This is a genomic window from Tsuneonella mangrovi, from assembly GCF_002269345.1.
Lineage (GTDB): Bacteria > Pseudomonadota > Alphaproteobacteria > Sphingomonadales > Sphingomonadaceae > Tsuneonella > Tsuneonella mangrovi.
On the sequence record NZ_CP022889.1, the window covers coordinates 1,186,411 to 1,244,081 of the forward strand.

Genomic DNA, 57,671 nt, shown 5'->3' on the forward strand with positions numbered 1-57,671 from the left:
GCTGGGTGCCGACTTCGGCCAGCACGGTTTCACCGGCAATAACGGTCTGGCCGAGCACCACGCGCGGTGCGGTCCCGGCGGGCAGGTAGACATCGACCCGGCTGCCGAAGCGGATCAGCCCGATCCGCTGGCCCACCGCAATCATGTCGCCCGGTTTGACGAACGGCACGATCCGCCGCGCGACCAGCCCGGCGATCTGGGTGAAGCCGATCGCCAGCCCATCGGGTCGTTCGATCAGCAGGTGCTGGCGCTCGTTCTCTTCGCTCGCCTTGTCGAGATCGGCGTTCATGAACTTGCCGGGAATATACACCACCCGCTGCACCGTGCCGCCGATCGGCGCGCGATTGATGTGCACGTCGAACACGCTCATGAATATCGAGATCCGGGTAACCGGCCCGGGCGGAAGGCCAGGCGCACCGCTGCCGTCATCCTCGACGAGTTCGGCGGGCAGTTCGACTTCCGAAATCAGCGACACCATACCATCGGCCGGCGAGACGATCAGCTTGTCGCCCTGCGGTACCACCCGTTCCGGATCGCGGAAAAAGGCGAGCACACCGAGCGTGAGGAAGCCAAGCGGCCAGGCGATCGTTTCCCACGCAAGCAGCGCGGTCACCAGGCTCGCGGCGGCGGTAATGAGGGCGAACTTGCGTCCTTCGGGGTGGATCGCCGGCCATTGCCAGCCCGCGTCGCCCCGCCCGTGGTTGTCGAGTATTTCTCCGGCCATGCCCCGGTCCTTAGGGTTCCGCCGCGCGGCTCACAAGCGAAACCGACCCGCTCGAAGGCGCTTCAGGCAACCTTGCGCACGAACACCGTACCCGCCGAATACCCGGCACCGAAACTGCAGATCAGCCCGGCATCGCCAGCCACCAGGTCGGCGCTGTGCTTATGGAACGCGATGATCGAGCCTGCGCTCGAAGTGTTGGCATAAGTGTCGAGCACAGTCGGGCTTTCGTCCGCGCTGGCCTCGTGACCCAGCACCCGCTGCGCGATCAGCCGGTTCATCCCTGCGTTGGCCTGGTGGAGCCACAACCGGCGCAGCGTTTGCGGATCGATCCCCAGCCTTTCCGCTTCCTCGACGATCATCGCCGCGACCATCGGCACCACTTCCTTGAACACCTTGCGCCCTTCCTGGACGAACAGCTTGTCCGCGCCGCCGATGCTTTCCGGATGGGCGCGGTTGAGGAAGCCGAAATTGTTGCGGATGTTGTTGGAGAACACCGTCTTCAGCTTGGTGCCGAGGATCTCCCAGTGGCTCTCCGGGGCCATCGCCGCGTCTTCCACCAGCACTGCAGTTGCCACGTCGCCAAAAATGAAATGGCTGTCACGGTCGCGCCAGTTGAGGTGCCCGCTGGTGATTTCCGGGCTCACCACCAGCACGCTGCGCGCGTTGCCGGCGCGGACATAGTCGGCCGCCGTCTGGATCCCGAACGTGGCCGAGGAACACGCGACGTTCATGTCGAAGCCGAACCCGTCGATCCCCAGCGCGTGTTGGATCTCGATCGCCATCGCCGGATAGGGCCGCTGCATGTTCGAGGCCGCGCACAGCACCGCATCGACGTCCGCCGGATCGCGACCGGCGGTCTCGAGCGCTTGCCTTGCTGCGGTCACCCCGATTTCGGCCATGATCGACAGCTCGTCATTGCCGCGCTCTGGCAGGCGCGGGCACATCGTATCGGGGTCGAGCACCGAGGCCTTGTCGACCACGTGGCGTGCCTTGATTCCGCTCGCCTTCTCGATGAATTCGACCGAACTCGGCTCAAGCGCAGCAACTTCGCCCGCAGCAATCGCATCGGCATGCGCGGCGTTGTGGCGTTCGACAAATGCGTTGAAGCTCGCGACGAGCTCTTCGTTGGTGATGGTTTCAGGCGGGGTAAAAAGGCCCGTCGCCGAAATCACGGGGCGTTGCGTCCAGTCCATCGACGCGGGTTAGGCCGCGCGATCGTATGCGGCAAGCACCAACGTACCGAGCGCCGGTGTCGTCAGAGGATAAAGTCGCCTGCCTGCAACGCCAGCTGGCCGGTGAGCAGGAGTGCGAAATCCGCAGTGCCATCGCCGTTGGTATCGCCATAGACATAGGTCGTGTTACCGACGATTTCAGCGCGCAGCTCGCCCGCATGGCCGCTGAATGCAGCGCCGTCGATCCACGTGAACGCCTGGTCCCCGGCAGTGCCCACGTCGGCGTCGATGTGCGAGAGATCGATCAAGTCGCCGTCGGCCGAAGTGAAATCGGTGATCCGGTCTGTCAGCGCGGTGTCGGCTGAAAGCGAGCTATCGTCGAAGATGAAGGTGTCCATACCGGTGCCACCAACCAGGATGTCGCGCCCGGCACCGCCATCAATGAAGTCATCGCCCGCCTGTCCGTTGACGATATCGTCGCCAACTCCGCCGAACACCTGGTCGTTGCCGCCGCCGCCATAGACCCCGTCGTTACCGGTACCGCCATAGGCAATGTCGTCTCCGGCGCTGCCGTAGAGCCGATCGTTGCCGGCATCCCCGTACAACTGGTCCGCACCGCCACCGCCGAACACGGCGTCGTCCCCGTCACCGCCATAGACCAGGTCGTCGCCCGCCTGGGCGCGCAGTTCGTCCGCTCCGCCCAGGCCGGTCAATGTGTCATTGCCCGCCCCGCCAATGAGCTTGTTGTCCGCGCCGTTGCCGATCATGACATTGTCCTGATCGTTGCCGTAGGCGAGCAGAATGCCATCGCTCAGCTGGAGCGTTTCGACATTGGCATCGAGCCTGTACCCGTCGATCCCGACATAAACAGTGTCACCCGTTCCGCCGGACACTGTTTCGACAATCGAATCCGACAGGTTGTCGACGTAGTACGTGTCGTTCCCGTCACCGCCGGCCATGATGTCGGCCCCGGTTCCGCCATCGAGCAAGTCGGCCCCGGCCCCGCCATCCAGGGTATCGTTGCCGTCCCCGCCGAGCAGCTGGTCGTTGCCGTCCCCGCCCGCCATGACGTCGGCCCCTGCTCCACCGTCCAGCAAATCGCTCCCGGCCCCGCCATCCAGCGTGTCATTGCCGTCGCCGCCGAGAAGCTGGTCGTTCCCGTCCCCGCCAAACAGATGATCGGCACCGGTTCCCCCGTCGAGCACGTCATCGCCGCCGAGGCCGTAGAGATCGTCGTCGTTTCCGCGACCCAGCAAATGGTTCGCGGCGTCATTGCCAGTGATGGAGTTGTCGGCTGCGTTACCGTTGCCATTGGTAACGCCGCTGCCTAGGATCAGGTTCTCGAAGTTGGCCGGCAACCCATACGTCGGATAAGTCGTGTCGAGTATCTCGATCGTGTCGATCCCGCCGCCTTTCGCTTCGACAAGCGTGGCGCTGCGGTCGCTCAGAACATAATAATCGTCGCCCGCACCGCCATCGAGCAGGTCCGCCCCGGTCCCGCCATCGAGCGTATCGTTGCCGTCGCCGCCATGGAGCTGGTTGTCGAGCGCATTGCCGACAAGCACGTCATTTCCGGCATAGCCGAACAGCTCGATTCCCGAGGCCCCCGCATCGATGCGGTTGTCGAGAGCGTTGCCCCCGCCGAGTTGCGCTCCGCCGGAGAGTGTGAGGTTCTCCACCAGATCGGGCAGCTGCGCGTAGTCGATTGAACTGACGATCGTATCGATATCGTTGGTCCCCTGTTCGGTGACCTGGTCGCCAGCGTAGTCGATGTAATATGTATCGGCACCGAGCCCGCCCGACATCACGTCGGCACCGGTTCCGCCATCGAGGATGTCGTCACCGCTTCCGCCCACGAGGGTGTCGATGCTGGCACCGCCGAGCAACGTGTCGTTGCCGTCGCCGCCTTCGATGAGGTCGCGGCCCGAATTCCCCATCAGGGTATCGTTGCCGCCCCCACCGATCAGGTGATCATCGCCGCCTCGCCCATCGATGGTGTCATTGCCGAGGAAACCGTCCAGTTCGTTGGCCCCGTTGCTTCCCAGCAACGTGTCGTCGCCATCCGAACCCCTGACCGACTCGATGTTGCGCAGGATGTCCTGGCCAGCCGATCCGGCGTCCTGGCGACCGGTAACGTTGAGGTCGATCGTGACCGGCCCGAGGTAGCCCGAATAATTGACGAGGTCGGTTCCGTCCTTGCCGTCGAAAATATCGTTGCCGAAGCTCCCGTTGAACTCGTCATTGCCGGATCCGCCGACGACGTAATTGTTGAGGTCGTTGCCCTCGAGAACTGCATCGCCCGTGCCTACAAAAATGAGGTTCTCGATGTTGTCGGGGAGCGAGGCATAGTTGAACTTGGTGAGGACCGTGTCGTTGCCTTCGCCGGGCTTCTCGTGGGCCGTATCGCCGATATCATACAGCAAATAGGTATCGTCGCCCGGGCCGCCCGACATCGACTGCCCGCCAGCCGGACCGCCGAGGGTATCGTTGCCCGCAAGGCCGATGAGGTTCGAACCACGAGTGATGACATCGTCACCGTTGGTGGCCGACGGCTGTGCGGTGGCCAGGTTTATCAACTCGACCCCGTCGGTCGTGATCGCTGACAGGTAATTGCCGTCGGCGCTCACCTGGAGCAGATCGCCGTACTTTGCTTTGATGCTGGTGAATTGGGTGCTTTGAAAGTCGATGTCGGCATCGAGCTGGTAGATTTCCACCGTCTGGCCGGTTGCCAGGTCGACCTTGGCGATCGCGCTTCCGAACAGCGAAATCCAGGCGATATTGTTGACTTCGTCGATGTCCGAACCGGCGCTGGAATACTGGTCCAGTTGCTTCACGAATTGAAGGTGATCGTCCACCAGCACGTTCTGGTCGGACGACAGGATCAACGATCCGTCGGTCGAAATCGCGCCAGCGCCGGACAGCGGCGGCGGTACGGACGCGCCGGCATAGGGATCGGCAATCCTGAGCTCGCTCGCGATGATCCCGACCCCGTCCTTGTAGACTTCGGAGGTTTGCTGAACGCTGTTGCTAAGGATGTAGACGGTCGACCCGTCGGCCGAATCGATCAACACTGCGCGGCCGCTGCCAGGCGAAATCCCGCTGTCGGAAATCAGGCCGGTTGACGGATCGAATGCACCCAGATTGCTGTTGGTGGAATACGACACGAGCATATCGCCCGACGCGACTGCAGCGATGTCGTAAGGCACACTGGGCACATCGGTGTAGAGCACGAACTGCGAAGGGCTCACCGTCTGGTTCACCAGGTCGATCGTGAAGATCGTGACCATGTCTTGGCCGTTCACCGACACAGTATCGAGCGCGCCGGCCACGAGCGTGCTCCCATCGACCGACACATCGAACGCGCCGACGGCCATACCGAGATCGTAATTGTGGGTTATCGAACCGGTGGCGACATCGACTACTTTGATCGAGTTGCCCTTGGCGATGTAAACTGTTGCGCCATCCGAAGAGAACTTCGAATCCGAAATGGCACCCGTCAGAACCTGAACAATCCCCGCACTCGACATTGCGACCCCCACCGCAAACCAATCCGATGTCTATGAACCACAATGGTTTTTCGGGTGCAAGTATTACTTTGAAATCGCGACGAGCCGTTCCGGTCGATTGCCAGCTATTAGCCTGAGAGGGTGGTGGACAGGGCTGGATTCGAACCAGCGTACGCTTGCGCGGGCAGATTTACAGTCTGCTGCCTTTAACCACTCGGCCACCTGTCCACACAGGGCATCGATTCCGGCGATGAAAAAGGCCCTGCAGGGCAGGGCCGGCCGACCGAGAGGCGCCCCAATGGCGAAGCGGTGCTTGCCTGTCAATGGGGCGGCTGGCAGGAGGCGCGACGATGACGACGAATGATCACAATTCAGCGAGGGGCCGCAATGGCCAAGGGTGACCGCAAGCGGGCGATGCGCGGCCGCGCGGGCCGGATGCAGGGCGGGCGCGGCTCGGGCCGAGCCAGCGCGGGCCAGGTGCGCCTGTGGGGCCGCCATGCGGTCGAGGCCGCGCTCAAGAACCCCGAGCGCCAGCACCGCAAGCTGTGGGCGACCCGCGAAGGCATCGAATCGCTGGACGGCGAACTGCCGCCCGATTTCCCGGTCGAATATGCCGACGGGCACGACCTTGCCCGACTGGTCGCGCGCGACGCACCGCACCAAGGGCTGGTGCTCGAATGCGCGGCGCTGGAGGACGTCTTCCTCGCCGACGTGATCGGCGATCCGGAACGCCCGATCCTCGTGCTCGACCAGGTGACCGATCCGCACAACGTGGGCGCTATCCTGCGCTCGGCGGCCGCGTTCGATGCCGCCGCGATCGTGACGCAGGACCGCCACGCACCGCCCGAATCGGGCACGCTCGCCAAGTCCGCATCGGGCGCGCTCGAGATCGTGCCGTGGGTGCGGGTGGTCAATCTCGCTCGCGCGCTCGAGGAGCTCGCCGAGGCGGGATATTGGCGCATTGGCCTCGCCGGCGAAGCCGAAGCGACCCTGGCGGAGGCCATGCCCGCGGGACCGGTGGTGCTGGTTCTGGGGGCGGAAGGCGAAGGGATGCGGCACAACATCGCCGCGCACTGCGATGCACTGGCGAAACTGCCGATCTCGGATGCGATGGAAAGCCTCAACGTGTCGAACGCGGCCGCGATTGCGCTCTACGCCGCGGCGACACGGTCGGCGCCCGGCGCGGATTGTTGAAGCGAGATATGCGAACGCCGCGCACCCTCTCCGGGTCGCGCGGCGTGCGTGAGACCTTTCGGCGGGCCCTGGCGCCTTAGTTGACCGCGTCCTTGAGGCCCTTGCCGGCCTTGAACTTGGGCTGGTTCGAAGCCTTGATCGTCATCGGTTCGCCGGTACGCGGGTTGCGCCCGGTCGATGCCTTGCGCCGCGCCACGGTAAAGGTGCCAAACCCGACCAGCCGCACTTCATCGCCCTTGGTCAGGGCCGTAGAAATGGAATCGAACACGCCTTCCACTGCGCTTGCCGCGTCACTCTTGGAAAGGCCTGCCGTTTCGGCGACCGCACTGATCAGATCGTTCTTGTTCATCCGCTAAACCCCCTAGGAATCCTCAGGTCGGTGATCCGCGATCCGAAGAGACTCGGGGAATCACCCTGCGTGAAGGCGCGGAGTTGAGAGATTTTTGGCGCGCGAGTCAAAGGCAAATCCGGCCATAAGCCGGTTGCCGCCCCCTTTCGGCACAAAACGTGCCGAAACAGCGCCGAACTTGGCGGTTCCGTAGCGGCCGTTAGCGAACGACCCGAGGGGTCAGTGCGCGCGGCTGCTGTCGCCAGCAGACGGGGCCGGCTGGCTGGCGAGGTCGTCGGCCTCGCTCCATTCGATCTCGCTGAGCGGCGCCACCAGCGCCCGTTCGAGCACCTGGTCGACATGGCTCACCGGCACGATCTCGAGGCCATCCTTGATGTTCTGCGGGATCTCGGCGAGGTCCTTCACGTTCTCTTCCGGGATCAGCACAGTCTGGATGCCGCCGCGCAGCGCAGCGAGCAGCTTTTCCTTCAGCCCGCCGATCGCCAGCACCCGCCCGCGCAGGGTCACTTCGCCGGTCATAGCTACTTCGGGCCGCACCGCGATCCCGGTAAGGGTCGAGACGATCGAAGTGACCATCCCCACGCCCGCGCTCGGCCCGTCCTTGGGCACCGCACCTTCGGGCAGGTGGATGTGGATGTTGCGCCGTTGGAAGAGCGAGGGCTTGATACCATAGGCAGGCGCACGCGCCTTCACGAAGCTGAACGCCGCCGCGATGCTTTCGGTCATCACGTCGCCCAGCTTGCCGGTCGTCTTCACTTCACCCTTGCCCGGGGTAGTGACGCTTTCGATCGTCAGCAGTTCGCCGCCAACTTCGGTCCACGCGAGCCCGGTGACTGCACCGACTTGCGCCTCGTCCTCGCTCATGCCGTGCTTGAACTTGCGCACCCCGGCAAACTCACCGAGGTTTTCGGGCGTGACGGTGACGCTGGTCGCCTGCTTCTCGAGGATCTTGCGCAGGCTCTTGCGGGCCAGCCGGGCGATCTCGCGCTCGAGCGTACGCACGCCCGCTTCGCGAGTGTAGTAGCGGATCAGGTCGCGCAGCGCAGCTTCGGTCAGTTCGAATTCGCCATCCTTGAGGCCATGCGCCTCGACCTGCTTGGGCAGCAAGTGACGGATCGCGATCTCAACTTTCTCGTCCTCGGTATAACCCTCCAGCCGGATGATCTCCATCCGGTCGAGCAGCGGCTGCGGCAAGTTGAGGCTGTTCGCGGTGGTCACGAACATGATGTCCGACAGGTCGAGGTCGAGTTCCAGGTAGTGATCCTGGAACTTGCTGTTCTGCTCGGGGTCGAGCACTTCGAGCAGCGCCGAGGCGGGATCGCCGCGGAAGTCCTGGCCGAGCTTGTCGATCTCGTCGAGCAGGAACAGCGGATTGCTGGTCCCGGCCTTCTTGAGGTTCGAAACGATCTTGCCCGGCAGCGAGCCGATATAGGTGCGCCGGTGGCCGCGGATTTCGGCTTCGTCGCGCACACCGCCCAGCGACTGGCGCACGAATTCGCGGCCCGTGGCGCGAGCAATCGACTTGCCGAGCGAGGTCTTGCCGACACCGGGCGGGCCGACGAGGCACAGGATCGGGCCCTTGAGCTTGTTGGTGCGCGCTTGCACCGCGAGGTATTCGACGATCCGGTCCTTGACCTTTTCGAGCGCGTAGTGATCGGCGTCGAGCACTTCCTGCGCCTTGGCGATATCCTTCTTCAGGCGGCTCTTCTTGCCCCACGGCAGGCCCAGCAGCACGTCGAGATAGTTGCGGATGACGGTCGCTTCCGCGCTCATCGGCTGCATCGTCTTGAGTTTCTTGAGCTCGCTTTCGGCCTTAGTCCGCGCTTCCTTGGACAGCTTGGTCTTGGCGATCTTTTCGGTCAGTTCGGCGATCTCGTCGCCGTCTTCGCCGTCGCCACCGCCAAGCTCGTTCTGGATCGCCTTCAACTGCTCGTTGAGGTAATATTCGCGCTGGGTCTTTTCCATCTGGCGCTTCACCCGGCCGCGGATCTTGCGCTCGACCTGGAGCACCGACAGCTCGCCTTCCATGAACGCCATGACCATTTCGAGCCGCTTAAGCGGATCGCGCTCGGTCAGCAGCGCCTGCTTATCGGCCACCTTGGCACCGATCGAGGCCGCGACGGTATCCGCCAGTTCACCGGCATCGTCGATGTCCGCCAGTTCGGCACCGGCGCCTTCGCCGACCTTCTTGTTGAGCTTGGCGTATTCACCGAACTGTTCGACCAGCTGACGCATCGTCGCGACCACTTCGCTGCCGGCAGCGGTCTGCTCCTCGATCGGCTCGATTTCGGCCAAGTGATGTCCGGCCTCGAGCCGAAGCGAAACCAGCTTCGCGCGCGCGGTGCCTTCGACCAGCACCCGCACGGTGCCGTCGGGCATCTTGAGCATCTGCAGCACCTGCGCGATCACGCCGACATCGTAGAGGTCGCTCTTCTCAGGATCGTCGCAGCCCGGCTCGAGCTGGGCAAGCAGGAAGATGTCCTTGTCGCCCTCCATCGCCACTTCGAGAGCGGCGACCGACTTGTCGCGACCGACGAACAGCGAAACCACCTGGCCGGGAAAGACCACGATGTCGCGCAAGGGGAGTGTGGGAAGCAGCTGGGTCATCTGAAACAGGTCCAATTCATCGCGGTGCGAATGCGGCTCGCCGCCGCCTTGGTCAGGATATGGGAACCCGGGCCGCCACCCGCAATGCCCCGCCACTCGATAGCTGTGGAAGTGTGATTTGTCGCATTCTTACAATTCGATTGAGTCGGCTGACCATAGACTTGTCTCGGGATTAGCTGGTTTTTCAGCCGAGCAGGACAGGATGGGACAGCAGGTATCAATCGGTGGCGAAGAGGCCACCAATGCGGCGGTCTATGTCATCAAGGCCGAGGATATCGCCGCGCTCAACCACCTGCGCCCGAGCCATCCAAGGCCCGTTCACCTCGAATGGATCAATCGCGGGACCGACCAGGTGCTGCGCCCGACGACGGTCGAAATGTTGCTGCGCACCCTGTTTCGCGGGGAAGCCTCGCCAAGCGTCGCCAAGCTGCACAATTCATCGGGCCTGCGCGCGTATTTCATCTCCGACCAGCAACGTGACCAGTTCGCCCGCCTGTTCGAAGTAGCGCGCCAGAAGCAGCATCTTTTTTCCGAAACGATCGTCACGGCGATGTTCGACCGGCAGGAATCGGCGCGCGAAGCGATCGAAGCGCTCAAAAGCGCCGGTGTCCCGGCCAAATCGATTTCGATCATGTGGCGGGTCGATGATTTCATCGCCACCGGTGGCGAGGCCTACCGCGGCCATTCGAAGCGCAGCGTCGCGGCCGCAACCGCTGCAAGCGGGATTCTCGGATCGATCCTCGGGGTCACGACGCTGGCGATCGAAGGAATCGGCCCGGTTGCGATGGCCGGGCCGCTGCTGGCAGTCGCGGTCTCGCAAGTCAGCGCGGTGAGCGGCATGATTGGCGCCACCGGCGGGGCGATCGCACGGATGCTGTCCGACCACGACGTCGACGGGCGCGACGCGTCGTTCTTCGAAAGCGAGATCAAGCGCGGCAGGGTGTTCGTGGGGATCGATCCCGAGGTGGTCTCTCGCGAACGCGAAGAACTGGAAGACATCCTGCGCGCGCACGGCGGCCATTTCGCCGCCCGCAGACCGACCGTGACCTAACTTCGCAAGACAGCCCGGCTCGCTCAGCCCATCCCCGGCAGGTTGAATCCCGGCGGCAGCCCCATGCCCGACTGGATCTTCTGCATTTCCTCGTTCGCCACCCGGTCGGCCTTGCCCCGGGCATCGTTGAACGCGGCGGTGACGAGGTCTTCCAGCATCCCCTTTTCTTCGGGCTTCATCAGGCTGTCGTCGATCGACACACCCATGATCCGCCCCTTGGCGGTGCAGCGGATCTTGACCAGCCCGCCGCCCGACGTGCCTTCGACCTCGATCGCATCTAGCTTCGCCTGGGCATCGCCCATCTGCTGCTGGATCGTCTCGGCAGCCTTCTGCGCGGCCTGGATCATTTCTTCCATCGATTTCATGCGGATCGGCTCCGGTTTCGGGTTTCTGTTTCGTCCTCGTCAAGCAGCTCGGCGTCGGGAAACGCCTCCAGCGTCGCCTTGACCAGCGGATGCTCGCGCAGCTTGGCTATCGCAGCAGCCTGTGCTGCCTCGTCGCGTTCGACCAGCGTTGGCCTGGCATTTGCCGCTGCCGTTCCTTCGACGCGTTCGACCTCCCACCGGTTCCCGGAAATCTCGAGCAGAGCCTGCCGCAACTCGGGCAACAGGTCTTCGGCAAAGCCTTCTGCTTGCGCAAAGACCAGCTTGCCGGGTTCGAGCGTGATCGGGCGAACCTGCATCCGCAGCCGGGTGCCGAGGTGGAGAAAGCGCGCCTCGATGCGCCCCACCAGGTCGGCCCAATCAATCGCGGCGAGAGCCTGGGCGGAAGTTTCAGCGGACGGAGATCCGTTAGTTGCAGCAGCAGCAGCAGCCGTCGCAGCCGCGACTCCGTTCGCCGCGAGAGACTCCAGCTTCTTCACCAGGCTGCCCGGATCGGGCATCTCGCCCGCATGGAGTGTGCGCAGGAGCGCCATCTGCGCGGCCACCAGCGGATCGGGCGCACCGCGCACTTCGTCGTATCCCCTGAGCAGGAGCTGCCACAGCCGGTGGAGCTGGCCCGGGGCAAGCCGCGCGGCCCATTCCTCGATCGCGGCGCGCTCTTCTGCTGTCGGAGCATCAGCCCCGCTTCCGCCTACCTGCTCCACAGTGATCCGGTTGGTCAGGTCCATCAACGCCCGCATCAACGCGAGTGGCTCGACGCCAAGCGCATACTGGTCTGCAAGCGCCGCCATCAGTCCCTTGGCATCGCCTTCGAGCAGGCACGCGAACAATCGCCGCTGCGCGCCCTTGTCGGCGAGACCGAGCATGTCGCGGACCCGCGCGGCGGTGACCTTGCCGTCGGCATCGAGGTCGGCATGGGCAATCGCCTGGTCGAGGATCGACAGGCCATCGCGCACCGATCCTTCGGCAGCTGAGGCGATCATGTGCAGCGCCTCCGGCTCGGCATCGACGCCCTCCTGCTGGCACACGTGGGCGAAGTGATCCTGCAACAGTTCTGCCGGTATGCGCCGCAAGTCAAACCGCTGCGTGCGGCTGAGCACGGTAACCGGCAGCTTCTCGACCTCGGTTGTCGCGAACAAGAACTTCACGTGTGGCGGCGGTTCCTCAAGCGTCTTGAGCAACGCGTTGAACGCATTGCGGCTGAGCATGTGAACCTCGTCGATGATGTAGATCTTGAAGCGCGCGCTGACCGCGGCATATCGCACCGCTTCGATGATCTCGCGCACGTCGTCGACACCGGTGTTCGATGCCGCGTCCATCTCGATCACGTCGATGTGGCGGCCCTCGGCAATCGCCTGGCACGGCTCGCACACGCCGCACGGATCGATCGTCGGCCCGCCCTGCCCGTCCGGCCCGATGCAGTTGAGCGCCTTGGCGATCAGCCGCGCGGTCGAAGTCTTGCCGACCCCGCGCACCCCGGTCATCAGGAAGGCGTGGGCCAGCCGGTCGCGCTTGATCGCGTTGGCCAGCGTGCGGACCATCGGTTCCTGCCCGATCAGTTCGCTGAACGTCTGCGGGCGGTATTTCCGCGCGAGCACGCGATAGGGTTGCGTGGGCGACGGCGTCGCTTCGGGTGCAGCCTCCGATCGCTCGTGTGCAGCCGGTTCCGCCGGTGCGGGCGCTTCGATGGTAGGCTCGGGCGCGGGAACCGGATCGCCGAACAGCGCGCGTTGGCCCGCCGCCTCGAGCTCGGCGGCAGATGGCCCAGGAGCCTCCGCTTCGTCGGTCTGCCAGGGAAGGCCTTCGGTATCGTCCGGTGAATCACCCATTGCTTCGAATAGGTAGGCGCTCGGTCGCCGATTGTCATGCGGACAAGCTGCAAAACCGCGCTATTCCCACGGTTCAATTCGAATGTGGATGAACTGAAAAAGGAGCCGAGCGACCCGCTGCAATCTACCTGGGCTGCTTCCTTCCGGACCTGACCCGGTGAGCAAACGCGAACGTCCACCCGACTCCCGGCGCGCCATATGGAGATGGCGTTCCTGTTTGTCTAGCACGATACGGGCCATAGACCCGCAAGCGCGAACGCGCGCCCGCAGCGAGTCCAGCTTGCCAGCACTGAAGCGAGGAAAGCCGGGGCCGCGGATACAGCCTCCAGCTCCTGAGGAAGATTACCTGAAGTTATCCGCGTAGGCCTGGATCTTGAGCGTCTTGGGCGGCGTTGCGTGGACGCGGGCGGTGATGCCGTATTTCTCGGCATATGCCTGCGCTTCCGCCTTGCTCGGAAATGTCAGCTGGACCTGAGCCTGCGTATCGCCGCTGCCGGTCCAACCCATCAGCGGGTCCGCCCGGCGCGCTTCGGACTGCTCGAATTCGAGCACCCACTGATCGGTCCGGGCCTTGCCCGACTGCATTGCGTTCTTCGGTCGCTGGTAGATTCGTGCAGGCATCTTGGTCTTTTTCCCTCAAACGCCGGGCGGCGGACATCCGTCCGCCTTGGCTTCGCGGCAAAAGCCGCGGCGCGCGGTCGCGCTTGCGGGTCGTCTTTGCGACCCGTTGTCAGCGAAATCAAGCGCCACCCTTCGAAAAGGCGTTCTTGGTCTTGAGGCTCGGCTTCTCGGCCCACGGCTGTTCGGGCCAGCGGTGCTTGGGATAGCGGCCCTTCATGTCCTTCGCGACATCGGCCCAGCTGCCGCGCCAGAACCCGGGCAGGTCGCGGGTCGACTGGATCGGGCGGCCCGCCGGACTGGTGAGTTTCAGCAGCAGCGGCGTGGCGCCGACCATCGGGTGCCGCTCGAGCCCGAACAGTGCCTGCACCCGCACTTCGACCGAGGGGGCATCGTCGCCCGTGTAATCGATCGGGTGTGTGGTCCCGGCGGGCGACGCGAATTCGCGCGGGGACAGCCGGTCGAGTCGCTGGCGCGCATCCCAGTCGAGCAGGCCAAGCAGCGCATCGACCACTTTGCCATTGGGCACGTCGAGGTCGCGCCGCCCGGCGAGCAGCGGGGCGAGCCAGATCGCGGCATTCTCTGCCAGCGCATCGGGCGATAGCGCCTCGACACCGGCATAGCGCGCGCGGGCAAGCAGCGCAGGCGGCACGATTGTCGACAGGTCCTCCACAGCCTTGTCCACCAGCATATCGACAACCGCCGCCGGATCTGGCTGCGGGTCGGGACCGCTGGCCAGCGTGATTGCATCCAGCCGCCGTTCGAGCCGCGCTTCGACCCGGCGCTCGTCCGCGTTCCAATTGAGCACCGAGCGGCGTTCGATCCGATTGCCAAGTGCGGTTTCGACATCGGAAACGGCGAGTGCAATCGCCGAGGTAATCCGCGCACCCTTCGCCTGCCCTTGCGCATCGCCGATCGCCAGCCATTCGGCGCGAGCAAGCGGACTGGCCGGATCGAGCACGAACCCGCGCCCGCCGGCTGACAACCAGTTCTCGCCCGAGGCGTCGCGCCGCCGAGCAACGAAATCGGGCCGCGCCAACGCTAGGTACGTGCCAGTAGAAAAGTCGTCGCGCTCCGCCTTTCCAACCAGTCGTTCGGCCTTGTCGGCCCATCGCTGTGCCAGCTTGCGGCTCGCTTCGGCCCGCGCCCCGCGCTCGCCATCCCAACGCTGAAGCCGCGCGAGCAGGTCTTCCCCACGCCCGCCCAGCCCGCGCTCCTGCAGCAACAGCGCAACCTTGGCGGCGGCCAACGCCTGCCCATGCCGCGCACCGATCAGCACCATCGCCGCTTCGGACGGTGCCATCGGCATTGCCGAGAGCTGCTCGCCAAACGCCGTCAGGTGGCCCGCATCGTCGAGCGCACCAAGACCAGTCAGCGCCCTGCGCGCCGCCGCCACCGCCGCTTCGGGAGGCGAATCAAGCCACGGCAGCGAAGCCGGATCAGCGGTGCCCCACTTCGCCAGCGCGAGCACCAATGGCGCAAGGTCGGCAGTAAGCATTTCGGGTGGGTCGAACGCCTGCCTGCCGGCATGGCCGCCCTCTTCCCAAAGGCGATAGGCGACGCCCGGTCCTTGCCGAGCCGCGCGGCCCGCCCGCTGGGCAGCGGCAGCTTGGCTCGCCCGATGAGTAACGAGGTGCGTTGTGCCCGCCGCCTTGTCGAATTCGGCCCGGCGCGAGAGCCCGGCATCGATCACCACCGATACGCCATCGAGCGTGAGCGAAGTCTCGGCGATCGCGGTCGCCAGCACTACTCGTCGCCGTCCATCCGGATCGCGCCGGATCGCCGCGCGCTGTTCTGCCGGACGTACCTGCCCATGGAGCGGCAGGACCAGTGCATCGGACAGTCTTGCCTCGAGCCGTTCGCGGGTCCGCTCGATTTCGCCAACGCCCGGGAGGAACGCGAGGATATCGCCTTCCTCCGCCCGCCACGCGGCCACCACCGCATCTGCCACGGCTTCGTCGGTCCGCGCGTCAGGCCGCGAGCCAAGCCATTCGATCCGCAGCGGCCAGGCTTTGCCTTCGCTTTCGATCACTGGCGTTTCCGCGCCCAGTATCGATGCAAACTGCGCACCGTCGATCGTCGCCGACATCACCAGTACCCGCAGGTCCTCGCGCAGCACCGCGCGGCTTTCGAGCGCCAGCGCGAGGCCAAGGTCGCCGTCCAGGTGCCGCTCGTGCGCTTCGTCGAACAGCACGGCAGAGACGCCCTTCAGCTCCGGGTCTTCGACCAGCCGGTTGACGAGAATCGCTTCGGTCACCACCAGCACACGGGTCTTCGCGCTGGTCTTGCTGTCGAGCCGGGTGAGGTAGCCGATCGTCTCGCCCGCCTGTTCGCCGAGAAGTTCGGCCATCCGCTCCGCCGCAGCGCGCGCTGCGACCCGTCGCGGGCTGGTGAGGATGACTTGCCCCTTGCACCATTCCTCGCCGAGCAGCGCGGGCGCGACCGCAGTGGTCTTGCCTGCACCCGGCGGCGCGACGAGCACCGCTCCGGTCCCCGCGCGCAAGGCAGCGAGCAGCTCCGGCAGGACGGTTTGGATCGGTAGGTCGGCGCTCACTCGAACGCCCTACCCGCTAGCTGGCAGCGATCAATACCCCCGCGCGACCGCGAAGTGCGCCGCTTCGGTCATCGCCGCGCGGGCGCGATTCTCGGGGAAGATCGACAGCGCATCGATCGCGCGCACCGCGAAGTGTCGCGCACGCTCCCGGGTATCCTCGACCGCGTCGTACTTGGCGATCAGCGAAACCGCCTCTTCGAGCGCATCGTCGCCTTCGCGGTGGCCCTTGATCGCGGCTTGCCAGAACTTGCGTTCAGCTTCGTTACCGCGCGAATAGGCGAGGATCACCGGCAGCGTCATCTTGCCTTCGCGGAAGTCGTCGCCGCGATCCTTGCCCATCGTTGTCGCGTCCGAATCGTAATCAATCGCGTCGTCGACCAGCTGGAATGCGATGCCGAGGTTGCGGCCGTAGTCGTCGAGCGCCTGCTCGCAGCGCTCGTCGCATTCGGCGACCACAGCGGAAATCCGGCTGGCGGCAGCGAACAGCGCGGCGGTCTTTGCGCCGATGATCGCGAGGTAGCGTTCCTCGCTGGTCTCGATCTGGCGCTGTGCGGTCAGCTGATCGACCTCGCCTTCGGCGATGATCGCGCTGGCACCGGAGAGGATCTTGAGCACCTTGAGGCTGCCGTCCTCGACCATCAGCTCGAACGCGCGGCTGAACAGGAAATCGCCCACCAGCACCGTCGCCGGGTTGCCGAACACGATATTCGCGGCGGCCTTGCCACGCCGCAGGTCGCTGCCATCGACGACATCGTCGTGCAGCAGGGTCGCGGTGTGGATGAACTCGACCGCGGCGGCCAGCTTGTGATGGCGCGCGCCGTTGTAGCCGACCAGTTCCGCCCCGGCGAGCGTCAGCATCGGCCGCAGACGTTTGCCGCCCCCCGAAATCAGGTGCCCCGCCAGCGCCGGGATCAGCGGGATCTTGCTCTGCATCCGCTCGAGGATCACTGCATTGACCGCGTTCATGCCCGGAGCGGTCAGCTCCAGCATCGGGTCGAGCGTCGCGTTGGGACGCGGCAGCGGGACGATCTCGGCGCTCATGCGGCCCCCATGCGGTGCACGGGCACGCTTGGCAAGCGTGGATTCGCCGCTATCGTGCGCCGCGACCATGACCGAAACCGCTCAAGACACCGCCCCCGATCCGGTTCTCGCCGGCTTCCGCAAGAGCATCGACAATATCGATGCCGCGCTGATCCATATCCTTGCCGAGCGGTTTCGCATTACGCAGGCAGTCGGCGCGCACAAGGCGGCGCATAACCTGCCCCCGGCCGATCCCGGGCGCGAAGTGGCGCAGATCGCGCGGCTGCGAAAGCTGGCCGAAGAATCCGAGCTCGACCCCGAGTTCAGCGAGAAATTCATCCGCTTCGTGATCGACGAAGTGATCCGCCACCACGAAAAGGCGCGCGGCAAATAAGAAACGTGATCGCGGTCAGCCGCGCGGCAGGGCCAGCTTTACCAGCAGGCCGCCGAGATCCTCGCTTTCAGCGAGTTCGACCGTCCCGCCATATATCTTCGCCACGTCGCGGACGATCGCAAGGCCAAGACCGGTGCCCGGCTTGTCGGTATCGAGCCGAACCCCACGGTCGAAGATGCGGGTGCGCTCGGCAGGAGGAATTCCGGCACCGTCGTCCTCGACCCAGATCGTGCAGCAGTCCATGTCAAGCGGATCGGCATCGACCGTCACGAACACGCTGCCACCGCCATACTTGGCGGCGTTCTCCACCAGGTTGCCGAGCAGCTCGTCGAGGTCCTGCCGTTCGATCGCGACGCGCGCATCGCGGCTCCCGGCGAGGTCGAAGCGCACCTCGGGATAGAGCCGCTCAACCGCGCGCTGGACCGCCATTGCGCTGTCGTAGACCTGGGTGCGAGCATGGCCGATCGCGCGTCGTCCGACAGCGCGGGCGCGGGCCAAGTGGTGATCGACATGGCGGCGCATCGTGCCCGCTTCGCGGATCACGGTGGCGGCCAGATCGGGGGCTTGCGCGGTCGCGGCGTTGTTGATCACCGTCAGCGGGGTCTTCAGTGCGTGCGCCAGGTTGCCGGCGTGGGTACGCGCTTCCTCCGCCTGTTTTTCAGAATGCTCGAGCAGCGCATTGAGCTCGTCGACCAGCGGCTGGACCTCGAGCGGAAGCGGGTCGGTGACGCGGTTCGTGCCGGTTGTGCGCATATGCTGGATCGCCAGCCGCACCCGGCGCAAAGGTCCAAGGCCGTACCAGGTTTGCAGCATCACCATCATGAACAGGCCGAGGCCGAGGACAGCGAAGCTCCACGCAAGAATCGAACGGATCCTGGCGATCTGCGCATCGAGGTCGCCACGGCTCGAAGCTACGGCGAACCACCATTTGGTCTTGCTGCCCGGCAAGTAGACCGGGCGTTCGGCGATCCGCAGCGGCTCGCCTTCGAACTGGTTCGAATCGTAAATCTGCGTCCGCGTGTCGGTGGAACCGGTATTCACCTTGAGCGTGCGGTCCCACAGGCTGCGGCTGGGATAGGTTTCGTGCCCCTTGCCGCTGATCTGCCAGTAGAGCCCGCTGCCCGGTTCCATGAACCGCTGATCGCCGAGCGGGCGATTGAAATAGACCTCGCCGGTGTTGTCGATCTCGGTCGAAGCGATCATAGCGGTGAGCATATAGTTGAGCTGGTTGTCGAAGTTCTTCTCGACGAGGTCGGTCAGCGTCCGGTCGAGCGCGAAACCGCCGCCGAGCAGCAGGATCGCAATCCAGCCGGCCGCGATCAGCATCATCCGGCGCGCGAGGCTGCCGGTGTGGCGCTTGCCCGCAGGCGCGTTCGCTTCGCCGCCGACCGCCGCGACCGCCTCGCCTACGTCCGCGTCGGGAGTAGCCTCAGGCGCGCGGCTGGTCGTCGGGGTCGTCGAGGCTGTAGCCGAGTCCACGGATGGTCGTGATGACGTCCGCACCCAGCTTCTTGCGGATGCGGGTGACGAAGACCTCGATCGTGTTCGAATCGCGGTCGAAATCCTGATCGTAGATGTGTTCGATCAGTTCGGTGCGGCTGACCACCTTGCCCTTGTGGTGCATCAGGTAGCTTAAGAGCTTGTATTCCTGCGCGGTCAGCTTGACCGGTTCACCGGCCTTGGTGACCCGGCCCGAGCGGGTATCGAGCCGCACGTCGCCGGCGGTGAGTTCGGAACTGGTATTGCCCGATGCGCGGCGGATCAGCGCGCGCAACCGGGCGATCAGCTCCTCGGTCTGGAACGGCTTGGCGAGATAGTCGTCCGCCCCGGCGTCGAGCCCGGCGACCTTGTCCGACCACGAATCGCGCGCGGTCAGCACCAGAACGGGAAAATCGCGCCCTTCCTTGCGCCACATCCCCAGCACCGAAAGTCCGTCGATCTCGGGCAGGCCGAGGTCGAGGATCACCGCGTCGTAGTCTTCGGTCGAGCCGAGGAAGTGCCCGTCTTCGCCGTCGGTCGACAGGTCGACCGCATAGCCGTTCTGCTCGAGCGTCGACTTGAGCTGCTTGCCGAGCGTAGGTTCGTCCTCGACGATCAGGATTCGCATATCTGGCCGGTCCCCTGTGAAATACCGCCCGCGATGTGGGCTTTTGCCGTCAACGCGTCAACCGAGGGCACGTTTCCCGATTGCTTGCCTGGCATCAGCGCGAACGGTTGATGACCCGCCCGGATCGCGCATCGACATCGACGAACACCACCCGCCCGTCCTTGATGAACTTCAGGCGATAGGCCATCGCGGTCGAATCGTAGGCAAAGCCGAGGTATTCGTAGCCGCGCATCTGCGGCAGCACGCGCGCTTCGATTTCGCGCGAACTGAGGATGTTGCCCGCACGCATTTCCTTGCGCGCAGCCCCCTGGTCGGTGTGCTGGGCGACAGCAACGGGCGCGCCGAGGCCGACCATAGCGGCAGCTGCAAGGAGGCGAGCAAGCGTCTTCATAACGGCACCGTGCCTGCCATCGAGCCATTGAACAAGGTGTGAATGTTGCGAGCGTGCTTCATTCAGCAAACGTCCCGCCCATGGTCACTGCGTCATCTCGAAACTGGCTGACACCGTCACCGATGTGCCGACTAGACCCGGCTCGACCGGGGTCGGCGGGGCGGCAGCGACCGCATCCATCGTGCGCTTGAGCATCGGCATCGGCGCACTGGACGAAACCGATTCCCCGACCTGCAGCAGGCGCACCCCGGAGTAGCCGCTCCACTGTGCATATTCCTTTGCCCGCGACTGCAGTTCGGCAAACGCCGCCTTGCGCGCCTGCTCCTGCAGCGCCGTGTCATCCTCGATCGCAAAGTTCGGGCCGCTGATGTCGGTCGCCCCGGCAGCCACGAGGGCATCAAGCATCGGCCCCGCGCGTTCGACATTGTGCAAGGTCACGCTCACCCGGTTCGATGCCTGGTAGCCGTCGAACACCTGCTCACGGCTCGTCTGGTCGTAGCGATAGCGGGCATTGAGGTTGATCCCGGTGGTCTGGACATCCTCCGGCGCGATCCCCAGCGCCTTGATCCGCTTGACCAGCGCATCCATCGCGGTTGCGTTCTGCTGCATCGCTTCGACTGCAGTCGGCGCAATCGTTGATACGCCGGCACCGACGGTAACCATGTCGGGCTTGGCGCGGATCGTCTTGGTCACCGACAGGTCGACGACCGGGCCCTGCGACTGGACTTGCACTTCGGCAGCGGCCGGCGCGGACAGCGCTGCGGTCCCGAGCGCAAGGGCGATAGGAATGAACATGCGTTGCATCGGAGATTCTCCTCTTTTCGACCGCCGGCTTGCGGCATACGGGATTGCGCGCAGGTGAACCGGGTTGTCGCGCCGATGCACCAAGGCTAGGGCGCGCCGGCGATGGCGCAACCTCCAATCCTCAGCTGGGAAGGACTCGGCCTGCAACAGGGCGGCCGCTGGCTGTTCGGCGGGCCCGATACCGAAGGGCTCAACCTGCACATCGGCCCGCGCGACCGGCTCGCGCTGATCGGCCGCAACGGGGTGGGCAAGACCACGCTGTTCCGGCTGATCGACAACCAGATCGAGGCCGACCGGGGCCTGCGCAAGGTCAAGCCCGGCACCCGCATCGTCCTGCTCGAACAGGAACCGGATTTTTCCGGTTGCGATACGCTGATGGATTTCGCGCTCGGCGGCGAGCATCCGCCCGCCGCGCACGAAGTCGAAGCGATCGCCGGCCAACTCGGGATCGACATGGCAACGCCGGCAAGCGGCGCAAGCGGAGGTGAAAAGCGCCGCGCAGCAATCGCCCGCGCACTTGCCCAGGAGCCGGACCTGCTGCTGATGGACGAGCCGACCAACCACCTCGACCTCGCCGCGATCGACTGGCTGGAGGACTGGCTGAGCCGCTACAAGGGCGCGTTCTTGGTGATCAGCCACGACCGCACGTTCCTCAAGCGGCTGACGACTTCGACGCTGTGGCTCGACCGCGGAGCGCTGCGCCGCAAGGATGTCGGCTTCGGCGGCTACGAAGCGTGGGAAGAACAGGTCTACGCTGAGGAAGCACGCGCCGCCGAACGGCTCGATGCAAGGCTCAAGATCGAAGCGCACTGGCTCGAACGCGGAGTGACCGCGCGGCGCAAGCGCAACCAGGGACGGCTCGAAAAACTGTGGCAGATGCGCGCCCAACGCGCAGCGATGATCAATCCCCAAGGCACCGCGAAGTTGCAACTGGCGACCGAGGAGGAATTCAAGTCCAAGTCGGTGATCGTCGCCGAGCACGTCGCCAAGTCGTTTGGCGAGCGCAAGATCATCCGCGACTTCTCGCTGCGCATCCAACGCGGCGACCGGATCGGCGTGGTCGGTGCCAACGGCGCAGGCAAGACCACACTCTTGAAGCTGCTGACCGGCGAGCTCGCGCCCGATAGCGGCACTGTCGAAATCTCCGGCAAGCTCACCGGAGTCATGATCGACCAGCAGCGCAGCCTGATGGAGCCAGACCGCACCGTGCGGCAAGTGCTCGCCGAAGGCGGCGACTGGATCGACGTGGGCGATACCCGCAAGCACGTGCAGGGATACCTCAAAGAGTTCCTGTTCGATCCGGCGATTGTCGATGCCAAGGTAGGAACATTGAGCGGTGGCGAGCGCAGCCGCCTGCTGCTGGCACGCGAATTTGCCCGCAAATCGAACCTGCTGGTGCTCGACGAGCCGACCAACGACCTCGACCTCGAAACGCTCGACCTATTGCAGGAAGTGATCGCCGACTACGATGGCACCGTGCTGATCGTCAGCCACGACCGCGACTTCCTCGATCGCACGGTCACGATCACGCTCGGCCTCGATGGCAGCGGGTTCGTCGATGTCGTTGCCGGGGGTTACGAAGACTGGGAAGCCAAACGCCGGACCCGTAGCGCACCGGGCAAAGCGAAGTCGGCGAGCAAGGCCGCGGCACCTCCCGCGCCGCTTCCGCCGCCGCGCAAGAGCGCCAAGCTGTCGTACAAGGACCAGCGCGACTACGAGCAGTTGCCCGCGCGGATCGAGGAGCTCGAACTGGCGATCGCGCGGGGCGAGGAGATCCTTTCGGACCCCGAGCTCTACACCACGGACCCGCAACGGTTTGCCAACATTTCCAAGGGCATCGAGAATGCCCGCGCGGAAAAGGATGCCGCCGAAGAGCGCTGGCTGGGATTGGCCGAACAAGTCGAAGGCTGAATTCCCGCATTGTGACAAACGGGCGATTTACCTTGCCATAGGTGCGCCGGCCCGACATTACAGTTCAATGACGCTGCATTACGGTTCGATGACGACGGCTTCCGAGGCCGTTCCGCCCCGGCGCATCCAGCGCAACGTACTCGCCGCGTCGGAGCGGCGCTTGCTCGACTGGCTGTGCGCGCGCCTGCCGCAATGGGTCACTCCGGACCAGCTGACTGTCCTTGCGATGGTGGCAACGGTCGCGATCGGCCTCGGCTACGCGCTCAGCACATTCGACCCGGCGTGGCTCGGGCTCTCGATCGGGGCGTTTTTCGTCCACTGGTTCGGCGATTCGCTCGACGGGTCGATCGCCCGCTACCGTCATATCGAGCGCCCGCGCTACGGCTACTTGGTCGATCACAGCAGCGACGCGATCGGTGCGCTGGTGATGTTCGGCGGGATCGGCCTCAGCCCTTACGTCCGGTTCGATGTCGCGCTGTTCGTGGTGGTCGCGTACCTGCTGCTTGCGGTGCATACCTTCCTGATGGCCAAGGCTGCGGGCGATTTCCCGCTGTCGCACCTCGGCGCGGGACCGACCGAACTGCGGGTGATCATGATCGCGCTGACGATCGGGATGTGGACGCTGGGGCCGGACTATGTCCAGACCGACGGCTACGGATTGTTCGATTTCCTCTTCGGAGGCGCGGCCTGCCTGATGATCGCGATCTTCGTGGTCCAAACCTTGATCGCGGCACGCAAGCTCGAGGCCAAGGACATCGAGGAGCGCAAGGCGCGCGATCAGGCGATCCGGTAGAATTCGGCCACGCGATCGAGCGCCAGCCGCAGTACCAGCTTCCCGCTCCGCGCCGGCCATTCGAGCGCCCTTTCCGCCGCCTGGAGCGTTTCACCCGCGCAAACCACCCGCCACAGCACGTCTGCCAGTCCTGTGCCCGCCTCGGCCAGCGCGCCGTCGAACCGCGCACGCGCTGCGATTTGCCGTTCGCCGGGGGTCAGCCCGCGATCCCCGGTTCCCTTGATCCGCACCGGGTCCCACCGCATCGTGACATTGGGTGCCAGCTGTGCGCGTTCGTAATCTGCGCGGAGCCGTTCACCGGCATCGAACAGTCGCTCGCTGAGGTGCCCGTGCGCGTGCAGCCAGGCGAGCGGGCTTTCGGCCTGGTTCACCGTCACGGTGCGGCGCTTGCCCTTCGGCCCGCCGCTTCGGCGCGGTCCTTCGCTGGTCAGTTCGCGTTCGACGAGTTCGCGGCGCATCGGCTTCTCCCCGGTTGATGACGAATCGCGCCTTGCCAAAGTGGATTGCGTGTAGGAAAGGAGAAACCGATTTGGTTAGGAGCTTTTCGCCGTGATCAACCGTATCCGGGCCATCCGCAAACAGAAGGGGCTGACCCTCGCCGAGTTGGCCGCCGCGTGCGATCCCCCGACCACAGCGCAAACCGTCGGGCGGCTCGAGACCGGGATGCGCAACCTCTCGCTCAAATGGATGGACCGCATCGCCGCTGCGCTGGGTGTCGACCCGGAAACGTTGGTCCGCTCCGAAGCCAACGACCGTGCACAGGTGGTGGCGACGCTCGGTCCCGATGGCGCAGAACCGCTCGCCAGCACACGCGACGCATTGATGCCGACCGAGATCGGCGGCGATGCGGTGCGGGTGGTGCTCGCGATCGAGACCAGCGCGGGCGAGTATCGCGCGGGTGACCAGCTGTGGCTGCGCCAGCTCGCGCCCGAGGACGCCGCGCAAGCGATCAACCGCGACGTGCTGGTGCCGCGCAAGGGCGGCCGGTTCGCGTTCGGACGGCTGATCGACCGGCGCGGATCGCTCGTCGGGGTGCTCCCGGTCGGCGCCGGGCAGAAGCAGGTGGTGGTCGACGATCCGGCATGGATCGCGGTCGCCGAAATGCTCGTCCGCCCGCTGTGAGGCGAGGCCGGTGACGCGCATCCTTTCGCTTTCGACGCTTTACCCCAATGCCGCCAATCAGCGGTTCGGGACCTTCGTCGCACGAAGCCTGGAGGCGCTCGCAAAGCGCGAGGGATGGCAGGTTACCGTGATCAACCCGATCGGCGTGCCGCCGCTTGCGCTTGGCCGTTATCGGGCGCTGAAGGCCGCGGCGATCGATGGCGCTGAGCGCGGCGTCGCGGTCCATCGCCCGACCTTCCCGCTGATCCCCAAGGTCGGCGGTCCGTTCAACCCGCAGCTGATCGCACGCAGGGTGCTGCCGCTCGCCCGGCGGCTCCATGCAGCGGCACCGTTCGACCTGGTCGATGCGCAGTTCTTCTACCCCGACGGGCCAACCGCAGCGGAGATCGCAAGCGAGCTCGGCCTGCCGCTGTCGATCAAGGCGCGCGGCGCGGACATCCACCATTGGGGCACGCAAGGTTCACCGCGCCGCCAGATGCTCGCGGCGGGCGCGCAAGCTGCAGGGCTGCTCGCGGTGTGCGTCCCGCTCGCAGAGGACATGGCGGCGATCGGGCTGCCGCGCGAAAAGATCGCGCTGCACTATACCGGGCTCGACCGCGACCGCTTCCGCCCGCTGCAGCACGAGCAGCTGCGCAAACAGCTGGGTGAAAGGCTGGGCATTGCCTTGCCCGCGAGTGGCCCGCTCCTGGCTACTGTCGGCGCGCTGATCCCGCGCAAGGGGCAGGCGCTGGTGATCGAGGCACTGGCCGGCCTACCAGCCGACGCGCACCTGATGCTGGTCGGCAAGGGCGAGGACGAGGCGGCACTGCGCACCCTTGCCAAGCAACTCGGCTTAGAAACCCGAGTCCATTTCCTCGGACTGCTCGACCACGACCTGCTGCCGCTGGTGCTGTCAGCCGCCGATGCAATGGTGCTTCCCTCGGCGAGCGAAGGCTTGGCCAATGCGTGGGTCGAGGCGCTCGCCTGCGGCACGCCGCTGGTGATCACCGATGCAGGCGGTGCGCGCGAAGTCGTGACCGGCCCCGCTGCGGGCGTGATCGTCGCGCGCAATGCCCCGGCGATCGCCGCTGGCATCCGCAACCTGCTGGCCGATCCGCCAAGCCGCGCGGCTACCGCCGCGATGGCCGAGCGGTTCAGCTGGGAAGCGAACGGCGCCGCGCTGGCAGAGTACTACGAACGGCTTCTCGCCGCGCGCTGATCAGGGGCGCGCGCCACCTTCGCGGGCCAACCGTTCCTGGCGATCCTCGCGGGTTTCGGTCGGCACGAAGCTGTCCGATTTGACCCCCATCCAGATCAGGATCGGCGCGGCCATGTAGATCGAGCTGTAGGTACCGATGAAGATACCCAGCGTGATCGCAGCGGCGAGGCCGAACAGGCTCGCCGGACCGAAGATCAGCAGCGGGATCAGCGCGATCAGCAGCGTCAGCGAAGTCATCACCGTGCGCGCCAGCGTCTCGTTGACCGACAGGTCAAGCAGCTCGGGCAGCGGCATCTTGCGATACTTCTTCAGGTTCTCGCGAATCCGGTCGTAAACCACGATCGTGTCGTTCAGCGAATAGCCGATGATCGTCAGGATCGCGGCGACGATATTGAGATCGAACTCGAGCTGGGTGAGCGCGAAAAATCCCAACGTCAGCGAGGTATCGTGGAACAGTGCAAACAGCGCCCCGACACCGAACTGCCATTCGAACCGGATCCAGATGTAGATCGAGATCGCGACCATCGCGAAGCCAAGCGCCATCAGCCCCTTGCTGAACAGCTCGCTCGAGACCTTGCCGGACACCGAATCGATCCCGTCGATGCGTATCTTCGGATGGTCCGCCTTGAGGGTGTCGACGATCTTGCTGGTCATCGTGTTGGCAAGATCGGGCTTCTGCTCGGAGCCGGCCGGCAGCTTCACGCGGATCGCCGCCTGGTTCGAACCGCCGTAGCTCTGGATGATCGGGTCGCCATAGCCGAGCGCGGAGATTTCCTTGCGCATCTTCGCCACCGGCACTTCCGGCTGGCCGACGAACGTCACGCGGATCATTTGCCCGCCGACGAAGTCGACCCCGAGGTTGAGGCCGTTGGTCAGCACCAGCGCCCAGCTGCCGGAGATCAGCAGCAGGCTGACGATGTAGAACGGCAACCGCCACTGGAGGAAGCCGATGTTGGTGTTGTCGGGGACGAGCTTGAGCAGTTTCATCGCGGTCTCTCCCCGATCAGATGTGGATTTCGCTGGGGCGATGGCGGCGCAGCCAGCCGGCGACCCACATGCGGGTGATGGTAACGGCGGTAAACACCGAGGTGATCACGCCGATCACGAGCACGACTGCGAAGCCCTTTACCGGACCCTGACCGAACAGGAACAGCAGCGTTGCGGCGATCACGTTGGTGATGTTGGCATCGTAGATCGCGCGGCTGGCTTCCTTGTAGCCGGTCTCGACTGCCTGCAGCACGCGCCTGCCGCGTCGTCGCTCCTCGCGTATTCGCTCGTTGATCAGCACGTTGGCATCGACCGCCGCACCGATGGTCAGCACGAACCCGGCAAGGCCCGGCAGCGTAAGCGTAGCGTTGAGCACTGCCATGACACCGAGGATCATCAGCACGTTCAGCACCAGCGCGCCGTCTGCATAGAACCCGAAACGGCCGTAAGTCACGAGCATGAACAGCAGGATCAGCCCGGTGCCCACGCCGAGCGCGATCAGGCCGCTGCGGATCGAATCCTTGCCCAGCTCCGGGTTGACCGTGCGCTGTTCGATCACCTTGAGATCGACCGGCAGCGCGCCCGAACGCAGCGCGATCGCCAACTCGTTGGCCGAATCGACCGTGAACCCGCCGGCAATCTGGGCCTGCCCGCCGCGGATCGGCTCGTTGATGTTCGGCGCCGACAACACCTTGCCGTCGAGGATGATCGCGAACGGCTTGTTGACGTTTTCGGTCGTCAGGCGGGCGAACTTGTCCGCCCCCTGCTGGTCGAAAGTGATGTTGACCACCGGTTCGTTGGTCTGCTGGTCGAAGCCCTGCTGCGCATTGGTCAGGTTGTCACCCTTGATCCCGCCGAGGCGGCGCACTGCGATGCTCTGCCCGGCGAACCGGCTGCTCGATGCATAAGGCAGGATCTCGCTGCCCGGAGGGGCCTTGCCCGCCGCCACGTCGGACGGCAGCGCGTTCATGTCGACCAGTTTGAATTCGAGTTTGGCGGTCTGGCCGATCAGCTTCTTGAGCGCTTCGGGGTTCTGTTGCCCCGGGGCCTGAACCACGATCCGGTCGGTGTCCTGGCGGATAATCGTCGGCTCGAGTGTGCCGATCGCGTTGATGCGGCGATCGATCACGTCCTTCGCGCTGTCCATCGCCTGGTCGAGCCCCTTGGCGAGGCTTTCCGGCGTCGGCGTGAGGACGATGCGGGTCTCGTCGACAACCGACAGCGTCCAGTCTCGGGTCAGCCCCGCGCCGTTGATCAGCGGGGTCAGCAGTTCGCGCGCCCGATCGACATCGGCCGGGCTGGAAACCATGAAGCTGAGCTTGTCATCCTTGGTCGAGATGTCGCCGATGCGGACCGCCGGGCTGGCCTGACGCAGCTTGGTGCGGACCGATTCCTCCATCGTCTCCAGCTTCTGGGTGACGATCTGATGCGGATCCGCTTCGAGCAGGATCTGGCTGCCCCCAGCGAGGTCGAGCCCGAGGTTGACCTTGGGGCTGGGCAGGCTGGCGGGCCACTGACCGCCCGAAAGCGAGACGATCGTCGGCAGCGATGCGACCGACACGAACAGCACAAGGCCCCAGAGCCACAGCTTCTTCCAGCGCGGAAAGTCGAGCATATCGCGTCTTCGCCCCGCGCTCAGTCGTTCGCCGCCGCGCCGCCCGGAGGCACCACGTCACCAATGGTGGACTTGACCACCTTGACCTTCACGCCCTGGGCGATTTCGACTTCGGCGTAGTGCTCATCGACCTTGACCACCTTGCCGATCAATCCCCCGGCGGTGACCACCTGGTCGCCCCGCTTGAGCCCGGCGACCTTTTCGCGATGTTCCTTCTGCTGGCGCATCTGCGGACGGATCAGCAGGAACCAGAAGATTGCGACCATGCCGACGATCGGCAACCAGCTCATCCATACAGGGGGGGCGGCGGCCGCGGAGGTAGCGGCAAGAAGATTGAGCATCGTTGTTTTGGCCTATCGAATTGTTGGCATCTCACCCGGTCAAGGGCGCAATATGGGAGCGATCGGCACGCCTGCAAGCAAGCAAACCGTCGATAGCGCGGCGCGCCTAGCAGCATTGCCGGGCAAGAGCAATCGAGCGGTCCGAAAGTGCGTGCGCAGCGCCTTGCCTTGGCTCAAGCTGCGCCCTATAGGCGCGCCTCCACTGGTACGGGACGTAGCGCAGTCTGGTAGCGCACCATACTGGGGGTGTGGGGGTCGCTGGTTCGAATCCAGTCGTCCCGACCAGTGGTAAATCATATACTTAAGCATGTTTCCGCTGGGATGGCTAGGTCCTCGTTGAAGATCTGAATCGCCACCATGTCGCCACGCTCCGAATTCTCCAGCTTCGAATCTTGAACGCTTTGAGCCGGCGTGGGGATTGAGGAGCGCTGTCATATGTCGCCGGGCACAGAGGCTGTCGAAAATTCACCGTGCCGTGAGCAGCAACTGGAGGCGAACCGGATCGCTGCACATGACCTATGGGACTTTCAAGTTGAGCGCCGCTTCGTCCAGATTGGACCGACAACCACCATCGCTAAAGCCACAGCCGTAGTGCGATCCGAGCCTCCTACAGTCGTCATCTGGCCACACATTCACAACCTAACGCTCATGGCCACTAACGGCGCGCGCGACAGCGATTTGCGTCGCGTGTTCGAGGCTCCGAGCACCCAAGGTGTATAAGGCATCAATGTGACGGGCCGGGTTCTGACCACCGCACTGACGCCAGTCGCGCGCGAACACCAGTTTCACCCCATCCACGAGTACATCGAAGGTCTCACCTGGGACGGCACTGCGCGCGCCGAATAGATGTTCGTTGTCTATCTCGGGGCACCCGACAACGCCTACATCCGCGACATCGCGCGCATTGCGCTGATCGCCGCGATGACGCGGGCTTACGAGCCAGACAAAAAGTTCGACTACGCCGTCATCATCGAAGGCTTGCAGGGCCGCGGCAAGTCGACCTTTATTCAGATGCTCGGCCGCAACTGGTTCGCCGAACTAGACGGCGACTTCCACGACATGAAGCAGATGGTTGAGCTCATGCAGTGCGCGTGGATCATGGAGATCCCCGAACTGTCGGGCTTCAACCGCGCCGACGTGCGGGCTATCAAGGCATTCATCAGCCGACAGGAAGACCGCGCGCGTCTCGCCTATGCCAAGCGGGTCAGCGAGTTTCCCATGCAGTGCGTCTTCATCGGGTCGACCAACGATCGCGAGTACCTCAAGGACGATACGGGCGGCCGCCGCTTCTGGCCCGTGCATTGTACGCTCGACTCGGTCAATTTCGCCGCCTTCGGGAAGAACGTCGATCAGATATGAGCCGAGGCACTGCACCTCTATCGCGAGATGCGCGAAGCCCAGCCGAACGGCCCTCTTCCGTTGTATTTGACCGACAGCACGTCGCGCGCGATCGCGTCTTCGATGCAGGAAAGCCGCCGGGTCGAGAGTGCAGACGATGGTATGATCGGCACAATCGCCGAATGGCTTGAACGGCCGATCAATACCGGTGGCCTCGACGAGAAGGAAGGCGAACAGCGCAACGAGACCTGCTTGCTGCAAATCTGGGTCGAGTGCCTCGGCGGACGCAGCGACAACTACGGCCAGGTGCAGGCCCAGTCTCTCGGCCGTGCGATGTCACGGGTCGAGGGTTGGTCGTCAAGCGGAGAGCGTGCCCAGTTCACCAAGTACGGGCGCCAGCGCGTCTATCAGCGGGTGGATGGGTAGCCTTCATCTTAGAAATCTGTCGCGCGTTTCATCTTAAAATCCGTCGAGCGCTGACAGTGCTTCATCTTAGAATACTGCTCGATCACAAGATTCTAAGATAGCGGCAACTTTTGGACAGGTAACCCCGTCCAGGGCTGTCCACCTATAAAACTACGCAAACCCAGATACTTATTGCTGCCTTTCGGGCATCGTGGACAGGTGGACGGGTACTTCCCATACATTCTCTCCCATCGGATGATTCACGTTTTGCCCTACGCGGGTCTACCACCGGTTCCCCTAGGGTTAAATATGGGTCCTGTGTTGTGTCTCTTATAGAAATACCTGTCCACTTGTCCCATTTTACAGTTATCTAAGTGAAATCAGATATTTGAAGCTGGACAGGGTATTAGGACAGGTTCGGGACAGGTAAAACAACCTGTCCAGCGTGTATTACTGACCTATAACGCTGATACGCATTCTAAGATGAGCGCGAAATGTCTGGATTTCCGGGGCTCAGCGCCACCCCCGACGCTCCACCCCTGCAGGAAGGACCCGTGACTCTGTTGCTAGCTGAGAAGATGCCGGTTATTCTTCTCATTGCACTTGCGGCGGCAGGCTGCACTTCTCGCACCAGTCACGCGCCGCTACGACCCGAACCAATCGCTACGACTTGTTCGGTGACCGATGCCGATACGGTGCGCTGCAGAATTCAACGAATCTGGCTACTGGCGATCGATGTGCCCGGGTTGCCAGACCATTTTCGACCATTGCGTAATTGCCCACCGGGCGGCTCGTTTGCGTCGACGAAAGATTGTCGTGTGGGAATGCCGGGGAAGCCATTGTCGATCGCACGGGACGGGACCGATCAATACGGTCGAATGCCAGCATTTGTATATGCCGTCGGTGAGAATCTCACGTGCTTGCGGGGGCAAGTCGGCCATGCGATCTACGTGCAGCGCTATGATGATTACGGCTGGGTTAGTAGCGAGTGCGGGTTATGGTGATCTGCGATATCGGCACCACATGGCACCCGGCAACGACCATATGCGTAGTCCATAGCATAATCTCTGGAAGTTCTCAAAATACCAATGAGTGCGGTTTCTCAATATTAAACTCTCATTACCATTATTTACGAATTTCATCTATCTTCCATTATTAATTGCGATAATTTATTTAAATACAAATTATCTTCACTTGTTTAATGCAATATCGATGGATTCAGTTTTCAATTTTCAAATTGACCAGTGCGAATAGTAGCCCACAAATCCGCAAGCGCTCCTTCCCCCGGAGAAATCAGCGCGACTAGCCCAGACAAATTGCCTCAATTCCGCTGTTAGCGGATCGAGACATGCGTTGAGTCAGAAGGGTCAGCGATGAGCCTTCATCTCGGTAATTCGGAGAGTTGGCACGCTCGCCCGAATGCGGAAAGACCACGCTATTCCCGACGGTTTTACTGAATGTCCGCTCCGGGATGGAAAACGGACATCAATTGATCTCATGAACCGTCACCATCAGAGACCGACCTTCGGGTGGGAGCCACAATCCAAACGCAGTCTCATCGCCGTTTAGCAAATGCTCACCGATCCACCTGCCTTCCGCGAAGTGACCTTGCTCGACCGTCACGAGTTCGATTGAACCGTGATCGCCAAGCTTGGGGGAGAATTTCAGGTTGGCCGAAGCGCCGGTCAGGATGAAACGATCAGGAGCTACTTGAGTAACCAGCACCCGCCCCGAGGTATCGCTGGTGCCCTGCCCACGGCGACCGCCATATCCAGACCTGATGTCACCGAAACGGGCGACGACATCGACATCGGGAAACGACATCGGGACATTTGCCAATCCATCTTCTTCCACCGCTACGCGCATATCGCCTTGGTTCCGCAGGGGGACAAGCATCGGGCCAGCTCCCTGCAGCAACCGATAGTCTACCGCGATCGGATCGTTGCCTTCATCGCCTTTCTGGAGGTTAAAATCCGGGCCGATCCCGAACTTCGAAATGCCGACACTGAATGGCTGGGCGATGGTCCAGAAGGCATGACGAGCATGCGCCATGCTGCCGCCGGTCTCCGGCACGTAAAGCGGATTGCCTGGAACGTCGTACGCCTTGGCTATTTCGGTGTAGGGCGCAATGTTGGTATCGTAGTTGTCGACGCCGATTACGTCGATCGCTGGTGCAAGCGCTCGCCACTGCGGCAGCAGCCAGGAGACTGCCCCGCCCGAAGGTGAGCTTTCCCCTGGACGCAGGAGGCCTGGCTGTTGGCGCGGCCAGACATTGGCATAGAGTGGAAGGCCGTAGGCATTCTTTCCCGCCGCTGCGACAGCGCCAATATATTTGGCGGTGTAGTAAGCCATGAACGCCTCCGGTGCGCGGACGCCGTAATTGTCGGTCCATGTGCCGGGCTTGGCGCCGAGCATGTCAGTCGGCACCTGGCCTTCGAACAAATCCTGGGCAGCAGGAGAATAGTCACGATCGGAACCCAGAGTGCCGGCTTCGTTCTCGACTTGCGCCATTATGACGGTGCGCTGCGCACTATCGGTCGCCTTGAGGTGCGCCATCAGTGCAGCGAAGGCCTTCGCGTCAGCCTGCATCCCCTCCCTTGAAAGCGGTGAAATGACGTCGATCGGATGGCCGTCGCGATCTATTACCCGAGGGAATCTCTTCGTGTCGCGTTTCACCCACGCAGGAACATAGCTCATCTTGGCGTTCTTCCAGGTCCCGAACCAGAGCAGCGCAACCCGCACATTCTGCGCTCGGGCCTCACGCACGATCCCGTCAACGACCGACCAATCGAACTTGCCCTCTTCGGGCTCGACCGACTCCCATCCAATCGGCACCATGACGGTGTTCGCGTGGCTTCGTGCGATCGCGTTGGCGAGCTGATGGAAGACCGGCGCAAAGCCGCTTGAATTGTTGAGCTGAATGCCGAGGACCAAGTATGGCTTTCCATCCACCATTAGCTCCGGTTTACCGGACGAAGTGGCAACGAACCGGCTGTCATTGGCCGCCGCTGGATTGGTTACAAGAGCGGCAAGCGCAAAGGCGATGGCGATGGCGATCCGAAGCATTGTCAGGAATCCTCTGTTCTGGTTGTCGACCGCGAGTCGTATTCCAGTCTCATAAGCCAATCAATAAACTCAGACAAATATGGAATTCCTCAAACTCGACTGAAACGGCTCCAACCCGTCTGACCGAATGTCATATCAAGCAGGATTGCAGTCACTTCGCCATTCCATAAGCGCCCACTTTGAGAGATTGAATCTGGGTGCGACTAGTGCATAGTCGATTGCCGACTACTAATGTCATACAAAAATAGATGGTAGTCGGCAGTCAAGTGATGATCTGAAACGAGTGGCGGTAACGCGATAGATGTGCTGGAATGCGAAGCAATGGGAGATCGCAAGGGATGAGTGAGGAGCCGATCGGACGTATAGTTATCGTCGGCGGCGGCACTGCGGGCTGGATGGCCGCCGCGGCTCTCTCTCGTTATTTCGGTACGGCAGATCGCCGTGTGACACTCATCGAATCCGACGCGATCGGGACCGTTGGGGTAGGAGAGGCGACAATCCCGCCGATCCGAACATTCAATGCCAAGCTAGAAATTCCCGAAGACGAGTTCCTGCGCGCGACCAACGGCACGTTCAAGCTCGGCATCGAGTTTGTAAATTGGGGTCAAATCGGCGACCGCTACTTCCACCCGTTCGGCTTTTACGGTCAGGAATTTCACGGGATAGCCTTCCACCAGCTCTGGCTAAGTGAAAGAGAGCGAGGCGGAGGAGGGAAGATCGACGATTACGCGATGAGCGCAGTCGCAGCAGCTGAGCGCCGGTTCGCCCGTCCCGAACCGGGTATCCAATCCCCACTCGCGCATCTCCAATACGCTTTCCACTTCGATGCCAGCCTTTATGCCAGATATCTTCGCAAGCGGGCGGAGGCACAGGGCGTTGAGCGATGCGAGGGGAAGATCGTAAAGGTCCATCGCAATAGCGAGAGTGGCGATGTCGACTCGGTCCAGCTTGAAAACGGTGAACGCATCTCAGGAGACATATTCCTCGATTGTTCGGGCTTTCGCGGATTGCTGATCGAAGAAGCTCTTGGTGCCGGTTACGAAGACTGGAGCCATTGGCTACCTATGGACAGTGCGCTGGCGATGCCGACTGCGAACGCTGGTTCCCCCGATCCCTTCACACGTTCGACCGCGCACTCTGCAGGGTGGCAATGGCGAATTCCGCTCCAGCACAGGACAGGCAACGGTCATGTGTTTTGCAGCGAGTACATGAGCCAGGAAGAAGCCGACCGACTTCTCAAGGAAAATTTAGGGGGCGAAATCCTGAGCGAGCCGCGCTTGCTACGATTCAAGACGGGGATGCGCAAGAAGGCATGGAGCCACAACGTTGTGTCGCTGGGGCTTTCCTCTGGCTTTCTCGAACCCCTGGAATCAACCAGCATTCACCTGATCCAGAACGGGATCGCCAAGTTCATTTCGCTTTTTCCCGACCGGTCGATCAGCCCAGTCGAGCGTGATGAATACAATCGCATCATGCGCGCATCCTATGAGGACATCCGCGACTTCATTATCCTGCACTACAAGGCGACCCAACGCGACGACAGCGAGTTCTGGCGATATGTGCGCGACATGGACATCCCCGAGACACTGAAGCGCAAGTTCGATCTGTGGAGGTTACACGGGCGGATCTTTCGCGATCAGGCAGAACTGTTCGCTACGCCGAGTTGGGTTGCCGTGATGATCGGGCAGAATATCTGGCCAGGGGGTCATGACCCGATCGTAGCTTCGCTCAACAGCAATGAGGTTGCAGCGACACTGCGACACATTGCCAACGCCTACAGCCAGACTGCCAAGCAATTGCCGACACAAGAAGAATACCTGCGCCGCACTGGTGCGTGGTCAAACGCGTAACCGCTCTCTCTATACGGCAGGCATCTTCCAATTGACCGGCTCTATTGTCTGACATAAAGTCCCTCCGACTGATCGTTAGGCTGGGAGGCCGATATGAACGGCGGCGACGAATTCAAGGCGGCACAGGCGACGGACGATCACCCATTGCGCCGCTCGCTGTCGTTCGAAATGCACATGCGCAAATTGCCTCACTTCGAGGTGCCAGCTCGCATCCTACAGTTCGTCTACATTGGCACCCCGGGCATTGCGCGCTCCGCGATCCTCAACTTCCTCGAGGAACGAAGCGCACGAGCCGGTGAGGCAGAATCGAATGAGCCCTTCCTGTCTCAACGGATTGGCGATCTGATGTTCTGTTGGGAAGCCCATAGTGAATTCTACACAGTCACACTGATCTCTGACGACAAAACAAGCGACCTGTTCGATCTTTCGAGCTTTGGCGAGGCGGGGGCAGCACTGGCGCAATTCCCGGGCCAAATCATGCGCTCGACAAACATCAATATATTCCGCTCGACCGACGCCGCTAGCGAGAATGACTGGAGCCAGTTTTTCTCCGAACCCGATCTCGTCGTATCCGATGTAAGGGATAGTAGGGCGCGCGTGTGGTGCGACTTCCGACTACACAGCGATGGCTTCGGTCGAATGCTGATCGAAGATCGCGGCCTGGCCGGCAAGGAGCCGGTCGAGCTGGTCCAGCGGCTCCAGGAGCTCGGCAACTATCGCAAGATGGCTTTGCTGGGTCTGCCAATCGCTAAGCAAAACATCACGCGTATCGACACCTTGGAAGCTGAGCTTGCGGAAATTGCTGAGATGCTGTCTGGCGAAACTGTCGCGACCGACCGCGTGATGGAACGGCTAAGCAGGATTAGCTCCGAACTTGCCTTGCTATCCGCACAAACGCGCTACCGCATGTCGGCAACTACGGCATATTCAGCAATCGTCGGCGACAGACTCGACAACCTCGGAGCCACCGCACAGCCTGGGCAAATTTCGCTTACCGAATTTACCGAACGGCGCTTCCTGCCAGCCATCCGGACATGTGAGGCATTCGCTCGACGCCTGCAGGAACTTTCGCAGCATACTGCCGAAATTTCGGATATGCTGCGCACTCGCATCGACAGCGAACTCTCGCGACGAAACCAGGAGTTGTTGGCTTCGATGGACCGGCGAACCGAGTTACAACTACGCCTGCAACAGACGGTCGAAGGCCTCTCGATTGTTGCGATCACATATTATGCCCTGGCAGTCTGGAAGTTCCTCTCAGGACATGTCGCCGGCGGAGCGGAAGGTAAGATCGCACAGACGATCGATATCGCGCTGGTGGTGATCGTGCCGTTGACCACCTGGTTCGTTCTTCATCGAAGCAGGCGAGATCGCGACTGATTGCGGCAGCACATATTCACAGGTGTTGTCATCACACAATCCCACGTATATGTCCGACAATAATAATTCAATTTGCTATTTGGGGAGGCGACACCGATGAGCGGGATGTACCGCATCTTGGGCAATTTGCTTGCGATCTTTGCGTCGATCGCCACTGCCTTTCCGGCGGCAGCTGCCAACGAGGGCGGTCCGCAGTTGCCGAAGACAGTGCTCTACGGCGTTGCCTATTACGACGAATACACCCCGGTCGATCGCGTTGAGCAAGATGCCCGCATGATGCAGGCGGCGCATATCACGGTGGTCCGCATTGCCGAATCGACCTGGGGCACGCTCGAGCCGCAACCGGGTGTGTTCGATTTCAGCCATGTAGACCGGGTTCTCGATGCCATGCATCGGCACGGCATCCGCGTGATCGTCGGCACGCCCACCTACGCCATCCCGACGTGGCTTGCGCGCGAGCATCCTGACGTGCTTGTGACCCGAGCAGATGGGCAAGCCAAGTTCGGCTACCGCCAAAACATGGACATCACCAACCCGAACTACCTCGCCGCCGCGAAGCGTGTGATCGTGGCGCTGGTGAGCCATGTAAAAGATAACCCTGCAGTCATCGGCTACCAGATCGACAACGAAACCAAAGCCTACGGCACGGCAGGGCCGAATGTGCAGGCGGCCTTCGTTGCCGCGATGAAGAAGAAGTGGCCAAGCCTTGAGACGCTCAACAGAGCGTGGGGGCTCGACTACTGGAGCAACCGCATCAATCGCTGGGAGGATTTCCCTTCAACCAACGGGACGATGAATGCGAGTGTCGGCAATGCCTTCGCCGAGTTCCAGCGCGGACTGGTCACCGAATTCCTCGCCTGGCAAGCGGCATTGGTGCGCAAGCATGCGCGGCCGGACCAGTTCATCACCCAGAACTTCGACTTAGGTTGGCGTGGCTATTCATACGGCGTCCAACCAGAGGTCAATCATTGGGATGCGGCTCGAGCCCTCGATATTGCCGGCGTCGACATATACCATCCGACGCAGGATGATCTGACCGGGGCCAATATAGCATTCGGGGGTGACCTCACACGATCGCTCAAGAACGGCCAGAACTACCTCGTTATGGAGACCGAGGCGCAAGGTTTCCCGCAATGGACACCTTACCCTGGGCAGTTGCGCCTGCAGGCTTTCAGCCACCTCGCATCGGGCGCGAACATGGTGGAATACTGGCACTGGGCGACCACACAAAATGCGGTTGAGACCTACTGGCGGGGGCTTCTCACCCAGGATTACCAGCCGAACGAACTCTATGAGGAGGCCAAGGGCATCGGCGCCGACTTTGCCCGGTTAGGCCCGACCCTCGTCAACATGAAGAAGGAAAACCAGGTTGCAATCTACGTCAGCAACCGGGCGCTAAGTGCTTTCGATTGGTTCAAGCTGCCGGGCAATCATGACTACAATCAAGTGATGCGCCCGTTTTACGATGCGCTCTATCGGCAGAATATCGAGGCCGACATCGTATCTCCGGACGAACATGCGGACCTGAGCAAATACAAGATGATCGTCGTTCCTGCGCTCTATGCCGCGAGCGACGCCGAAATCGCCAAACTCAACGCCTACGCCAAGAATGGCGGGCACCTCGTTTATACTTTCAAGAGCGGGTTCTCCGACGAAAATACAAAGGTCCGCTATACGACCCAGCCAGGCGACATAACCGCCGCTGCTGGCGTGACCTACCAGCTCTTCACAGAGCCGAAAGGCGTGTCGCTCGACACCGATCTTTACGGCCTGTCTGAAAAGGACTTGCAAGCTCGCTGGTGGATGGAGTTCATCAAGCCGACTACTGCCCAGGTTCTAGCCCGATACAAGCACCACAGCTGGCCCGCCTATGCAGCCATCACCCGCAATGAATATGGCAAGGGCGAAGTAACCTACATCGGATTCATGCCGAGCGATGCTTTGATCGCGCGGCTGCTGGCCGACACTGCCCATCGCGCAGGGGTTACATGGCCGGTATCGGCGCATTTCCCGCTGATCGTTCGTAGCGGCCTGCTCACTGACGGTCACCGAGTGCATTACCTGCTCAACTATTCTCGCGAGCCAGTGACAGTGCCGGCAGCCTTAGCTGTAGGGACCGACCTGATCGACTGCAAATACCACGATTCCCCGTTCCAGATAGGTCCGTGGGGCGTCGCCATCCTTCGCGATAGCAGCCTGGCAAACGGCCAGTAATCTCCCGAGGGCAGAGGAAAAGAAATGTTCAAACCACTCAACTCATTGCCGATCGTTGCGGTCGTGGTCGTGGGTCTTAGCGGCTGCGCCCACTCGCACGCTGCGAGCGTGTCCGACGCAACGCAGACCAATCCGCAACTCCAGATCGTCAAATCGATTGCGTCGACGAAGCAGTCACGCAAGGACAGTGCCGGAGCGAAATCGGCCTACCTGCTGACCTACTTCAAGGACGAGACCCACTCGCTCTACTTCGCAACGTCGCGCGACGGATACACGTGGACCGATGTCAACGGAGGCAAGCCGGTGCTGTCGGGTTACGGTATTGCTGAACAACACGGCATCCGTGACCCGCACATCATCCGTGGCGCAGACGGGGTATTCTACCTGACGATGACCGATCTGGACATCTACGGGCAGCGCGATGGCTATCGCACTACCGAATGGGAAAGAGCGGGCGACAAATACGGTTGGGGCAACAACCTCAACCTCATCTTCATGAAGTCGTATGACCTGATCCACTGGACGCACGCAGAGGTCACAATCTCGAAGCTGTTCGCCGATTACGCTGATGCCGGCTGCACCTGGGCGCCACAAACGATCACCGACCCCGACAATGGACGAATGATGGTCTACTTCACCACCCGGCACGGCGACGGGCCGAATTTCATGGTCTGGTCGTATGCAAACAAGAACTTCACTTCGCTGGTGACCGATCCAAAACAGATCCTCTATTATCCGGACGCCAAGGTGAACACGATCGACGCCGACATCACCAAAATCGGCGACACCTACCACATGTTCTATGTCGCCCACGATAATCCCGGCAACATCCACGAGGCACTGTCGCACGACATCAACAAGGGATACGTCGCCGAGCGCAAGAAGGTCGATCCAGAGCCGAAGGCGGCCGAAGCGCCAAACCTTTGGCATCGCTTCGGCACCAACACCTACGTACTGATGTACGACGTGTTCGGCGCGGACCCGCACAACATGGGCTTCGCCGAAACAACCGATTTCAAGACCTTCAAGAACATCGGTCGATTCAACGATCCCGATTCACCCATGCGCGCGACCAATTTTTCCGGCCCCAAGCATGGGGCCGTGATGCCAATCACGCCTGCCGAAGCCTCCGAAATAGAGAGTTATTTCGCAACTCGCCAATAGGCCTAGGGACAAAAGCTTCCTTTATTCGGCAAGAGCCTCCAAGCCATGCTCGTGGCATCCGATCTGACACTGCCGGCGCAGACCTACAAATATCCCGACGCGCCAGTCGAAGGACGCGCTTAGGACCTCGTCTCTTGCATGACGCTCGACGGGAAGGCCCGCCAGATGCAGGGTTCTGCGCCCGCGATTCCACGGCTCGAGGTGCCAGCTTGTAACTGTTGGAATGAGCGGCTTCACGGACTTGCTCGCTCGGGTGAAGCGACTGTCTTTCCCCACTTCCCGCGCTTGCGCTGAAGCCTTGGTCGAACGCGATGCTTAATTTGCGACCGTCCACAAAAAACCTGGCCGGCGAAATGCCGGCCAGGTCAAGTGCAGCCCTTGGGAGAGAAGGAAAGGGTTGCGCGTTGGATTATTCGCCGAAGCGCCAGCGAAGTGCGAGGCCGTAGTACCGCCCTTCGTCGCGAATATCCTGTGTGTAGTAGCCGCCCGGCTTGTAGTTCACATAGTCGTGGAACGGCTTGGCGAGGATATTGCTGACGTCGGCGTTGACCGTGAAGTTCTTGGTCAACTTGACACTGAACGATGCATCAAGCCTCGAGCGGGCATAAACGCCGCCACCGGTGTACTGGTTGCCGGTCTGGGGATCGAGATTGTACCAGCTCACCCAGCTCGAGCGCCAGTTGTAAGAGATGCGCGCCTGGATGGGGCCCTTCTCATAAAACCCGGTAAGGTTGTAGGTCCACTTCGAAAGGCCAGGGATCTTGAGATATTCCCCTGGGCCGGTGAAGGTATCGGTGTTGGGGTCATACCCGTTGGGGTAGCGGCTCTTGCCTTCCAGATACGTCAGGTTCGCCTGCACGCCAAAGCCGTTCCAGGGAGAAGGTAGGAAGTCCAGGAACGACTGCAGGTTGAGCTCGAAGCCCTTGATGCTTGCATCCCCGGCGTTGATCGGTGTCGACAGCTGCAGCACGCCATAGACCGGATCGTTCTTGTAGCGGGTAACGTTTGTCGTGAAGCCATAGATGTCATGATAGAACACGGCAGCGCTGGCATAGCCGGTCCGAGAGAAATACCACTCGAGGCTCGCATCGTAGTTCTTAGAAGTGAACGGCTTCAGCTCCGGATTCCCCTGCGAACCCGAATAGCTCGGATAGATCGTGCCCGGATGACGGCAACTGGTAATGTCCGTCGGATCGTAGTTAGGATCGGTCGGGACGCCGCAAGGCGAATACGACACCGGATAAATCTGCAACGCCGGATTCAGCTGCGCGAAATCGGGTTTCGTCCGGGTGTAAGTCCAGCCCAGGCGTAACTGAAGCTTGTCGGTGAACTTGATGCGCATGCTCGCGTTGGGCAGCCAATCGAGATAGTTCTGGCGTTCGGTTCGCGGCGTGAGCGTCTGAGTGCAAGAGAAGTCGGTTGTGCTGTTCGGGAAGTTGCGCAAGCAAACGCTGGACGTCCCGAAGGTATGCCCGTCGGTGAGGACAGCACGGATACCCAGAAGACCATCGACCTGCAGAGTGCCGACGTCAAAGTTGTAGTGGCCCTGCGCATAACCGGCCCAGGTATTTTCTTTCGCCCTCCAGCCGCTCGTCGAAGGTGCCTGGACATCGGGCGTGCTCCAGTCCTGAATCGCCTGGCTGTAATCGTTTTGCGGGTACAAGGCCTGGAGCTGCAGCAAGGCATTGTACGAGTACTGACGCAATGCCTCCTTGTTGGTGTAAATGCTGTCGCCCGAAGCAGAGAGCCACTGGGTGAAGCCCTGAGCGTTGCCGCGGAACGGATCGAGCGTCTTGGAAAGCTCACCGATTGGCAGATCTGTGTAAGGAATCCCCAGATCCATCGTGTAAGCGTAACGGGCGTAGTTCTCGACCATCGCGGCCTTGCGCTCCGTCAGGCGAACGCCAACCTGCACCTTCGACAAGAAGCTGGAACCTGTGTCCCAATCCATGTCCCCGCGCCATTGCCAACCGCTCCCCCGCACCCAGTAGACGGACTGGTAATAGCCGCGCCACAGGTAGGTAGTCGGATCGAACTGGTTCCAGTTGGGGAAATTGAACGAAACGCCGCCGTCGACGGCGAACGCGGCGTCCACAGTGAGCGGATCGGCCCCAGTCGCGCGCCAGTCGAGGCTGGACGAATCGTCGCGGTATTCGCTCCAGCTATACGCAAAATCGGTCGAGAGCTTCACTTGCTCGCCACGCCAACTTGCACCAGAAGCGATCTGGAACGTGTTGGTGTAGTTGTTGTCAGCGCGGCGCCAGCCCTGAGGCTCGGAGCCCGAGGTCTTTGTCAACGAGGCTGCCTGAGGGACTGTGTTAGGATCATAGGCACCTGGCCCGGTAAAGGCGGTATCCGAATAGGACTGGCCATCCTTCAACACGACATTGGTGAACACCGGAGGCGTACCGTTGGGACCCCACAATTCGAGCGGGACATCGACGTTGTCAGTCTGGCCACGCCCGCGGAAGCCCTGGTATATACCTTCCACATAGATATCGGTGTCGGGATTGGGATCCCACTGGAACGAGAAGTTGGCCGACGGCCGGTAGCGGCGACCGTGCTCGTTGTAGATGCCGATATTGTTCGGGAAGTAGAACAGGCCGGTAGCGTCATTGCTCCCAAACACGCCATCGCGAACGTGATTGCCCTGCGTGCCGAAATCCGACCACAGATCGTCGCGGATCCAGGTTGAGTTGTAGCGCACGCCATTGTAGTATTGCGACTGCGCGAAGGTCACGTTGGCGAGGAAGCCCATTTCCCCGTCACCAGCCTGCCAGCGATCTGAGAACAGCAGGTTGTAGTCCGGATCGAACTTGCGGCTCTGGTCGTTGTAAGTGCCGTGGATACCGCCGGCGATCACCATTCCCTTGAAATCGAGCGGGCGGCGGGTGCGAACGTTGACGAGACCAGCAAGGCCAGCCTCGACCTGGTCGGCAGAACCGGACTTGTAGACCTCGATCGCCGAAATCGCCTGAGATGGAAAGTCCTGCAGCTGGACGCGGCGCAGTTCCGCCGTGAAGATCTCGCGACCGTTGTAGGTTGTTGCGACATCGGGCAGGCCGCGGATAAGCACCTGGCTCGCCTCGTCGTTGTAGCGCACGACCTGGACGCCAGCAATGCGAGCGATCGTTTCAGCTGCAGTGTTGTCCGGCAACTTGCCGATATCTTCCGCTACGATCGCATCGACGATCTGGTCCGCGTTCTTTTTGATCGACTGCGAAGAAGTAAGACTGGCTCGAATACCCGAGACGACAATCGCGCCGTCGCTCGCAGTTTCACCCGTTACTCCGGTAGTGTTGCCAGTGGTCTCCGCAGCGCCAGTGCCCTGTGCAGACGCAGACGCGGTTGCCTCTGCCTTCTTCTTGGCTGCGGCTTCCTTCTTGTCCTTTGCCTTTTTGGCAGCGACAGTCGAAGCATCATCGGTCGATTGCGCGTGAGCAGGCATCGCAGCCAGCATCAGCGGCAGAGTAGCAACGGACATCAAAAGCGGAAAACGCCGCATCAGAACCTCCCAAACCCAAACGTTTTTAACTTGTCTGACAAACTGGCTAACCCATATTTGTCTGACTTACAAGAGGGCTTGCGTCGATTTCACTAAATAGTGCGGAAAAGTCACAGTCTGGCGTGGTGAGACAGCAATTCAAAGTCTGACAACAAGCCATTCGGTGGATGGCAGCCATTGGATTCTTCACCCAATTGCACTGACTTAGCGGCAAGGCGATTGGCGCGGGTCGCGATACAAAACGACCGTCGAGATCGATCTCGGCGGCGCGATGCGCCCTGCAACGCAGGCTGCATTGTGGTCGAGATCAGTCGCTACCAAAGCGAATTTCCAGCCTTGAGGTAGGTCCAAATTTCGCGCGACTGGTCCGGCATTCACGTGCACCAAAACGATTCTCTTACCATCGGGTCCAATCGCGCCCACAGTGTCGGGATCGGCAACCGGCAGGAGCCGAAAGCCCGGGCGAATGAACCGACTGAACTGAGCCATCGCCCAATACTTCTTGGTGATCGTGATCCGGTGGTCTTGATCGGAAGGATCTCGCAGGTCAGCTTTGACCAGGCCCCAGTTCGTGCCCTTGCGACCGTCGATAGCGCTGATGGTTTCAACAGCCTGCCAGAACACCCACGCTGACGGCTCGAGCCGTTTCAAATCGCGCACAACGTGTTCGGCAAACGCGATCGGAGTGTCCATGCCCTCGAAGTCTTCCGGTTCCCCGGCAAGCGGCGTATCGTCTTCGCTCATCCACAAGCGAAGTCCCTGCGACCGAGCAATGTCGCGTACCGCAGTCTGGTTCTGCGTGCCGTAACTATGGACATTGATCTGCCCAATGTCCTGGCGCGCCTCTTCCGGATATGCCTCCCAGTCTTTGACGAACAACTGTGAGCTGGTCTCGTCGGGTGCGGCCACTACTGTTGACAGGCCGCGATGCTTCAGTGCGTCGGCCGTCGCCATGATCATGCGGGCTTGGCTGGCCGGATCCCAATGCGATCCCTCCTGGGTGTTGCTCGCATGCCAGTAGTTCGTGCCCGGCTCATTCACCGGAGATAGTGTGCGAAATCGGATCCCGTCTCGCTCCTGCAGCTGCTGAACTACGGTGGCGAGATAGTCGGCGAACTTTCCCTCAAAGCCCGGACGAAGGTTGTCTTCGTCACCCTTCTCGTTTCCTGAAACTCGACCCGATATGGTCATGAAATACGGCGGCGAATTGGAGAACGCTTCGAAGATCGGATGATCGACCCGCCGTTTGATTGCGCCGAGCCACCAGCGTTGGTTGGTATCGGCGTGCCAGTCCCACATTGACGGATCGGCAGGGTCCCACCAATCCTTACCCGTAGTGCCAGCCGGTCGCTTCCAGAACCCAGGGACAGCGGCCCCGACCCTCATGCAGTCCGATGTGTCGGGAGAATTGCCGCCACCAATATTATAGCGCGCGATGTTCCAGCCGAGACCGCTAGGGCCGTAGAAGAGATCTGCGAGCCGCTCTCGCTCCGGTTCAGGCCAACCGCCCGTGACGTTCGCGAACCACGCCAGCGCTGTGCCCCAACCCTCGAACACCGGCCCACGATGTGCGAGGTCGGGACTGAGGTCGATTTCGACAACACGATCGGGCCTAGCCGGTGCCTCGGCTAAGCTCGTGGCAGGCAATCCCAGCAATACAATCAGTGCAGCAGCGATCGCCAACTTCATGACAGGCGATAGAGCACCGAGCCATGCGGGACGATTTCCGCCTCGACGCGACGGTCCGCTCCGCCAATCTGTTCGCGTTGCCACAAGTCTCGCACGGTCACGCTTCGCTCGATGCCCAGAAATTTCAGATCCACGCCCACCCGCCGAGTGCTATCACTCGGATTGAACATCGCAAGATAATGATCGCCGTTGGTCGCGCGCGCCCGCCAGATACGAGCCACATCGTCCAAGAACATTGGGCAGTTAGACGTTGATTGCTGGCTGACGGCAACGACCTCAGGATTGGTCAGCAATGCCTTGGTCGCTTCGTCGAGGTGGCGAAGGTCACCACCCATAATCAGTGGTGAGCGCGCAATCGCCCATAAGGTCATCAGTGTTTGTTGCTCGTCCGGGGTGAATTTGGTGTCCCTTTGACCCAAATGCAGCCTTCCGAGCGGCAGCATGTCGGCATCAGGCCACGATCCGGGGCCCATGTACCGGTTCCAGTTTTCAAGCCGCGTGAACTGGGCCGAAAGCATCGACCATTCATCCCAGAAGTCATCCGAAATACGCCACATCTGCGCGAACTTCTGGGCATGCGCTCCGCGCGCGACTGGGGTCTCGCCGGGCGACATGCTGAGGATCATCGGTCTGCCTGTCTTGCCTATCGCACGATGGATTGCCTCGATCTCGGGAGCGTGTGCATCGAATGGACGAGACAAGTCGTCGACCTTGACGAAATCGACGCCCCACGATGCCAGCAATGCGAAGACGCTGTCGTAGTACGCTTGCGCACCCGGCTTCGTCATGTCGACACCGTACATGTCGGGGTTCCAAGAACAGGTGCTGGTGGTGTCGGAGACAGCCTGAGCCGTTGTTTTCGTCCCGAAGACCGGCAGGTTGCGTTCGACCGCAAGCCGCGGAATGCCTCGCATCAAATGCACTCCGAACCGTAGTCCCAAGGCGTGCACGCTTTGAGCGAGGGGGCCAAAACCTTTCCCGCCCTTGCTCGACGGAAAACGATTGGGCGCGGGCAACAGCCGACCGAAGCGATCCATGGTCGGCAACGGTTTCGCATCGTAGTCGTAACTCGATGCATTGGGCTCGTACCACTGGATATCGACCGTAAAGACATCGTAACCCGCCGGCAGCAATTCCCGCGCCATAATGCTCGCCTGTTCACGAGCTTCGACTTCGGTGATGGTGGTGGCGAAACTGTTCCAGCTGTTCCAACCCATTGGCGGCGTCGGTGCGAGCAAGTCACCTTGAGTGCTGGCACTCGCATGTGCGGGTATGGGTCTTCCGGCGGCCAGGGTCGTCCCGGCGGCAAGTCCGGCCGAACTGCCCAGCAAAGTCCGACGGGTAAGGCCCTCGCCCTTGGTCATTCGTGGAATTCCTCGACCGAGGTAATTGCGCCGCAGAGAAATGCGTCTGCGACGAGCCGCAGCGGGCTTACGTCGACATCCGAAATTCCGGCGCGGATCAGCGCAAGGAAGCGCCGATAGATCCCGGGGTATTCTCCGGCGAGATCGCCCTCTTCGGCATGGACTTGCTCACCGCCAATGAACAGCTCGGCTCCGCCTTTGGCGAGCCGCAATTCGCCGCCATCGGTGTCGACGAATATATCCCAATGCTGCGGCCCCTCCTGGCGGAAATCGAGATCCATATCGATCGTCACATCCCGTCGATCACGCAATGTCATTTGCGCGGCGATCGGAGCGCCGAGGTTCGACGGAAATTGCAGGGCTGAAGATTCCACGAACAGCGGCCGAGGAAGAATGCGGGTAATGATCGAAAGCGCATTGATGCCAGGGTCGAAGACCCCGAACCCGCCCGATTTCCAGATCCATGCCTGACCGGGGTGCCAGACACGTACATCTTCACGCCACACAATCCGCGCGCTGCGGATTGTCTTGTCGGCCAGCCAGGCAGTTGCCGGCTCGACCCCGCGCGCGAATTGCGAATGCCAGGCGGTGAAGAGCGTCAACTTCCGTTCAGCGGCAGACTCACGAAGCGCCACAACCTCTGCTAGGGTAGCACCAGGGGGCTTCTCGAGAAGCACGTGCCAGCCCTGATCAAGCGCCTGTTGCGCTACATCATGGCGCACTTGCGGCGGCGTGCAGACCGATACTGCATCGACCTCGATTCCGCTTGCCACCAACTCTTCTATGCTGCGGAAGAACGGCAGATCTGGTTCGCCCTCTCCCGCGCGATCGACCGTCGCAACAAGGTCGAATGCCTTGCTTTTGGCAACCGCGGGTAAATGCTGGTCATGGGCGATCTTGCCCAAACCGACGATGGCAAGTTTGACAGGAGCAGTCATAGGACTTTGACCTCCACCGCAGTTTGCTCCGCTTGCGCAAGGCGATTTCGCACCGGCAACGCGAAGGGAGCGGCAGATATCTCGAATTCGTCACCGATCCGCGTACTCACGCCATCTGCGAACGAGAGGGTCGCTGTGCCGAAGAAGTGTACGTGAATGTCTCCCGGACCTCGGAAGCCGGCATATTTGAAATGGTGGGCTTCTAGGTTGGCGAGGCTGTGTGACATATTGTCTTCGCCGGTCAGGAAAGGCTTCTCCCAAATGCACTTTCCGCCCCGGTAGATCCGGCTGGTGCCGCGAATGTCTTGCGGAACTTCGCTTAGCAGGAGCTCCGCTCCCAAAGCAGCCGGGCGAAGTTTTGAATGCGCGAGCCAGAGGTAATTGTGGCGCTCAGTAATGTGATCGCTGAATTCGTTCGCCAGTGCTATACCAAGCCGGAAGGGGGTCCCGTCGTCGCCGATCAAATAGATGCCGGCCAATTCTGGCTCTTCGCTTCCGTCGAGCGCAAAGCCAGGCGAAGTCAGGTTGTCGCGCGGTCCAACCAGTGTCTGGCCATCGCCTTTGAAGAACCATTCGGGTTGCTGGCCGGATTCACCCGCAACAGGTTTTCCGCCCTCAACCCCTTCGAGAAACATCTTCATCGAGTCGGTCTGGCTGTCGCTATCGGCCATTGCCTTGTGCATCTTGTCGCGGCCCTCGGCGGAACCGAGATGGGTCAGCCCTGTGCCTGTCATCAGCAAGTGCGCGGGATCTTCGTGATCGATCGCCGGCAGAAGATGCCCAGCCTCAAGTTCTGCCGCCAGGTCAACCTTTTCGCTCGCGCGATATTCGCGCGCCAAGTCCAACAGGCTGCGGTGCGAAGAAATAGCCTCGCCGGCCAGTTCCCGCGTAGTGTGCGGCCCGGACAGGATCGATGCCGCGCCATCTTCAGCGAGGATCAATCGCCGAGCGCCGTCGTCGGCGCGATGTTGGATCAGGCGTGCGTGGGTCATGTCAGTTTCCTTACGGCGCGGACAAGCGCCTCGGCATCTGCGGCGACCGTCGCCGCGTCCTTGCCTGGCTTGTAGAGATTGGAACCAAGCCCGAAGCCGTCGGCGCCGACGTCGCGCCAGCTTTGCATCGTGGTTTCGGAAATGCCCCCCACTGCGAGCACCTTGGTGCCCTGAGGCAGCACCGCGCGCTGCGCTTTGAGCATGGCGGGCGATGCGCCGTCGGCGGGAAACAGCTTGAGCGCACTGGCCCCGCTGGAAAGCGCCGCGAAGGCCTCGCTTGAAGTATAGTAGCCCGGCAGACTGACCATCCCGGCAGCCAGGGTCGCTTTGATCACCGCCGTATCGACATTGGGCGAAACGATGAATTGGCAGCCGACCGATGCAACCTCGGCGACCTGTGCAGGAGTCAGGACCGTACCGGCGCCGATCATGGCTCTGCCAGCCAAGGCTTCTGCGAGGATGCCGATCGACTTGCACGGGTCTGGCGAGTTGAGCGGAACTTCAATGAGAGTGAAACCGGCTTCGACCAGAGCCTCGCCAATGGCCGGCGCTTCGGCAGGCGTGAGCCCACGGAGTATGGCGACAAGCGGGCAAGCAGCGAATGCTCTTTCGAATTGAGCGTGGTTCATTGCGCGCTTTCCCAAATTGCATGGATGCCCGCAGCAAATGAGGCTTGTGAGTCGATTGGAACGGTGCGGCCACCTGCATATTCAATGGCCTGCGCATAGAGGGCGGCCAGAGAGCCCGAAGCCAGAAGGAACACGTCATTACCATCAATATCGTTGCGTGCCGCAACATCGGAACCGATAAGCATCCCACTGACATAGGAAGCGGCTTCGCTGCGATCCATCAGGCCCAGCAAGCATGACGCGCGAGCCGAAAAAAGTGCAGTCACGAGATCGCAGGCAGCTCGGCTTCGTTTCAGGCCTGCGCTGAAGGCCGGACCGATCGCGGGTTCACCAACGATCATTTCGGACAGGATCGAATGCTGCCGGAGCAATGAATACAATTCACCTGTCATCGCCGTCGCAAAGGTCTCGATCCGGCCGCCGCTGACCTTGATCCACTTATTGTGCGTGCCCGGTTGGCAGAAGAGCCCATCTTCGGGGACCAATCCCGCGGCCAATGCGCCAAACACCTGTACTTCTTCTCCGCGCATGACGTCTGCATGACCGACGACCCGCTGTGCAACCCCGGGAACAAGAAAGACGTTCTCGCCACAGTCGGTGACCATTTCTGCGAGCGTCGACAATTCTATCGGTGCACTGCAATAGGGTACCTCGCGCCAGCCTCGGCTCGAACCGACCATGCCTGCCGCAATGATAGGGAATGCACCGAAGCGTTCGCGAATTGCAGAGAATTCTCCGGAGTATGCCATGGCGGACATTGCCAGAACCCCGCGATCATCGCGTTCGCTACGCACAACAAGCCCATCCGCGCGCATCAGATAGATGCGGCGATTGGTCGTACCCCAGTCGATAGCGATGTAATCACCGCCAGACACCGCAAACTCCCACTGCCGCTTATTTGTAAGACAATAACGAAGTCCTCGATGGCGTCAAGCAGGATTCCCATCGAGCAGTTTGGGAACATCGCTTCCATCGCGCAGCTCGGGCGCAAGCAGGCTGGCAGGAATATCCTGATAGCAAACCGGGCGCAGGAAGCGCTCGATCGCCAGTGTCCCGACCGATGTCGTTCTCCCATCTGAAGTCGCCGGGAATGGGCCGCCGTGGACCATGGCATGAGCCACTTCCACCCCCGTTGGCCAGCCGTTCGCCAGGATCCGACCGCAAGTCACCTCCAGAATCGGTAGAAGCGCGCGCGCATCCTCGATGTCGGCATCTTCAAGATGGAGCGTAGCCGTGAGCTGGCCCTCCATTGCCGTGAGCACGGCCTTCATTTCGGCCAGGCTCGTGCAACGTACGACAAGAGAAGAAGCCCCGAAGACTTCCTCGGCTAGGCCGGGTTGCGCAATGATGTCATGAGCAGCGACGGAAAACAGCTGCGCTGCCGAACAGGTCGTACCATCGCCTTCCTTCCCGGTTGCGACGACAATTGTTTCAGCCTCTTCGGCAAGCCGTGCGCGACCAGCATCGTACGCCGCGCGGATGCCGGTCGTCAGCATGGTCTGCGGTTCATTGCCTGACAATGCGTTGCTCGCAGCCCTTATGAATGCCTCGAGCCCCTCGCCTTCTATTGCCAGCACCACCCCGGGGTTTGTGCAAAACTGGCCGGCGCCGAGCGTCAGCGAACCAACGAATGCGGTGCCCAACTCGGCCCCTCGTGCAGCCAATGCCGCTGGCAAGAGGATGACTGGGTTCACACTCGACATTTCGGCATATACGGGGATTGGGACTGGCCTCTGCTGAGCGATCCGGCACAATGCCAGCCCGCCCCCTCGCGACCCTGTAAAGCCGACGGCGGCAATGCGTGGATCGTTCACCAAGGCTTCGCCCAACTCGTTTCGGGGACCGCGTACATGGCCGAAAACACCGTCAGGCATGCCGGTCTTTTCTGCAGCGCGCACGATCGCCTCCGCAACCATAGAATCGGTTCCTGGATGAGCCGGATGACCTTTGACGACCACCGGGCAGCCAGCGGCCAGTGCCGATGCAGTGTCCCCTCCGGCAGTCGAAAATGCGAGCGGGAAGTTGGAAGCACCGAAAACGGCCACCGGACCTACTGGAATCATTCGCATCCGCAGATCAGGACGCGGCAAAGGCTGGCGATCGGGCATTGCCGGATCGATCCGCACGCCGCGCCAGCGATCTGCCCGCACGACTTGGGCGAATAACCGCAATTGATTGACCGTGCGGCCGCGCTCGCCAGTCAGGCGCGCTAGCGGCAGGCCGCTCTCGATGACGGCCCGTTCGAGCAGAGCATCGCCGAGCGCCATGATCTCGTCACCGATCGCTTCGAGGAACAGGGCACGTGATTCTGAAGGTATGGCGCGGAAGCTGTCGAATGCAGCTTCGGCTGCAGAACAAGCCGCAGCCACGTGGTCCAGCGAGCTGACGCTGAATTCGGGCTCGATCGGTTGGCCTGTCGCAGCTGCGTAGCCGCGAAACGCTTTCAGATTGACCTGCTCCATCGAATCTCTCATATAATTAGTCAGACAATAGGGTGTATATATGGGCGGAAGCGTGCTTTCGCAACCCACAGGGAGGCATCTGCGATGACGCAGGTATGGAATGTTTGGGAAGGCGCAGCGACACTTGGCGAAGGTCCGGTGTGGGATACCCAGCGCAACCAGTTGTGGTTCGTTGACATCAAGCAGCGCAAAATCCACCGCTTTGACCCGTGCGCCAAAGCGGTCCGGTCGTGGGACGCTCCCGGTCAGATCGGCTGGGTATTGCCTGCGGCTGACGGGACGCTGATTGCTGGGTTACAACAAGGGTTGGCGCGATTCGATCCGAATGACGGTAGTTTCGAAGTGTTTGCCGAAGTCGAGCCAGAACAGCCAAGCAACCGACTCAACGATGCCACCGTCGGGCCCGACGGAACGATCTGGTTCGGCTCCATGGATGACGGAGAAGAAAACGATTCCGGGCGGTTCTACCGCTGGAACGGCAAGTCGGTCCGTCCGGTCGACCTCGAACCAGTCTGCATCACCAACGGGCCGGCCCTGAGCCCCGATGGCAGGAAACTCTATCACGTCGACACGGCGGGTGGGGTCATCAATGTCGCGACCCTCGATGAAGCGGGCAAAGTGTTAGAGAATCGTGAGTTTGCCCGGATTGATCCTGCTGATGGCCATCCCGATGGCTGCATCGTCGATTCGCGCGGCAACGTCTGGGTCGGACTATGGGGCGGCTGGCGCGCCAGACTCTATTCGCCCGACGGAACAGTTCTTCAGGAAGTGAAGCTTCCGGCTTCCAACGTGACCAAGATCGCGCTGGGAGGAAAGGACCTTACGACTGCGTACGCGACCACGGCGCGTGCGGGATTGAGTGAGGAAGAACTCGCGGGGCAGCCCGAAGCTGGCAGCTTGTTCGCATTTAAGGTCGATGTGCCCGGGCTGTGCATTCAGCCAGCCAACGTAGCGACCTCGGTCAACTGACCGAGGCCGCCTCGGTAGGCGCTTCCATCATGCGAATTTCGTAGACGTCGGTATCTCCGATGAGCCCGTCAAGCCGGATATTCGCGGTCTTCTTCGTTCCACCGACATCGTCTGGCAGCGGATAGTCGATTGTGACGAAATGGTCCTGGTGCCTGTTCTTGCGGTCTTCCCGCGCCACCAACTCGCCATCGATGGAAATGTCCAGGCTGCTATCGGCATCCCAGCCCCAATACACGATCTGTAACAGTGCCGGGCCGGCCCGCCGCGCCAGAGTGACATCGATACTTTGGCCCGCCTTGAGCTTGCGGGCAGATCGGCCATGAAGTTGGATCGTGGGTGCATCAGACGTTTTGAACGCATGATCCCGTTCGGGTTGCATTTCGCCCAGGTAGATAACGTCGGCTGTGCGTCGGGCAATGTCGCGATGAGCTGCCTGAGCTTGCAAGTATGATGCCTTCGCTTCGCTCCAGCCTGCCGCCGAATAGTGCGGGAAATATACTGCTGTACGCCGATCGTATTGTGCAAAATATGGATGAAGGTTGAGATTTTCGCCAAGCGTCGTCGTGGCAGTAAAAGTCGCCTCTCGGGCCGTATCTTCTGCCCGATGTGGTGGATGAGCCTCAAAGAGTGCAGGGCCGATATCGTCGAACGTCGTGTCGGCCGCTCCCATATCTGCGGCGAGTACTATCGGCCCGTAAGTGTACGCTTGCAGCGAACTATCATCTGGTGTCGCGTGACTCGCCAACGCCATTGGCAGGTTCATCGTGATCTTGTCGCCGCGTCGCCAATGCCGGGTGATTTTAGCATAGCCGCGCTCGTTGATCCAGGAGGCCGGCTTGCCGTTGATCGCGATTCGCGGCGCCGCCGCCCAGCCAGGCAGGCGCAGCGCTATAGTTGAGGAGCCGCGCGGCGCACGCTCCACGCTTATCGCGACATCTCCAGCGAACGGCATGCCCGTGTCGAGCGCTAGAGCGAATCCCTGTTCCGCCCAGTCGAGCCGCGCAGGGATGTAGAGATTGACCAGCAGCGCCTCTCCATCGTGCCAGAAAATCGAATCGGCATGCTTGGAATGGCTTTCCATGCCCGTGCCCACGCAGCACCAGAAACTGTCTTCGGCAGTCGAGTAGCTGCGGCGCGCGCCAGCTGCGAGCGGCATGAAGTAGACGAACTGGCCGGTATCCGGGCGCTGCTGCGCCATGATGTGGTTGAGGTGTGTCCGCTCGTAGAAATCGAACAGTCGCGCATCGGGCTGCCAGCTGAACAGATGCCGCGTAAGCTTGAGCATGTTGTAGCTGTTGCAGCCTTCGCAAGTGGTTTCCGTAATTCGGTGCGCAAGCTTATCGGGCGGGCCGAAATGCTCTCGGTCCGAATTACCTCCGATCACGTAGCTGTGATGGTCGACCACTGCATGATGGAAGAACTCTGCCGCCACGCCCTTCTTGGGTTCGCCCGTAAGTTCGCGGATCCGGGCCAGACCGATGATTTTGGGAATCTGTGTATTAGCGTGAAGGCCGTCGAGCCTGTCTTCTTCGGCCTCCAGCGGGTCGAGCACAGCGCGATGATAAATCTTCTCTGCCATCCGCAGCCAACGCGGATTGCCGGTAAGGGCATAGGTTTCGGCATAAGATTCGTTCAAACCGCCGTGTTCCGCTTGGAGCACCTTCTGCATCTGCTGGTCATCGAGCGGTTCGAGCACGCCCGCCATGTAGCCAGCCACTCCGAGAAGGATCGGCATTGCCCGCGGATTGCCAGCAAAGCGGTGCGCATCGATAAGCCCGGCGTGAATCTTGTGCCAAGTGTATAGAGGGACCCAGCCGCCATTCAGGTCGAAGCCTCCGGACCAAATCTTACCGGCCCGAATTTCCTCGAACACGATCTTGCCGTCGACCGTCTTGCCGTCACGTTCGACCGTCGTCCCGCCACAATAGCCATCGCCGTGCGCCGCCTGGATACGTGCCATTTCGGCAAGCGCAAAGTCGAGCTTGCTGGCAAGTCCGCTGTCTCCAGTGTTGGCAATCGTGAACGACACCGCACTCAACCAATGGCCGAGCGAGTGCCCGGCAATTCCCAGCGCCTCCCAGCCGCCATAGACGGGCTTCGGTGCTGGCAAGCCAGCCGAGAGATAGAAGTTGTGCAAGAATCGCTCGGGCTCGAGCGAAGCCAGATAGACGCGGTTGGCATGCAATGCGTCCGCGTAAATGGATGGCTGGAGCGACACCGCGCTCAATGGTGCGGAACCTACCTTTCCCGCCTTCAGCCTTGGCAGGCCGGCCAGTGCCGGGCCCGCAAGAGCCACAGCACTGGTTCCGATCAGCCATTGCCGACGATTAACGAGCATGGTCACTCAGCCGGGGTGTCTTCTTCCGAGAGCTTTACGTCGGGCAAGGCGTTGGTCGGCTTCGATCCGACCAGAGCATACCAAAGCACGTAAAGTGCGCAGCAAGTGGTGACTAGGAAACCCCACTGCAGTCCATAGGTATCACCGACTTTGCCTTGAAGGGAAGCAAGCGCGCCTCCTGCAATCGACATGATCAGCAGACCGGAGCCCTCCTCGGTCAGCGGCCCGAGCCCGCGGATCGCCAACGCGAATATTGCGGGGAACATGAGCGAAATTCCCAGGCCGACCGTGATCAGGCCGTACATAGCCATTGGGCCGGAAGCGAATACCGCGGTCAAAGATCCGGCAATTGCGATCATGGCGAACATTGCCAAAACACGTTCCGGTGCGATCTTTTGCATGAGAGCCGCGCCCGCGAAGCGACCGACCATCATCCCACCCCAGAACAGCGTCAGGTATGATGCCGCATTTTCCTGAGTCAGGTTGGCGATGTCAGGCTGCGAAACGAAATTGATGAAGTAGCTTCCTACGCCGATCTCCGCGAGCACGCACAACGCAATCCCGATGCATCCGAAGACAAGGTTGCGATGGGTCCACAGAGAGAGGCCTGCTCGCACTTCGGCGTTGGCACGCCGGGTCGCTGCCCCGAGAGTCGGGAGGGTCGCGCGGGCAATCATGATCGCCAGCACAGCAAGCACAGCGGCAACGATGAGGTAAGGCAACTCGGTTGCGTGGGCATCGGCCATGCGCTGTGCATGAGTAAGCTCGGTGCCATGTGCCGTGGTTCCGGCAGTCGTACGCGCAAGGATCAGATACTTGCCGAACAAGATGGCCAGCACGTCGCCCGTAGTGTTGAACGCCTGCACCAGCGTCAGGCGGCGTTCGGAGCTCTCAGGCGGCCCGATCACGGCGACGTATGGATTCGCCGCAACCTGCAGGAGCGCGATGCCGCATGAGACGACAAACAGCGATGCAACTGTTATCGCATAGGAAATAACATAGGCGGCAAGCACCATGCCAAGCGATCCAAGGGTCATTACCGCGAGCCCGGCAGTTAGCGCCCGCTGATAGCCGATACGCTCGATCAGTTTTGCTGCCGGGATCGACGCAAGCAGGTACCCAATAAACCAGACCGATTCGATGAGCCCGGTCTGGAAGTAGGTCAGTTCGAAAACGCTGCGCAGATGGGGCAGAAGCGTTCCGTTGATAACGCTGATGAAGCCCCACATGAAGAAGAGGCTCGCCAGCAAAGCGAGCGCTCTGCCATAGTTTCCACCGGAGGACGATCCGCTGGTTGCCGAAACGCTAGAGGTGACCGAAGGGCCTGCCATATCCTTGACTCCCGAATGCCCGGTCGAATCCGAGCCTTGCAAAATTGGCCATTGCCAAATTTTTATATGTCTGACTATATGTGTTTCGCGCTGCCGGTCAACGGTGAAAACGCTTAGAGAATCGGGAAGAGGTAATATGACAAATAGCTCCATCGGCTTGATCCGGGGTATCGCCCCGCTGGCTTTGCTGGCTCTTTCCAACCCGGTTCAAGCAGCAACCGCAACAACTTCGGACTTCGGCAAGATGCCGAATGGTGAGGCCGTGAAAGAGGTCAAACTGACCGGAAACAATGGAGTGAGCGTCGTGCTCATTACCCTTGGTGCGACGATCCAGGCATTCAACGTACCCGACAAGAATGGCCACGTTGCGGACATCACCGTTGGATATGACAAAGTCTCTTCGTACATCGATGCCCCCAACTACTGGGGCCAGACCATCGGACGCTATGCGAATCGAATTGCAAACGGTTCGTTCAAGCTGGATGGCAAGACCTACCAACTGACGCAGAACGACGGGACCAATTCGCTGCATGGCGGCAAGGAAGGTTTCGACAAGCGCAACTGGAAGCTCGCAAGCGTCAAAACCAACCCGGACGGCACTGTCAGCGCAACGATGACCTTGCGCAGCCCCGACGGCGATCAGGGATATCCCGGCAATCTGGACGTTACAGTGGTTTATACGCTCGACGACAGCGGATCGTTGACGATGCAATACTCGGCGACGACCGACCAACCGACAATCGTAAACCTGACCAACCACGCGCTATTCAACCTCGGCGGCAACGGATGGCCGTACGGCACCTACGACGAGAAGCTGACGATCCCCGCGAGCCGATACACGCCGATCAATGACAAACTTATCCCGACTGGGGAATTGCGCGCTGTCGATGGCACGGTGTTCGATTTCCGGAACGGCCGGATGCTTTACGATGGCGTGCGCGACGGGAGCGATGAGCAGATCGTCCTGGCCCATGGATGGGACCACAACTTCGTCCTCGACAAGGGCCACACCGACAAACCTGAACTCGCCGCCCGCCTCGAACACGCCCAGTCCGGGAGGGTGCTCGAAGTGCTGACGACGGCTCCGGGTCTGCAATTCTATTCGGGTAACTTTCTCGACGGCACGCTGCTCGGCAAGGGCAACGTGGTCTACCGGATGGGCGATGCAGTCGCTTTGGAAGCGCAATTGTTCCCGGACACCCCGAACCAACCAAACTTCGGATCGGCTGAACTCGATCCGGGACAAACCTACCACCGAACGATTATTTACCGCGTCTCGACGCAGGACTGAAAGCATACGCGATGAGCGATAAACCTTCCGCCAAATCCCTGCGAAGCCGGGCCTGGTTCGATAATCCAGCCAATGC

45 protein-coding genes, 2 tRNA genes and 1 other RNA gene (2 of these 48 only partly in view) are annotated in these 57,671 nt (G+C 61.7%); 17 read left to right on the forward strand and 31 right to left on the reverse strand.

Translation table 11 applies throughout. The annotated features are described in order from the left end of the window. The 4 genes from CJO11_RS05895 to CJO11_RS05910 all read right to left on the reverse strand — a co-directional run. Positions 1-724, reverse strand: partial view of a phosphatidylserine decarboxylase gene (locus CJO11_RS05895; RefSeq protein WP_095011886.1) — the 5' portion only. 26 nt of this gene lie to the left of the window's left edge; the window shows 724 of its 750 coding nt (coding positions 1-724); the start codon lies at positions 722-724; the stop codon falls past the left edge of the window. A 62-nt stretch (positions 725-786) separates the two neighbouring features. After that, positions 787-1,917 (reverse strand): beta-ketoacyl-ACP synthase III, encoded by a 1,131-nt coding sequence (locus CJO11_RS05900; RefSeq protein WP_095011887.1) that lies wholly within the window; start codon positions 1,915-1,917, stop codon positions 787-789. A gap of 62 nt (positions 1,918-1,979) precedes the next feature. Beyond that, positions 1,980-5,423: a calcium-binding protein gene (locus tag CJO11_RS05905; protein ID WP_095011888.1), complete on the reverse strand. Its 3,444-nt coding sequence runs from the start codon at positions 5,421-5,423 to the stop codon at positions 1,980-1,982. Positions 5,424-5,544: 121 nt separating this feature from the next. Beyond that, a tRNA-Tyr gene (locus tag CJO11_RS05910) sits at positions 5,545-5,630 on the reverse strand. 159 nt (positions 5,631-5,789) lie between these two features. Here CJO11_RS05910 and rlmB point away from each other — a divergent pair. Beyond that, positions 5,790-6,596 (forward strand): 23S rRNA (guanosine(2251)-2'-O)-methyltransferase RlmB, encoded by an 807-nt coding sequence (rlmB, locus tag CJO11_RS05915; protein ID WP_095011889.1) that lies wholly within the window; start codon positions 5,790-5,792, stop codon positions 6,594-6,596. Between the two features lie 76 nt (positions 6,597-6,672). On the opposite strand, the gene CJO11_RS05920 is transcribed toward rlmB, so the two are convergent. Both CJO11_RS05920 and lon read right to left on the reverse strand, forming a co-directional pair. Continuing rightward, positions 6,673-6,945 carry an HU family DNA-binding protein gene (locus tag CJO11_RS05920; protein WP_095011890.1) on the reverse strand — a complete coding sequence of 91 codons (273 nt, stop codon included), beginning with the start codon at positions 6,943-6,945 and terminating at the stop codon, positions 6,673-6,675. Between the two features lie 219 nt (positions 6,946-7,164). Further along, on the reverse strand, positions 7,165-9,552 hold the full coding sequence (gene lon / locus CJO11_RS05925) for an endopeptidase La (RefSeq protein ID WP_095013240.1): 2,388 nt from the start codon (positions 9,550-9,552) through the stop codon (positions 7,165-7,167). 202 nt (positions 9,553-9,754) lie between these two features. On the opposite strand from lon, the gene CJO11_RS05930 reads away from it, so the two are divergent. Then, positions 9,755-10,603, forward strand: coding sequence for a hypothetical protein (locus CJO11_RS05930; protein WP_095011891.1), 849 nt, complete (start codon positions 9,755-9,757; stop codon positions 10,601-10,603). A gap of 23 nt (positions 10,604-10,626) precedes the next feature. On the opposite strand, the gene CJO11_RS05935 is transcribed toward CJO11_RS05930, so the two are convergent. From CJO11_RS05935 to CJO11_RS05960, 6 genes are all read right to left on the reverse strand, one after another. Further along, positions 10,627-10,968, reverse strand: a complete 342-nt coding sequence (locus CJO11_RS05935; protein ID WP_095011892.1) for a YbaB/EbfC family nucleoid-associated protein — start codon at positions 10,966-10,968, stop codon at positions 10,627-10,629. Then, positions 10,965-12,815, reverse strand: a complete 1,851-nt coding sequence (locus tag CJO11_RS05940) for a DNA polymerase III subunit gamma/tau (RefSeq protein ID WP_095011893.1) — start codon at positions 12,813-12,815, stop codon at positions 10,965-10,967. The genes CJO11_RS05935 and CJO11_RS05940 overlap by 4 nt, the downstream gene beginning before the upstream one ends. Before the next feature lie 95 nt (positions 12,816-12,910). Next, an RNA gene (ffs, locus tag CJO11_RS05945) (signal recognition particle sRNA small type) lies at positions 12,911-13,005 on the reverse strand. Positions 13,006-13,157: 152 nt separating this feature from the next. Continuing rightward, complete coding sequence (locus tag CJO11_RS05950; protein WP_095011894.1) at positions 13,158-13,436, reverse strand: ETC complex I subunit; 279 nt, start codon at positions 13,434-13,436, stop codon at positions 13,158-13,160. Between the two features lie 118 nt (positions 13,437-13,554). Then, positions 13,555-15,987 (reverse strand): ATP-dependent helicase HrpB, encoded by a 2,433-nt coding sequence (gene hrpB / locus CJO11_RS05955; RefSeq protein WP_095011895.1) that lies wholly within the window; start codon positions 15,985-15,987, stop codon positions 13,555-13,557. A 30-nt stretch (positions 15,988-16,017) separates the two neighbouring features. After that, entirely contained in the window at positions 16,018-17,028 is a 1,011-nt protein-coding gene (locus CJO11_RS05960; protein ID WP_095013241.1) for a polyprenyl synthetase family protein, read from the reverse strand. A 67-nt stretch (positions 17,029-17,095) separates the two neighbouring features. Here CJO11_RS05960 and CJO11_RS05965 point away from each other — a divergent pair, with 67 nt between their 5' ends. Continuing rightward, the gene (locus CJO11_RS05965) at positions 17,096-17,401 is read left to right on the forward strand and encodes a chorismate mutase (RefSeq protein WP_095011896.1); all 306 of its coding nucleotides are present in this window, start codon (positions 17,096-17,098) and stop codon (positions 17,399-17,401) included. A 15-nt stretch (positions 17,402-17,416) separates the two neighbouring features. Here the strand turns inward: CJO11_RS05965 and CJO11_RS05970 are convergent, their stop codons facing one another. The 4 genes from CJO11_RS05970 to CJO11_RS05985 form a co-directional block, all read right to left on the reverse strand. Beyond that, positions 17,417-18,880, reverse strand: coding sequence for a sensor histidine kinase (locus CJO11_RS05970; protein WP_240504584.1), 1,464 nt, complete (start codon positions 18,878-18,880; stop codon positions 17,417-17,419). Next, complete coding sequence (locus tag CJO11_RS05975; RefSeq protein WP_095011897.1) at positions 18,831-19,508, reverse strand: response regulator transcription factor; 678 nt, start codon at positions 19,506-19,508, stop codon at positions 18,831-18,833. The genes CJO11_RS05970 and CJO11_RS05975 overlap by 50 nt, the downstream gene beginning before the upstream one ends. Before the next feature lie 94 nt (positions 19,509-19,602). Next, the gene (locus tag CJO11_RS05980; RefSeq protein WP_095011898.1) at positions 19,603-19,899 is read right to left on the reverse strand and encodes a PepSY domain-containing protein; all 297 of its coding nucleotides are present in this window, start codon (positions 19,897-19,899) and stop codon (positions 19,603-19,605) included. Positions 19,900-19,983: 84 nt separating this feature from the next. Then, positions 19,984-20,703, reverse strand: coding sequence for an SIMPL domain-containing protein (locus CJO11_RS05985; RefSeq protein ID WP_095011899.1), 720 nt, complete (start codon positions 20,701-20,703; stop codon positions 19,984-19,986). A gap of 102 nt (positions 20,704-20,805) precedes the next feature. Between CJO11_RS05985 and CJO11_RS05990 the strand changes: the two genes are divergently transcribed. Both CJO11_RS05990 and CJO11_RS05995 read left to right on the forward strand, forming a co-directional pair. Beyond that, a complete protein-coding gene (locus CJO11_RS05990; RefSeq protein WP_095011900.1) occupies positions 20,806-22,614 on the forward strand; it encodes an ABC-F family ATP-binding cassette domain-containing protein in 1,809 nt (602 codons plus the stop codon). A gap of 67 nt (positions 22,615-22,681) precedes the next feature. Continuing rightward, positions 22,682-23,407 carry a CDP-alcohol phosphatidyltransferase family protein gene (locus CJO11_RS05995; protein ID WP_240504585.1) on the forward strand — a complete coding sequence of 242 codons (726 nt, stop codon included), beginning with the start codon at positions 22,682-22,684 and terminating at the stop codon, positions 23,405-23,407. Here CJO11_RS05995 and CJO11_RS06000 read toward each other — a convergent pair. Then, positions 23,392-23,865 (reverse strand): DUF6456 domain-containing protein, encoded by a 474-nt coding sequence (locus tag CJO11_RS06000; RefSeq protein ID WP_095011901.1) that lies wholly within the window; start codon positions 23,863-23,865, stop codon positions 23,392-23,394. The two genes, CJO11_RS05995 and CJO11_RS06000, sit on opposite strands and share 16 nt — an antisense overlap. A 91-nt stretch (positions 23,866-23,956) precedes the next feature. Here CJO11_RS06000 and CJO11_RS06005 point away from each other — a divergent pair, with 91 nt between their 5' ends. Next, on the forward strand, positions 23,957-24,529 hold the full coding sequence (locus tag CJO11_RS06005; protein WP_095011902.1) for a helix-turn-helix domain-containing protein: 573 nt from the start codon (positions 23,957-23,959) through the stop codon (positions 24,527-24,529). Positions 24,530-24,539: 10 nt separating this feature from the next. Then, the gene (locus tag CJO11_RS06010; RefSeq protein WP_095011903.1) at positions 24,540-25,727 is read left to right on the forward strand and encodes a glycosyltransferase; all 1,188 of its coding nucleotides are present in this window, start codon (positions 24,540-24,542) and stop codon (positions 25,725-25,727) included. On the opposite strand, the gene secF is transcribed toward CJO11_RS06010, so the two are convergent. The 3 genes from secF to yajC are packed head-to-tail and all read right to left on the reverse strand — an operon-like array spanning position 25,728 to position 28,670. Further along, positions 25,728-26,714, reverse strand: coding sequence for a protein translocase subunit SecF (gene secF / locus CJO11_RS06015; RefSeq protein WP_095011904.1), 987 nt, complete (start codon positions 26,712-26,714; stop codon positions 25,728-25,730). A gap of 16 nt (positions 26,715-26,730) precedes the next feature. Then, a complete protein-coding gene (gene secD, locus CJO11_RS06020) occupies positions 26,731-28,329 on the reverse strand; it encodes a protein translocase subunit SecD (protein WP_095011905.1) in 1,599 nt (532 codons plus the stop codon). Between the two features lie 20 nt (positions 28,330-28,349). Beyond that, entirely contained in the window at positions 28,350-28,670 is a 321-nt protein-coding gene (yajC, locus tag CJO11_RS06025; protein ID WP_095011906.1) for a preprotein translocase subunit YajC, read from the reverse strand. Between the two features lie 208 nt (positions 28,671-28,878). Here yajC and CJO11_RS06030 point away from each other — a divergent pair. The 3 genes from CJO11_RS06030 to CJO11_RS06045 all read left to right on the forward strand — a co-directional run bounded on the left by CJO11_RS06030 (position 28,879) and on the right by CJO11_RS06045 (position 30,434). After that, positions 28,879-28,955 (forward strand) — tRNA-Pro (locus CJO11_RS06030). A 561-nt stretch (positions 28,956-29,516) separates the two neighbouring features. Then, complete coding sequence (locus CJO11_RS06040) at positions 29,517-30,029, forward strand: virulence-associated E family protein (RefSeq protein ID WP_095011908.1); 513 nt, start codon at positions 29,517-29,519, stop codon at positions 30,027-30,029. A 102-nt stretch (positions 30,030-30,131) separates the two neighbouring features. Further along, entirely contained in the window at positions 30,132-30,434 is a 303-nt protein-coding gene (locus CJO11_RS06045) for a hypothetical protein (protein WP_169829142.1), read from the forward strand. A gap of 1,464 nt (positions 30,435-31,898) precedes the next feature. On the opposite strand, the gene CJO11_RS06050 is transcribed toward CJO11_RS06045, so the two are convergent. Next, on the reverse strand, positions 31,899-33,479 hold the full coding sequence (locus CJO11_RS06050; protein WP_150124982.1) for a DUF5597 domain-containing protein: 1,581 nt from the start codon (positions 33,477-33,479) through the stop codon (positions 31,899-31,901). Positions 33,480-33,817: 338 nt separating this feature from the next. On the opposite strand from CJO11_RS06050, the gene CJO11_RS06055 reads away from it, so the two are divergent. The 4 genes from CJO11_RS06055 (at position 33,818) to CJO11_RS06070 (ending at position 40,087) form a co-directional block, all read left to right on the forward strand. Then, positions 33,818-35,329: a tryptophan halogenase family protein gene (locus CJO11_RS06055; protein WP_095011910.1), complete on the forward strand. Its 1,512-nt coding sequence runs from the start codon at positions 33,818-33,820 to the stop codon at positions 35,327-35,329. A 93-nt stretch (positions 35,330-35,422) separates the two neighbouring features. Then, positions 35,423-36,709, forward strand: coding sequence for a DUF3422 domain-containing protein (locus tag CJO11_RS06060; RefSeq protein ID WP_095011911.1), 1,287 nt, complete (start codon positions 35,423-35,425; stop codon positions 36,707-36,709). A gap of 96 nt (positions 36,710-36,805) precedes the next feature. Beyond that, positions 36,806-38,923, forward strand: a complete 2,118-nt coding sequence (locus CJO11_RS06065; RefSeq protein ID WP_095011912.1) for a beta-galactosidase — start codon at positions 36,806-36,808, stop codon at positions 38,921-38,923. Between the two features lie 24 nt (positions 38,924-38,947). Continuing rightward, positions 38,948-40,087, forward strand: coding sequence for a glycoside hydrolase family 43 protein (locus CJO11_RS06070; protein WP_240504586.1), 1,140 nt, complete (start codon positions 38,948-38,950; stop codon positions 40,085-40,087). A 409-nt stretch (positions 40,088-40,496) separates the two neighbouring features. On the opposite strand, the gene CJO11_RS06080 is transcribed toward CJO11_RS06070, so the two are convergent. The 8 genes from CJO11_RS06080 to CJO11_RS06115 all read right to left on the reverse strand — a co-directional run bounded on the left by CJO11_RS06080 (position 40,497) and on the right by CJO11_RS06115 (position 51,678). Beyond that, entirely contained in the window at positions 40,497-43,571 is a 3,075-nt protein-coding gene (locus CJO11_RS06080; protein WP_205651111.1) for a TonB-dependent receptor, read from the reverse strand. 225 nt (positions 43,572-43,796) lie between these two features. Continuing rightward, positions 43,797-45,281, reverse strand: a complete 1,485-nt coding sequence (locus CJO11_RS06085) for a glycoside hydrolase (RefSeq protein ID WP_095011913.1) — start codon at positions 45,279-45,281, stop codon at positions 43,797-43,799. Continuing rightward, positions 45,278-46,645: a glycoside hydrolase family 27 protein gene (locus tag CJO11_RS06090; RefSeq protein WP_095011914.1), complete on the reverse strand. Its 1,368-nt coding sequence runs from the start codon at positions 46,643-46,645 to the stop codon at positions 45,278-45,280. The genes CJO11_RS06085 and CJO11_RS06090 overlap by 4 nt, the downstream gene beginning before the upstream one ends. Beyond that, the gene (locus CJO11_RS06095) at positions 46,642-47,583 is read right to left on the reverse strand and encodes a Gfo/Idh/MocA family protein (protein ID WP_095011915.1); all 942 of its coding nucleotides are present in this window, start codon (positions 47,581-47,583) and stop codon (positions 46,642-46,644) included. The genes CJO11_RS06090 and CJO11_RS06095 overlap by 4 nt, the downstream gene beginning before the upstream one ends. Beyond that, positions 47,580-48,575: an AraD1 family protein gene (araD1, locus tag CJO11_RS06100; protein ID WP_095011916.1), complete on the reverse strand. Its 996-nt coding sequence runs from the start codon at positions 48,573-48,575 to the stop codon at positions 47,580-47,582. The genes CJO11_RS06095 and araD1 overlap by 4 nt, the downstream gene beginning before the upstream one ends. After that, positions 48,572-49,204, reverse strand: coding sequence for a 2-dehydro-3-deoxy-6-phosphogalactonate aldolase (locus tag CJO11_RS06105; RefSeq protein WP_095011917.1), 633 nt, complete (start codon positions 49,202-49,204; stop codon positions 48,572-48,574). Before CJO11_RS06105 ends, araD1 begins: the two co-directional genes overlap by 4 nt. After that, positions 49,201-50,079 (reverse strand): 2-dehydro-3-deoxygalactonokinase, encoded by an 879-nt coding sequence (locus CJO11_RS06110; RefSeq protein ID WP_240504587.1) that lies wholly within the window; start codon positions 50,077-50,079, stop codon positions 49,201-49,203. The genes CJO11_RS06105 and CJO11_RS06110 overlap by 4 nt, the downstream gene beginning before the upstream one ends. Positions 50,080-50,133: 54 nt before the next feature. Next, positions 50,134-51,678, reverse strand: coding sequence for an aldehyde dehydrogenase (NADP(+)) (locus CJO11_RS06115; protein ID WP_095011918.1), 1,545 nt, complete (start codon positions 51,676-51,678; stop codon positions 50,134-50,136). A 72-nt stretch (positions 51,679-51,750) separates the two neighbouring features. Here CJO11_RS06115 and CJO11_RS06120 point away from each other — a divergent pair, with 72 nt between their 5' ends. Further along, positions 51,751-52,635, forward strand: a complete 885-nt coding sequence (locus tag CJO11_RS06120; RefSeq protein ID WP_095011919.1) for an SMP-30/gluconolactonase/LRE family protein — start codon at positions 51,751-51,753, stop codon at positions 52,633-52,635. On the opposite strand, the gene CJO11_RS06125 is transcribed toward CJO11_RS06120, so the two are convergent. Both CJO11_RS06125 and CJO11_RS06130 read right to left on the reverse strand, forming a co-directional pair. Next, entirely contained in the window at positions 52,628-54,973 is a 2,346-nt protein-coding gene (locus CJO11_RS06125) for a glycoside hydrolase family 127 protein (protein ID WP_095011920.1), read from the reverse strand. The genes CJO11_RS06120 and CJO11_RS06125 overlap by 8 nt on opposite strands. 2 nt (positions 54,974-54,975) lie before the next feature. Continuing rightward, positions 54,976-56,304 (reverse strand): sugar MFS transporter, encoded by a 1,329-nt coding sequence (locus CJO11_RS06130; protein WP_095013247.1) that lies wholly within the window; start codon positions 56,302-56,304, stop codon positions 54,976-54,978. A gap of 136 nt (positions 56,305-56,440) precedes the next feature. Here CJO11_RS06130 and CJO11_RS06135 point away from each other — a divergent pair, with 136 nt between their 5' ends. Both CJO11_RS06135 and CJO11_RS06140 read left to right on the forward strand, forming a co-directional pair. Then, positions 56,441-57,595 carry an aldose epimerase family protein gene (locus CJO11_RS06135; protein WP_095011921.1) on the forward strand — a complete coding sequence of 385 codons (1,155 nt, stop codon included), beginning with the start codon at positions 56,441-56,443 and terminating at the stop codon, positions 57,593-57,595. Positions 57,596-57,606: 11 nt separating this feature from the next. Then, positions 57,607-57,671: the 5' end (the start) of an IlvD/Edd family dehydratase gene (locus tag CJO11_RS06140; protein WP_095011922.1), read on the forward strand. It continues 1,735 nt past the right edge of the window; 65 of the gene's 1,800 nt are visible here — the first part of the coding sequence; the start codon lies at positions 57,607-57,609; the stop codon falls past the right edge of the window.

Coding starts and splice junctions, on each gene's coding strand:
- CJO11_RS05900 (WP_095011887.1), bottom strand. CDS start 1,917: ATGGACTGGACGCAACGCCCCGTGATTTCGGCGACGGGCCTTTTTACC.
- CJO11_RS05905 (WP_095011888.1), bottom strand. CDS start 5,423: ATGTCGAGTGCGGGGATTGTTCAGGTTCTGACGGGTGCCATTTCGGAT.
- rlmB (WP_095011889.1), top strand. CDS start 5,790: ATGGCCAAGGGTGACCGCAAGCGGGCGATGCGCGGCCGCGCGGGCCGG.
- CJO11_RS05920 (WP_095011890.1), bottom strand. CDS start 6,945: ATGAACAAGAACGATCTGATCAGTGCGGTCGCCGAAACGGCAGGCCTT.
- lon (WP_095013240.1), bottom strand. CDS start 9,552: ATGACCCAGCTGCTTCCCACACTCCCCTTGCGCGACATCGTGGTCTTT.
- CJO11_RS05930 (WP_095011891.1), top strand. CDS start 9,755: ATGGGACAGCAGGTATCAATCGGTGGCGAAGAGGCCACCAATGCGGCG.
- CJO11_RS05935 (WP_095011892.1), bottom strand. CDS start 10,968: ATGAAATCGATGGAAGAAATGATCCAGGCCGCGCAGAAGGCTGCCGAG.
- CJO11_RS05940 (WP_095011893.1), bottom strand. CDS start 12,815: ATGGGTGATTCACCGGACGATACCGAAGGCCTTCCCTGGCAGACCGAC.
- CJO11_RS05950 (WP_095011894.1), bottom strand. CDS start 13,436: ATGCCTGCACGAATCTACCAGCGACCGAAGAACGCAATGCAGTCGGGC.
- CJO11_RS05960 (WP_095013241.1), bottom strand. CDS start 17,028: ATGAGCGCCGAGATCGTCCCGCTGCCGCGTCCCAACGCGACGCTCGAC.
- CJO11_RS05965 (WP_095011896.1), top strand. CDS start 17,096: ATGACCGAAACCGCTCAAGACACCGCCCCCGATCCGGTTCTCGCCGGC.
- CJO11_RS05975 (WP_095011897.1), bottom strand. CDS start 19,508: ATGCGAATCCTGATCGTCGAGGACGAACCTACGCTCGGCAAGCAGCTC.
- CJO11_RS05980 (WP_095011898.1), bottom strand. CDS start 19,899: ATGAAGACGCTTGCTCGCCTCCTTGCAGCTGCCGCTATGGTCGGCCTC.
- CJO11_RS05985 (WP_095011899.1), bottom strand. CDS start 20,703: ATGCAACGCATGTTCATTCCTATCGCCCTTGCGCTCGGGACCGCAGCG.
- CJO11_RS05990 (WP_095011900.1), top strand. CDS start 20,806: ATGGCGCAACCTCCAATCCTCAGCTGGGAAGGACTCGGCCTGCAACAG.
- CJO11_RS05995 (WP_240504585.1), top strand. CDS start 22,682: ATGACGCTGCATTACGGTTCGATGACGACGGCTTCCGAGGCCGTTCCG.
- CJO11_RS06000 (WP_095011901.1), bottom strand. CDS start 23,865: ATGCGCCGCGAACTCGTCGAACGCGAACTGACCAGCGAAGGACCGCGC.
- secF (WP_095011904.1), bottom strand. CDS start 26,714: ATGAAACTGCTCAAGCTCGTCCCCGACAACACCAACATCGGCTTCCTC.
- secD (WP_095011905.1), bottom strand. CDS start 28,329: ATGCTCGACTTTCCGCGCTGGAAGAAGCTGTGGCTCTGGGGCCTTGTG.
- yajC (WP_095011906.1), bottom strand. CDS start 28,670: ATGCTCAATCTTCTTGCCGCTACCTCCGCGGCCGCCGCCCCCCCTGTA.
- CJO11_RS06040 (WP_095011908.1), top strand. CDS start 29,517: ATGTTCGTTGTCTATCTCGGGGCACCCGACAACGCCTACATCCGCGAC.
- CJO11_RS06045 (WP_169829142.1), top strand. CDS start 30,132: ATGCAGGAAAGCCGCCGGGTCGAGAGTGCAGACGATGGTATGATCGGC.
- CJO11_RS06050 (WP_150124982.1), bottom strand. CDS start 33,479: ATGCTTCGGATCGCCATCGCCATCGCCTTTGCGCTTGCCGCTCTTGTA.
- CJO11_RS06055 (WP_095011910.1), top strand. CDS start 33,818: ATGAGTGAGGAGCCGATCGGACGTATAGTTATCGTCGGCGGCGGCACT.
- CJO11_RS06060 (WP_095011911.1), top strand. CDS start 35,423: ATGAACGGCGGCGACGAATTCAAGGCGGCACAGGCGACGGACGATCAC.
- CJO11_RS06065 (WP_095011912.1), top strand. CDS start 36,806: ATGAGCGGGATGTACCGCATCTTGGGCAATTTGCTTGCGATCTTTGCG.
- CJO11_RS06070 (WP_240504586.1), top strand. CDS start 38,948: ATGTTCAAACCACTCAACTCATTGCCGATCGTTGCGGTCGTGGTCGTG.
- CJO11_RS06080 (WP_205651111.1), bottom strand. CDS start 43,571: ATGTCCGTTGCTACTCTGCCGCTGATGCTGGCTGCGATGCCTGCTCAC.
- CJO11_RS06085 (WP_095011913.1), bottom strand. CDS start 45,281: ATGAAGTTGGCGATCGCTGCTGCACTGATTGTATTGCTGGGATTGCCT.
- CJO11_RS06090 (WP_095011914.1), bottom strand. CDS start 46,645: ATGACCAAGGGCGAGGGCCTTACCCGTCGGACTTTGCTGGGCAGTTCG.
- CJO11_RS06095 (WP_095011915.1), bottom strand. CDS start 47,583: ATGACTGCTCCTGTCAAACTTGCCATCGTCGGTTTGGGCAAGATCGCC.
- araD1 (WP_095011916.1), bottom strand. CDS start 48,575: ATGACCCACGCACGCCTGATCCAACATCGCGCCGACGACGGCGCTCGG.
- CJO11_RS06105 (WP_095011917.1), bottom strand. CDS start 49,204: ATGAACCACGCTCAATTCGAAAGAGCATTCGCTGCTTGCCCGCTTGTC.
- CJO11_RS06115 (WP_095011918.1), bottom strand. CDS start 51,678: ATGAGAGATTCGATGGAGCAGGTCAATCTGAAAGCGTTTCGCGGCTAC.
- CJO11_RS06120 (WP_095011919.1), top strand. CDS start 51,751: ATGACGCAGGTATGGAATGTTTGGGAAGGCGCAGCGACACTTGGCGAA.
- CJO11_RS06125 (WP_095011920.1), bottom strand. CDS start 54,973: ATGCTCGTTAATCGTCGGCAATGGCTGATCGGAACCAGTGCTGTGGCT.
- CJO11_RS06130 (WP_095013247.1), bottom strand. CDS start 56,304: ATGGCAGGCCCTTCGGTCACCTCTAGCGTTTCGGCAACCAGCGGATCG.
- CJO11_RS06135 (WP_095011921.1), top strand. CDS start 56,441: ATGACAAATAGCTCCATCGGCTTGATCCGGGGTATCGCCCCGCTGGCT.